Source organism: Pseudomonas sp. SWRI154 (assembly GCF_014268645.1).
GTDB lineage: Bacteria > Pseudomonadota > Gammaproteobacteria > Pseudomonadales > Pseudomonadaceae > Aquipseudomonas > Aquipseudomonas marvdashtae.
Map to the genome: position 1 here is coordinate 56,323 of NZ_JABWQW010000017.1, position 55,492 is coordinate 111,814.

At 60.4% G+C, this 55,492-nt stretch carries 56 protein-coding genes, 2 tRNA genes and 1 pseudogene (2 of these 59 running past the window's edge); 32 read left to right on the plus strand and 27 right to left on the minus strand.

The features are described from left to right. Window positions 1-364, plus strand: partial view of a methyl-accepting chemotaxis protein gene (locus HU806_RS26875; RefSeq protein WP_527251156.1) — the 3' portion only. 380 nt of this gene lie to the left of the window's left edge; 364 of the gene's 744 nt are visible here — the last part of the coding sequence; its start codon lies off the left edge, out of view; its stop codon occupies window positions 362-364. Between the two features lie 16 nt (window positions 365-380). Here HU806_RS26875 and HU806_RS16380 read toward each other — a convergent pair whose 3' ends face one another. Genes HU806_RS16380 through HU806_RS16390 form a run of 3 tightly spaced genes read right to left on the minus strand, consistent with a single transcriptional unit; the run spans window position 381 to window position 1,494 of the window. After that, window positions 381-1,004, minus strand: coding sequence for an SOS response-associated peptidase (locus tag HU806_RS16380; RefSeq protein ID WP_186612367.1), 624 nt, complete (start codon window positions 1,002-1,004; stop codon window positions 381-383). Between the two features lie 36 nt (window positions 1,005-1,040). Next, window positions 1,041-1,301 (minus strand): putative signal transducing protein, encoded by a 261-nt coding sequence (locus HU806_RS16385; RefSeq protein ID WP_186612368.1) that lies wholly within the window; start codon window positions 1,299-1,301, stop codon window positions 1,041-1,043. Window positions 1,302-1,311: 10 nt separating this feature from the next. Further along, window positions 1,312-1,494 (minus strand): CPXCG motif-containing cysteine-rich protein, encoded by a 183-nt coding sequence (locus HU806_RS16390; RefSeq protein WP_186612369.1) that lies wholly within the window; start codon window positions 1,492-1,494, stop codon window positions 1,312-1,314. A gap of 138 nt (window positions 1,495-1,632) precedes the next feature. Here HU806_RS16390 and HU806_RS16395 point away from each other — a divergent pair, with 138 nt between their 5' ends. After that, a complete protein-coding gene (locus HU806_RS16395; RefSeq protein WP_186612370.1) occupies window positions 1,633-2,799 on the plus strand; it encodes a 1-acyl-sn-glycerol-3-phosphate acyltransferase in 1,167 nt (388 codons plus the stop codon). Window positions 2,800-2,954: 155 nt separating this feature from the next. Here the strand turns inward: HU806_RS16395 and HU806_RS16400 are convergent, their stop codons facing one another. After that, window positions 2,955-3,236 carry a hypothetical protein gene (locus HU806_RS16400; protein ID WP_186612371.1) on the minus strand — a complete coding sequence of 94 codons (282 nt, stop codon included), beginning with the start codon at window positions 3,234-3,236 and terminating at the stop codon, window positions 2,955-2,957. Between the two features lie 376 nt (window positions 3,237-3,612). On the opposite strand from HU806_RS16400, the gene HU806_RS16405 reads away from it, so the two are divergent. Continuing rightward, window positions 3,613-3,819 carry a hypothetical protein gene (locus HU806_RS16405; RefSeq protein WP_047229420.1) on the plus strand — a complete coding sequence of 69 codons (207 nt, stop codon included), beginning with the start codon at window positions 3,613-3,615 and terminating at the stop codon, window positions 3,817-3,819. Between the two features lie 56 nt (window positions 3,820-3,875). On the opposite strand, the gene HU806_RS16410 is transcribed toward HU806_RS16405, so the two are convergent. Further along, window positions 3,876-4,460 carry a YajG family lipoprotein gene (locus HU806_RS16410; RefSeq protein ID WP_186612372.1) on the minus strand — a complete coding sequence of 195 codons (585 nt, stop codon included), beginning with the start codon at window positions 4,458-4,460 and terminating at the stop codon, window positions 3,876-3,878. A gap of 206 nt (window positions 4,461-4,666) precedes the next feature. Between HU806_RS16410 and HU806_RS16415 the strand changes: the two genes are divergently transcribed. Together HU806_RS16415 and mqo are read left to right on the plus strand one after the other, a co-directional pair. Beyond that, window positions 4,667-4,900, plus strand: coding sequence for a hypothetical protein (locus HU806_RS16415; RefSeq protein ID WP_186612373.1), 234 nt, complete (start codon window positions 4,667-4,669; stop codon window positions 4,898-4,900). 733 nt (window positions 4,901-5,633) lie between these two features. Beyond that, a complete protein-coding gene (gene mqo, locus HU806_RS16420; protein ID WP_186612374.1) occupies window positions 5,634-7,139 on the plus strand; it encodes a malate dehydrogenase (quinone) in 1,506 nt (501 codons plus the stop codon). A 64-nt stretch (window positions 7,140-7,203) separates the two neighbouring features. Here the strand turns inward: mqo and HU806_RS16425 are convergent, their stop codons facing one another. From HU806_RS16425 to HU806_RS16435, 3 genes are all read right to left on the minus strand, one after another. Next, window positions 7,204-7,665, minus strand: coding sequence for a hypothetical protein (locus tag HU806_RS16425; protein WP_186612375.1), 462 nt, complete (start codon window positions 7,663-7,665; stop codon window positions 7,204-7,206). Window positions 7,666-7,854: 189 nt separating this feature from the next. Beyond that, entirely contained in the window at window positions 7,855-8,142 is a 288-nt protein-coding gene (locus tag HU806_RS16430) for a PA4642 family protein (protein ID WP_186612385.1), read from the minus strand. A gap of 61 nt (window positions 8,143-8,203) precedes the next feature. Next, window positions 8,204-8,689, minus strand: coding sequence for a hypothetical protein (locus tag HU806_RS16435; protein WP_186612387.1), 486 nt, complete (start codon window positions 8,687-8,689; stop codon window positions 8,204-8,206). Window positions 8,690-8,991: 302 nt separating this feature from the next. Here HU806_RS16435 and dauA point away from each other — a divergent pair, with 302 nt between their 5' ends. Then, on the plus strand, window positions 8,992-10,707 hold the full coding sequence (dauA, locus tag HU806_RS16440) for a C4-dicarboxylic acid transporter DauA (protein ID WP_186612395.1): 1,716 nt from the start codon (window positions 8,992-8,994) through the stop codon (window positions 10,705-10,707). Here the strand turns inward: dauA and HU806_RS16445 are convergent. Next, on the minus strand, window positions 10,704-11,177 hold the full coding sequence (locus HU806_RS16445; RefSeq protein WP_186612397.1) for a WbuC family cupin fold metalloprotein: 474 nt from the start codon (window positions 11,175-11,177) through the stop codon (window positions 10,704-10,706). The two genes, dauA and HU806_RS16445, sit on opposite strands and share 4 nt — an antisense overlap. Window positions 11,178-11,181: 4 nt before the next feature. Next, entirely contained in the window at window positions 11,182-11,739 is a 558-nt protein-coding gene (locus HU806_RS16450) for a hypoxanthine-guanine phosphoribosyltransferase (RefSeq protein ID WP_030138595.1), read from the minus strand. A 162-nt stretch (window positions 11,740-11,901) separates the two neighbouring features. On the opposite strand from HU806_RS16450, the gene upp reads away from it, so the two are divergent. Beyond that, window positions 11,902-12,540: a uracil phosphoribosyltransferase gene (gene upp, locus HU806_RS16455; protein ID WP_186612399.1), complete on the plus strand. Its 639-nt coding sequence runs from the start codon at window positions 11,902-11,904 to the stop codon at window positions 12,538-12,540. A 2-nt stretch (window positions 12,541-12,542) separates the two neighbouring features. Next, window positions 12,543-13,817 carry a uracil-xanthine permease family protein gene (locus HU806_RS16460; RefSeq protein WP_186612401.1) on the plus strand — a complete coding sequence of 425 codons (1,275 nt, stop codon included), beginning with the start codon at window positions 12,543-12,545 and terminating at the stop codon, window positions 13,815-13,817. Window positions 13,818-13,858: 41 nt separating this feature from the next. On the opposite strand, the gene hemH is transcribed toward HU806_RS16460, so the two are convergent. Beyond that, a complete protein-coding gene (gene hemH, locus HU806_RS16465) occupies window positions 13,859-14,884 on the minus strand; it encodes a ferrochelatase (protein ID WP_186612403.1) in 1,026 nt (341 codons plus the stop codon). A gap of 13 nt (window positions 14,885-14,897) precedes the next feature. Further along, window positions 14,898-15,797: a TIGR01777 family oxidoreductase gene (locus HU806_RS16470; protein WP_186612405.1), complete on the minus strand. Its 900-nt coding sequence runs from the start codon at window positions 15,795-15,797 to the stop codon at window positions 14,898-14,900. 196 nt (window positions 15,798-15,993) lie between these two features. Between HU806_RS16470 and HU806_RS16475 the strand changes: the two genes are divergently transcribed. The 6 genes from HU806_RS16475 (at window position 15,994) to HU806_RS16500 (ending at window position 21,729) form a co-directional block, all read left to right on the plus strand. Continuing rightward, the gene (locus tag HU806_RS16475) at window positions 15,994-16,980 is read left to right on the plus strand and encodes an NAD(P)/FAD-dependent oxidoreductase (protein ID WP_186612407.1); all 987 of its coding nucleotides are present in this window, start codon (window positions 15,994-15,996) and stop codon (window positions 16,978-16,980) included. Window positions 16,981-17,153: 173 nt separating this feature from the next. After that, entirely contained in the window at window positions 17,154-18,116 is a 963-nt protein-coding gene (locus tag HU806_RS16480; RefSeq protein ID WP_186612409.1) for a YbgA family protein, read from the plus strand. Next, window positions 18,116-19,054 carry a MerR family transcriptional regulator gene (locus HU806_RS16485; protein ID WP_186612411.1) on the plus strand — a complete coding sequence of 313 codons (939 nt, stop codon included), beginning with the start codon at window positions 18,116-18,118 and terminating at the stop codon, window positions 19,052-19,054. Before HU806_RS16480 ends, HU806_RS16485 begins: the two co-directional genes overlap by 1 nt. Window positions 19,055-19,062: 8 nt before the next feature. Next, window positions 19,063-20,538, plus strand: a complete 1,476-nt coding sequence (gene phrB, locus HU806_RS16490; RefSeq protein ID WP_186612413.1) for a deoxyribodipyrimidine photo-lyase — start codon at window positions 19,063-19,065, stop codon at window positions 20,536-20,538. 101 nt (window positions 20,539-20,639) lie between these two features. Beyond that, on the plus strand, window positions 20,640-21,395 hold the full coding sequence (locus HU806_RS16495; protein WP_186612415.1) for an SDR family NAD(P)-dependent oxidoreductase: 756 nt from the start codon (window positions 20,640-20,642) through the stop codon (window positions 21,393-21,395). Window positions 21,396-21,423: 28 nt separating this feature from the next. Further along, window positions 21,424-21,729, plus strand: coding sequence for a YkgJ family cysteine cluster protein (locus tag HU806_RS16500; RefSeq protein WP_186612417.1), 306 nt, complete (start codon window positions 21,424-21,426; stop codon window positions 21,727-21,729). 46 nt (window positions 21,730-21,775) lie between these two features. On the opposite strand, the gene HU806_RS16505 is transcribed toward HU806_RS16500, so the two are convergent. The 6 genes from HU806_RS16505 to hemA all read right to left on the minus strand — a co-directional run bounded on the left by HU806_RS16505 (window position 21,776) and on the right by hemA (window position 27,155). Further along, window positions 21,776-22,294, minus strand: coding sequence for an acyloxyacyl hydrolase (locus tag HU806_RS16505; protein WP_186612419.1), 519 nt, complete (start codon window positions 22,292-22,294; stop codon window positions 21,776-21,778). A 114-nt stretch (window positions 22,295-22,408) separates the two neighbouring features. Then, window positions 22,409-23,200, minus strand: coding sequence for a glutamate racemase (gene murI / locus HU806_RS16510; protein WP_186612420.1), 792 nt, complete (start codon window positions 23,198-23,200; stop codon window positions 22,409-22,411). Further along, window positions 23,193-23,948, minus strand: coding sequence for a molybdopterin-synthase adenylyltransferase MoeB (locus tag HU806_RS16515; RefSeq protein ID WP_186612421.1), 756 nt, complete (start codon window positions 23,946-23,948; stop codon window positions 23,193-23,195). The genes murI and HU806_RS16515 overlap by 8 nt, the downstream gene beginning before the upstream one ends. After that, window positions 23,942-24,772, minus strand: coding sequence for a peptide chain release factor N(5)-glutamine methyltransferase (prmC, locus tag HU806_RS16520; RefSeq protein ID WP_186612422.1), 831 nt, complete (start codon window positions 24,770-24,772; stop codon window positions 23,942-23,944). The genes HU806_RS16515 and prmC overlap by 7 nt, the downstream gene beginning before the upstream one ends. 14 nt (window positions 24,773-24,786) lie before the next feature. Beyond that, on the minus strand, window positions 24,787-25,869 hold the full coding sequence (gene prfA / locus HU806_RS16525; protein WP_186612423.1) for a peptide chain release factor 1: 1,083 nt from the start codon (window positions 25,867-25,869) through the stop codon (window positions 24,787-24,789). Next, window positions 25,866-27,155, minus strand: coding sequence for a glutamyl-tRNA reductase (gene hemA, locus HU806_RS16530; RefSeq protein WP_186612424.1), 1,290 nt, complete (start codon window positions 27,153-27,155; stop codon window positions 25,866-25,868). The genes prfA and hemA overlap by 4 nt, the downstream gene beginning before the upstream one ends. Window positions 27,156-27,336: 181 nt before the next feature. On the opposite strand from hemA, the gene lbcA reads away from it, so the two are divergent. The 8 genes from lbcA (at window position 27,337) to ychF (ending at window position 34,253) form a co-directional block, all read left to right on the plus strand. Then, window positions 27,337-29,061: a protease adaptor lipoprotein LbcA gene (gene lbcA, locus HU806_RS16535; RefSeq protein ID WP_186612425.1), complete on the plus strand. Its 1,725-nt coding sequence runs from the start codon at window positions 27,337-27,339 to the stop codon at window positions 29,059-29,061. Window positions 29,062-29,065: 4 nt separating this feature from the next. Beyond that, window positions 29,066-29,683: a lipoprotein insertase outer membrane protein LolB gene (lolB, locus tag HU806_RS16540; protein ID WP_186612426.1), complete on the plus strand. Its 618-nt coding sequence runs from the start codon at window positions 29,066-29,068 to the stop codon at window positions 29,681-29,683. A gap of 1 nt (window position 29,684) precedes the next feature. Then, entirely contained in the window at window positions 29,685-30,536 is an 852-nt protein-coding gene (ispE, locus tag HU806_RS16545) for a 4-(cytidine 5'-diphospho)-2-C-methyl-D-erythritol kinase (RefSeq protein ID WP_186612427.1), read from the plus strand. 37 nt (window positions 30,537-30,573) lie between these two features. Then, window positions 30,574-30,648: transfer RNA gene (locus HU806_RS16550), tRNA-Gln, on the plus strand. Between the two features lie 47 nt (window positions 30,649-30,695). Further along, on the plus strand, window positions 30,696-31,637 hold the full coding sequence (locus HU806_RS16555; protein WP_003171603.1) for a ribose-phosphate pyrophosphokinase: 942 nt from the start codon (window positions 30,696-30,698) through the stop codon (window positions 31,635-31,637). Between the two features lie 140 nt (window positions 31,638-31,777). Next, complete coding sequence (locus tag HU806_RS16560) at window positions 31,778-32,380, plus strand: 50S ribosomal protein L25/general stress protein Ctc (RefSeq protein ID WP_186612429.1); 603 nt, start codon at window positions 31,778-31,780, stop codon at window positions 32,378-32,380. A gap of 166 nt (window positions 32,381-32,546) precedes the next feature. Next, complete coding sequence (pth, locus tag HU806_RS16565; protein ID WP_003185374.1) at window positions 32,547-33,131, plus strand: aminoacyl-tRNA hydrolase; 585 nt, start codon at window positions 32,547-32,549, stop codon at window positions 33,129-33,131. Window positions 33,132-33,152: 21 nt separating this feature from the next. Continuing rightward, a complete protein-coding gene (gene ychF, locus HU806_RS16570; RefSeq protein WP_186612431.1) occupies window positions 33,153-34,253 on the plus strand; it encodes a redox-regulated ATPase YchF in 1,101 nt (366 codons plus the stop codon). A gap of 53 nt (window positions 34,254-34,306) precedes the next feature. Here ychF and HU806_RS16575 read toward each other — a convergent pair whose 3' ends face one another. After that, window positions 34,307-36,382 carry a delta-60 repeat-containing protein gene (locus tag HU806_RS16575; protein WP_186612433.1) on the minus strand — a complete coding sequence of 692 codons (2,076 nt, stop codon included), beginning with the start codon at window positions 36,380-36,382 and terminating at the stop codon, window positions 34,307-34,309. Between the two features lie 244 nt (window positions 36,383-36,626). Next, the gene (locus HU806_RS16580; RefSeq protein ID WP_186612435.1) at window positions 36,627-37,844 is read right to left on the minus strand and encodes an MFS transporter; all 1,218 of its coding nucleotides are present in this window, start codon (window positions 37,842-37,844) and stop codon (window positions 36,627-36,629) included. Between the two features lie 333 nt (window positions 37,845-38,177). Between HU806_RS16580 and HU806_RS16585 the strand changes: the two genes are divergently transcribed. The 3 genes from HU806_RS16585 to ggt all read left to right on the plus strand — a co-directional run bounded on the left by HU806_RS16585 (window position 38,178) and on the right by ggt (window position 42,453). After that, on the plus strand, window positions 38,178-40,235 hold the full coding sequence (locus tag HU806_RS16585) for a methyl-accepting chemotaxis protein (RefSeq protein ID WP_186612437.1): 2,058 nt from the start codon (window positions 38,178-38,180) through the stop codon (window positions 40,233-40,235). 103 nt (window positions 40,236-40,338) lie between these two features. Continuing rightward, a tRNA-Met gene (locus HU806_RS16590) sits at window positions 40,339-40,415 on the plus strand. 184 nt (window positions 40,416-40,599) lie between these two features. Next, a complete protein-coding gene (gene ggt / locus HU806_RS16595) occupies window positions 40,600-42,453 on the plus strand; it encodes a gamma-glutamyltransferase (protein WP_186612439.1) in 1,854 nt (617 codons plus the stop codon). Here ggt and HU806_RS16600 read toward each other — a convergent pair. The 4 genes and pseudogenes from HU806_RS16600 to HU806_RS26885 form a co-directional block, all read right to left on the minus strand. Continuing rightward, on the minus strand, window positions 42,435-42,668 hold the full coding sequence (locus HU806_RS16600) for a helix-turn-helix domain-containing protein (RefSeq protein ID WP_122564726.1): 234 nt from the start codon (window positions 42,666-42,668) through the stop codon (window positions 42,435-42,437). The two genes, ggt and HU806_RS16600, sit on opposite strands and share 19 nt — an antisense overlap. A gap of 7 nt (window positions 42,669-42,675) precedes the next feature. After that, on the minus strand, window positions 42,676-43,230 hold the full coding sequence (locus HU806_RS16605) for a DUF2975 domain-containing protein (protein ID WP_186612441.1): 555 nt from the start codon (window positions 43,228-43,230) through the stop codon (window positions 42,676-42,678). Between the two features lie 89 nt (window positions 43,231-43,319). After that, entirely contained in the window at window positions 43,320-43,751 is a 432-nt protein-coding gene (locus HU806_RS26880) for a methyl-accepting chemotaxis protein (RefSeq protein WP_408003326.1), read from the minus strand. 108 nt (window positions 43,752-43,859) lie between these two features. Next, a pseudogene (locus HU806_RS26885) lies at window positions 43,860-44,684 on the minus strand (PAS domain-containing protein); the annotation flags it as partial. A gap of 173 nt (window positions 44,685-44,857) precedes the next feature. Between HU806_RS26885 and HU806_RS16615 the strand changes: the two are divergent. From HU806_RS16615 to HU806_RS16625, 3 genes are all read left to right on the plus strand, one after another. Beyond that, the gene (locus HU806_RS16615; RefSeq protein WP_186612445.1) at window positions 44,858-46,276 is read left to right on the plus strand and encodes a TIGR00366 family protein; all 1,419 of its coding nucleotides are present in this window, start codon (window positions 44,858-44,860) and stop codon (window positions 46,274-46,276) included. Window positions 46,277-46,388: 112 nt separating this feature from the next. Then, window positions 46,389-47,549 (plus strand): hypothetical protein, encoded by a 1,161-nt coding sequence (locus HU806_RS16620; RefSeq protein WP_186612447.1) that lies wholly within the window; start codon window positions 46,389-46,391, stop codon window positions 47,547-47,549. 176 nt (window positions 47,550-47,725) lie between these two features. Continuing rightward, on the plus strand, window positions 47,726-48,253 hold the full coding sequence (locus tag HU806_RS16625) for an SET domain-containing protein (RefSeq protein ID WP_186612449.1): 528 nt from the start codon (window positions 47,726-47,728) through the stop codon (window positions 48,251-48,253). A gap of 10 nt (window positions 48,254-48,263) precedes the next feature. On the opposite strand, the gene can is transcribed toward HU806_RS16625, so the two are convergent. Beyond that, window positions 48,264-48,908 (minus strand): carbonate dehydratase, encoded by a 645-nt coding sequence (can, locus tag HU806_RS16630; RefSeq protein WP_039594546.1) that lies wholly within the window; start codon window positions 48,906-48,908, stop codon window positions 48,264-48,266. A gap of 133 nt (window positions 48,909-49,041) precedes the next feature. Here can and HU806_RS16635 point away from each other — a divergent pair, with 133 nt between their 5' ends. Further along, a complete protein-coding gene (locus HU806_RS16635) occupies window positions 49,042-49,458 on the plus strand; it encodes a serine kinase/phosphatase (RefSeq protein WP_186612451.1) in 417 nt (138 codons plus the stop codon). A gap of 63 nt (window positions 49,459-49,521) precedes the next feature. On the opposite strand, the gene rimI is transcribed toward HU806_RS16635, so the two are convergent. Both rimI and HU806_RS16645 read right to left on the minus strand, forming a co-directional pair. Then, window positions 49,522-49,974 carry a ribosomal protein S18-alanine N-acetyltransferase gene (gene rimI, locus HU806_RS16640; protein ID WP_186612453.1) on the minus strand — a complete coding sequence of 151 codons (453 nt, stop codon included), beginning with the start codon at window positions 49,972-49,974 and terminating at the stop codon, window positions 49,522-49,524. Then, window positions 49,967-50,707 carry an energy transducer TonB gene (locus tag HU806_RS16645; RefSeq protein WP_186612469.1) on the minus strand — a complete coding sequence of 247 codons (741 nt, stop codon included), beginning with the start codon at window positions 50,705-50,707 and terminating at the stop codon, window positions 49,967-49,969. The genes rimI and HU806_RS16645 overlap by 8 nt, the downstream gene beginning before the upstream one ends. A gap of 220 nt (window positions 50,708-50,927) precedes the next feature. On the opposite strand from HU806_RS16645, the gene mksB reads away from it, so the two are divergent. The 3 genes in view from mksB to mksF are tightly spaced (each overlapping or abutting the next) and all read left to right on the plus strand, a layout consistent with a single transcriptional unit that may run on beyond the window. After that, window positions 50,928-52,208 carry an Mks condensin complex protein MksB gene (gene mksB, locus HU806_RS16650; protein ID WP_186612455.1) on the plus strand — a complete coding sequence of 427 codons (1,281 nt, stop codon included), beginning with the start codon at window positions 50,928-50,930 and terminating at the stop codon, window positions 52,206-52,208. Then, entirely contained in the window at window positions 52,198-52,899 is a 702-nt protein-coding gene (gene mksE / locus HU806_RS16655; protein ID WP_014340217.1) for an Mks condensin complex protein MksE, read from the plus strand. The genes mksB and mksE overlap by 11 nt, the downstream gene beginning before the upstream one ends. Then, window positions 52,896-55,492 carry the 5' portion of an Mks condensin complex protein MksF gene (mksF, locus tag HU806_RS16660; protein WP_186612456.1) on the plus strand. 244 nt of this gene lie beyond the right edge of the window, so only the first 2,597 of its 2,841 coding nucleotides appear in the window; it begins with the start codon at window positions 52,896-52,898; the stop codon falls past the right edge of the window. Before mksE ends, mksF begins: the two co-directional genes overlap by 4 nt.

The following is a 55,492-nucleotide window of genomic DNA, read 5'->3' on the forward strand; positions in this document are numbered from 1 at the left end:
GCAGGCCACTGAAGAGATTCAGTCGATGATCCAGCAATTGCAGCAAGGCACACGGGACGTGGTGCGCGTGATGGAGGACAGCCAGCACCGTACCGACGAAAGCGTGCAGCACGCGGCGAAAGCAGCCCAGGCCTTGGAGACGATCACCCAGGCCGTGTCGGTGATCAACGACATGAACACCCAGATCGCCAGCGCCGCCGAGGAGCAAAGCGCCGTGGCCGATGACATCAACCGTAACGTGATCAACATCGGGCAGGTGGCGAACGAGGTCGCTGGCGGCGCCGACGAATCCAGCGCGGCCAGCGCCGGGCTGACCAAGCTGGCGGAGCAGCAGCGGCGGTTGATCAATCAGTTCAAGGTCTGATGCGCAGTCGCAGGATTCAAGCCGGGGTCAGGCACTCCGGCCCATTGAGTTTCGGGTCGTTGACGATGTTCGCCAGTACCCGTTCGCGCAGTTGCCCCGGCTCGCTCGCCAGCAATCCTTGCAAGACATGCAGCGGGGTCTCGGGGTCGAGCCATTGGCCCTGGCCCTCTTCATCGAGAATCAGTGGCCGGCGTTGACCGGCCGCCGATTGAGTGATGACAGCGGTGCTCAGCCACACTTGCTCCTGCACCGGATAGGCTTCCCAGATCGCCGCGAAAAACAGCGCCGAACCCTCGCCAGGGGTCAGCCAATACGGGCGCTTGCGGGTGCCGCCGCGCCATTCATAAAACCCGTTGGCCGGCAGCAGGCAACGCCGCAAACGCAAGGCTTCGCGGAACATGGGCTGCTCGGCGACGGTTTCGGCCCGGGCGTGAGCCGGCGTGCGGGACAGATCGGTCAGCCACGGCGGCGTCAGCCCCCAACGCGCCCGGGACAGTTCGCGCTGGCCGTCGGCGCCGGCGCGCAGCATCAGCACCGAATCATTAGGCGAGATGTTCCATTGCGCCTTCTGGTCGGCGGGGAAGCCGGGCAAGGCCGCAAAGGCGGGGTTCCAACGAAACAGGGCATAACGTCCACACATGGGGCAACACGGCTCTCGGATCAAACGGCGGCCAGCCTAACAGACCAGCGTACCGGGGTAACTGTCGGGTTCATCGCCAGGCACCGGCAGCGCGGCATTGTAGGCGGTGATCAATTCCCGGGCGTATTGCGCCTGCTCGTCCTCAACCGCCAGCCCGAGCAAGCCGTACATCGGCAACTCACCCGCACCACCCACCAGGTCGCGGCCGACCAGGTGCGCCGTGATGCCTTCGCTGGCGAGCATGCCCTGGAGCAATTCGCCTTCCATCAGGTTTTCCAGCTCGTAGATTCGCTGCATGGCCGCCCCATCACTCGTTTTCGCTGAAGACCTCGAGGTGCCATTCCTCGTCGTGGACCTGTAGCACGAAGGTGATCGGTCGGCAGCAGACCTGGCAGTCCTCGATGTAGGTCTGGTCGCCACCGGAAAGATCCAGTGAAGTCTCCACTTCTTCTCCACAATACGGACATTCATATTCAGCAGCTTCCAGCATCGCGGTCTCCCAAGTGACTTGTGCGTATAATCGCCGGTCTGTTTGCAGGGCTATTTTTGTCTGGCTTACTTTCAGACCGTGCCCTGTCGGGTTTTCGATCGAACCTTTACTTACCCTAGCCGTTTCCAACAAGAGAGCATGATGGGCGAATTCGATGCCATCCGACCTTACGACGACAGCGAAGTACCAGCGGTGCTGGCGCGGCTGCTCAGCGACAAGGCGTTTCTAGATATCCTCACCCACTTCCGCTTCCCGCGCCTGGCGGGCGCTTTTGGCTGGATGCTCAAACCTCTTATAGCGCAGAAATTGCGTCGAGAGTTCGCCGGTGTGACATCGGTCGCCACCTTGCAGGACAAAGTGGAGTTCTACGTCGATCACACCATCGAACGCGCCACCGATGGCGTGACGTACACCGGGGTGGAGCAATTCAAGTCCGGCAACGCCTACCTGTTCATCGCCAACCACCGCGACATCGTGATGGACCCGGCTTTCGTCAATTACGCCGTGTACCACGCCGGCCTGCCGACCCCGCGCATTGCCATCGGCGACAACCTGTTGCAGAAGCCGTTTGTCAGCGACCTGATGCGCCTGAACAAGAGCTTCATCGTGCACCGCTCCATCACCGGGCGCCGGGAAAAAATGGCGGCGTACCAGTTGCTGTCGGCGTACATCAACCACTCGATTCGCAACGATTGCGCGTCGATCTGGATCGCCCAGGCCGAGGGCCGCGCCAAGGATGGGGATGATCGCACCGAATCGGCGATCCTCAAGATGTTCCACATGAGCCGCAAGGACGAGCCGTTCGGCGAAGTCATCCGCTCGCTGAACCTCACTCCGGTGTCGATCAGCTACGAGTATGACCCGTGCGACCAGGCCAAGGCCCGCGAACTGTACATCCGCGCCACGACCGGCACGTACACCAAGGCGCCGGGCGAGGACGACGTCAGCATCGCCAAGGGCATCACCGGCTACAAGGGCCGGGTCCACGTGAATTTCGCCCCACCGATCAGCGAGTTGTTCGAGGACACCAAGCAGTTGGCCCTGGAGATGGACCGGCAGATTCTCGGCGGCTATCGCCTGTTCCCGGTGCACTACCTGGCCTACGCCCAATGGACCGATGCCGACCCGCAGTTGCAGGTGCCGACGGCGGCCGAGGTATTCGGCGCCGAGGAACTGGCCAAGGCTGAAGAAGAATGGCAGCGCCGATTGGACGCTTGCCCGGAGGAACACCGACCGTTCCTGGTGCTGCAATACGCGACGCCGGTGCGCAATCAGTATCGGGTCAAGGCGGGGTTGGCGCTTTAAATCCGCGCAAGGACGACACCGAACCTTGTGGCGAGGGAGCTTGCTCCCGCTCGATTGCGCAGCAATCGCAAAACGGTTTGTGCTCCGAGGGGGCCGCTACGCAGCCCAGCGGGAGCAAGCTCCCTCGCCACAAAAGCAGTGGTCATCGATTGTGCTCAGAGCTGAGTGCTGATCCACGACATCAGCAGTGCCAACCCCAGGCAGGCAAAACCGAACCGGTAGAAAAACCGGTTCATGCGCTGGGTGGCCAGGTCCAGCAGCGCTTCGAATCGTTCGTTGCTTTCGCTGCTACGCGCTTCGAGACAGGCCCGCGCCCGCTGTTCGCGGCGACGCGTCGCGTGCAGCACCCAGCCACCTGGGCAGGCAAACAGCAGCGCGAGCAGGTTGATCAGTTTGGCGGGGTGGGCAGCGAACAACGAGAACAGTTGCAACGACATCACAAACCTCAAGGGAAAACGGACGCCTGGCGCCCGGGGACCTACGAACAGGGCGCGGATTCTACCGAAAGCCCGCCGCCCTGCGCCGCTTTTTCCGACCAATAACGATCCCAATGCCCGCAATGCGGTTCACTTAAGAAAAATGATGGACCGTGGCGAGGGAGCTTGCTCCCGCTCGGCTGCGAAGCAGTCGTAAGCCGGCGGGTGCGGTGTGTCTGATGCTCCGCATTTGGCAGGTTTTGGGGCCGCTTCGCGGCCCAGCGGGAGCAAGCTCCCTCGCCACAAGACCAAGTGCAAACCTTCTAATTCTTCACGTCACGGTTTCGTCATATGGATAGGCCACCCTGTCGCCCTCCAAACCCACACGGAATCCGTCATGCTGCACGCCGAAAACCAGGACCGCCTCTATCTCATCAGCCCGAGCGATGAACAACAGAACCTTGTCGGCAGTTTGTCCTTCAACGTGCAAGACCGTCATTGGCTGGTGTATTGCGCCCTCGGCGGTCATCAACATGCTGACCTTCCCGAAACCGATCTGTTGACCGGGATCAGCGTGCTGGAACTCTATTCCCAGGCCGCATGAAAATCGCGCCGACAAAAAAGCCCGCTTATGCGGGCTTTTTCGTTCGGGACGCAGCCTTACTCAGCCAGCACTTGACCAATGGTCGGGTCCTTGAACAGACGGGTCAGGGCGTCGCTCAATACATCGCTGACCAACTTGGTGTTGGTGTCCTGGTTGGGCGCCATGCCGAAGCGTTGATCCAGCGAAGCACCGTAGCGACCGCTATAGCGGCGGCTGGCGTTCTGCACGTCGGAGCGGAAGGTCGCGCCAATCGTCGCTTCGGTGACGTACATGCCTTCCTTGGGCGACTGGTATTTCAGCTCGGCCAGGGTCACGGTCAGTTGCGGCGCGTTCATTGCGTTCGCAGTGGGCGTGAAGCCCAGCAAGCGCACGGCTGCCTCGGCCTGGGCCTGCAACTTCGGCAGGATCTGCGCGCCCTGCACCGTGATTACGCTGGTCTCAGGGTACAGGCCACCGCGCGTGCCAAGGGTTGGCGACGGACGACCGTCCACCACTCGCACCACCACCGGTTGGCCCCGACCCACCGGCGCCAGTTGGGCGTTGAGCTTGGGTTCCGGGTTAAGTTGTTGCGGGCTGTGGGCACAGCCGACAAGGGTCAGACTGGTCACGGCGATCAAACCGAACAACAGGCGTTGCAACATGCTTTTCTCTCCAGAATCGGGCACAGACAGGCCGGCAGTATAGCGGTGCGCCATCGCGGCGAACTAGCGTCGCAGCATGAATACTGCAAAGTCTGACATGGGCCATGCCGGACGGTTCCTGTCACCCCGTTGTCATGGTCCTTACACCGCTGTGTCATGGCCGGCTGTCAGGCTGTCCCCAAGCTCCTTCGACACGGTATCCGACCATGCGCTATCTGATCTCGCTGTTCACCCCACGCCCACATCACCGCTGCTTTGCTCTGCTGGACCGCACCGGTCGTTGCCAGGCATTCAAGCAATGCAGCTTGCAGCCCATGGGCGATGGCTGGGTGGAAATCGAAGAGATCCGTCTCAACTGGCTGCATCAGCCATTGCCCGCCAGCGCCTTGGTACAAGCCCCTCGCGCTCGTTCGCGCAGCCGGCAACTGTTGGCCGTCTGACCGCGAGGCTAATAAAAGTCATAAAACACGACCATTTCCACGCGTTTCTTCGCTACAATCTCCCCCCGATTATAAGGACGTCTCCTGATCGGGCCCCGCAACGCCGCTGATGCGCTTGTATTGGCACCCCGCACCGCCCACAGAGAGCCGCCCACACAGATCGAGTGAAGCTGGCGCGCTTGCTGTTCCCTGGCAAATCACCACTTTTCACGAATCTGCAGAGCTGTCATTACGCTCGGTCACTGAGCTGTCTGCCCGTTTTGCCTGTCATGTACTTCATGGGGGCAACCAAACCGGGCACGGTGCCAGGCTGGGACAGCCCTTTTTTGAGGTTCACGTCTTCAAAAGAGCGTGAAAAAACGGGTTTTCACAACTTCACAAGAGTGTGGCGAGCAAATGAAGAGTTTTGCGTCTGAACAAGCACCATTGGCGTCTGGAACAGCCCAACGACACAGGACCGGATATCGCTCAAGAACCGGCGCCTGAAGCCTGTCCGCTACGGATTTGGTTGCACGAACGGATGTCTCGGCCATAAGTCGAATTGCCTGCCCGGCGCTTAAATGAGTTCATGGGACTCTTGAGGCCAGGCTGCATGCATCCGCAGTGTTGCGAAGAATTGCGAAGATTCGGACATGGCGATCCTGGCCATGGATACCTGGGGCGCAACTGACCTGCCCCGCTTCCTGGCCGCTATGCCGACAATTTGGTGCTGCAGATTTTGGAGACGCGTTAAATGGCGCATAACGAAGCAGTCGATGTAGTTCTGGTAGGGGCCGGCATCATGAGTGCCACCCTGGCCGTGCTGCTCAAGGAGCTCGACCCCGCGATTTCGCTGGAAGTCGTCGAGCTGATGGACTCGGGTGCCGCGGAGAGTTCCAATCCCTGGAACAATGCCGGTACCGGCCACGCCGGGCTGTGTGAGCTCAATTACACGCCCCAGGCCGCCGATGGCAGTGTCGACATCAAGAAAGCCGTGCACATCAACACCCAGTTCGAAGTGTCGAAGCAGTTCTGGACGTACTTGACCAGGAAAGGCACGTTTGGCTCCTCGAAATCCTTCATTGCCCCGGTGCCGCACCTGAGCTTCGTGCAGGGCGAGAAAGGCGTGGAGTTCCTGAAGAAGCGCTTCGAACTGATGCGCCAGCATCACGCTTTCGCCGACATGGAATACACCGAAGACCGTGACCAGATGGCCGAATGGATGCCACTGATGATGCCCGGCCGCCCGGCTGACGAAGTCATCGCCGCCACCCGTGTCATGAACGGTACCGACGTCAACTTCGGCGCCCTGACCAATCAGTTGCTCCAGCACCTGGGCAGCGCACCGGACACCCAGATCAAGTACTGCAAGCGCGTTACCGGCCTCAAGCGCAACGGCAGCGGTTGGACCGTCAGCATCAAGGACGTCAACAGCGGCAACACCCGTGAAGTGGATGCCAAATTCGTGTTCCTCGGTGCCGGCGGCGCGGCATTGCCGCTGCTGCAAGCTTCAGGTATTGAGGAAAGCAAGGGCTTCGGCGGCTTCCCGGTCAGCGGCCAGTGGCTGCGTTGCGACAATCCGGAAGTGGTCAAGCACCACCAGGCCAAGGTCTACAGCCAGGCCGCGGTAGGCTCGCCGCCGATGTCGGTGCCGCACCTGGACACCCGCGTGGTCGATGGCAAGAAATCCCTGCTGTTCGGGCCCTACGCCGGTTTCACCACCAAGTTCCTCAAGCACGGCTCGATCATGGACCTGCCGCTGTCGGTACGCGCCGGCAACATCGGCCCGATGCTGGCCGTGGCCCGGGACAACATGGACCTGACCAAGTACTTGATCAGCGAAGTGATGCAGTCGATGGAACAACGCCTGGAATCCCTGCGTCGCTTCTACCCCGAGGCGAAAGCCGAAGACTGGCGCCTGGAAGTGGCCGGCCAACGGGTGCAGATCATCAAGAAAGACCCGAAGAAAGGTGGCGTCCTGCAATTCGGCACCGAACTGGTGGCGGCCAAGGACGGCACCCTCGCCGCCCTGCTCGGCGCCTCGCCGGGTGCTTCGGTGACCGTTTCGATCATGCTTGACCTGATCGAGCGCTGCTTCCCGGAAAAAGCCAAGGGAGAGTGGGCCGCCAAGCTCGCGGAGATCTTCCCGGCCCGGGAAAAAGTGCTGGAAACCGATGCGGCGCTGTATCGCAAGGTCAGCGCGCAAAACAACGTTGCGCTGGAACTGGTTGAAGACAGCAGGACTCAAAGTTACGCCTGACCCCAGCTGTTAATATAAAAAAGCCTCCCATACACATGGGAGGCTTTTTTATGGCTCGAGGATATTAGTTCATGCTGAACTTGATGCGTGTTCCACCGTGACGAACATAATCGTCATCATCTTCAACATAAAGCAGCTCAGCGACACAGGAATCCGTCGGTTCCGCTTTGGCCCAGCGACGATAAGGCATTGTTTCTTCAGCACCGCTCGATTCCCTTGCGACATGCCCAAAGCTGAAATGACAGGTGCGGCTGCCTTGCGTATAGCTAAAGGCCTCCCGCTCGGCGCGCGATTGAGGCAGGTAATACGTCAGCTCCTGGCTCTCACCCGGACTTATCGAAAAGCTGTGGCCTGCATTGAGCGGATTCTGAGTCCATGAAAAATCGCTGCCGGGAACAATGGCAGCGGCTGTTGCGTTGTAGATTTCGACGTTGACGATTTCGTCCCGCGCCCAGGAAGTTGAACTTGCAAAACACGCTACCCAGGACAGCAACGCCCCAGCGATACACTTTTTTTGATCTTCCATGATAATAAGATTTCCATTTAAATAACGACGTCAAAGCCAACTGGCTTAACGCAAAGTAATGGAAAAACGAATAAAACAAAACAGCCCGAATGGTGACATAACCTTTCAGGGTTATATGAAAGAAGCCAGGTGCAACCTGCCGTCGGAACATTCAACGCTCCGAAGAGCGTTGACTTGGTTTCAACGCACTTAACCACGCGCCTTCTTGATCAACTCAATATATTCCTCGGCATTACGCTGGTCCTGAATCAGCGCAACGAAATCGTTGCCGTGCTCATCCTTGCCGTCGAGATCATGGCCGGCCTCGACGAAAAACGTCAGGAAGCGCTCGAAATCGTTGACCCGCAGCCCACGATAGGCCTTGATCAGCTTGTGCAACGACGGCGAAGTGGCATCGACCGGTTCGAAATTGAGGAACTGCTTGATCTGCTCATCGCCAATTTCGTCGCCAATCACTTGTTTCTTGTCTTTACGCATTGCCGGCTCCAACTCGCACAATTCACGGGGCGGGAAGTTTACCCCCCGCAGGCCCCGGGGCTCAACGCGGGCGTTCGGCACCGGTGTGCAGGTCCGCCCAGATATGGCCGTTGGCATAGCTGAGAAACTGTACGTACACCGTGTCGTTGCGCAAAAGATCGATCACCACCCGGTACTGGGCCTGTGGATAAGACAGCGTCAGGGTCTTGCTCGCCTCGTCGTAGGCCGGCTTCTTCAGGCTTTTGCTTTCACCGTCGAAATTGAGGATCACCTGGCTGATGGTGGCCCCCTTGTTCAAAGGCTTGCCCTTGAGGCGCACCATCAACGGCGATGTGACCGGAATCGGCTGCTGGTTGGACGGCCGCTGGTTGCCCAGCACCACCGAGTACTCGGTGACTTGTAGCAACTGCTGTTGTTCAGGCTGTTCCTGGCGCGCCACCAGATCATCGGGAGGCAGGAACTGGCTGTGCATCGGCGCGGCAATGGCCATGGACGGCAGGCTGGATATCAACAGCAAAGTGGCGCAGCGGCGGATCGATACACGCATGGCAAGCTCCAGAGTCTTGGGCGGGCACTCTAGCATGCGCACGGACGGTAAAAATAAGCGACCCGGATCAATACATCCGGGCAGCGGGCGCGGCATACTCGATGTGCCATCAGTCCCGGCGCCGAACAGATGCCGTTGTGGCGAGGGAGCTTGCTCCCGCTGGGTTGCGCAGCAGCCCCAAAAAGCCTGACGCGATTCCCCAGACGGAACGCGTCAACCGGTTTTACGACGGCTGCGCCACCGAGCGGGAGCAAGCTCCCTCGCCACGGGGCCAGTGCCAGCCCCCCTTGCGAGGAGTATTCATGTCTTTCTCCGCCCCTCCGTTATTCTCCGCCTGGCGCCAAGCCTGGCGTGCCGGCTACACGCTGGAACGCCTGCGCGGCGATCTGGTGGCCGGGCTGACCGTCGGTATTATCGCCATTCCCTTGGCCATGGCCCTGGCGATAGCGGTTGGCGTACCGCCGCAACATGGCCTGTACACGGTGCTGGTGGCAGCGCCGCTGATCGCCCTCACCGGCGGCTCGCGCTTCAACGTGAGCGGGCCAACGGCGGCATTCGTCGTCATCCTGCTGCCTATCACTCAACAATACGGGCTGGGCGGCCTGCTGTTGTGCACCATGCTTGCCGGCCTGATCCTGATCGCCCTGGGCCTGATGCGCACGGGGCGATTGATCCAGTACATTCCTTATCCAGTGATCCTCGGTTTCACCGCAGGCATCGGCGTGGTCATCGCGACCCTGCAACTGAAGGATTTGCTGGGCCTGAGCACCGCAGGCCACGCCAGACACTACATCGAGCAATTGGGCGAATTGATCGTGGCGCTGCCCAGTGCCCGCCTTGGCGATGGGGTCATCGGCGCCGTGTGCCTGGCGGTGCTGATTGCCTGGCCGCGTTGGGTGCCACGGGTTCCTGGGCATCTGGTGGCGTTGCTGGTGGGCACACTGTTGGGTCTGGCGATGGAACGCGCGGGATGGCCGATCGCGACGTTGGGCGAACGCTTCAGTTATATCGTCGATGGCGTCACCTACCCCGGCATTCCGCCATTCTTACCGAGCTTCGACTGGCCCTGGAATCTGCCGGATGGCCAAGGCCGGCCGTTGATCCTGTCCTATGACCTGCTCCGCCAGTTGCTGGCGCCAGCCTTCGCCATCGCCATGCTCGGCGCCATCGAATCGCTGCTGTGCGCGGTGGTGGCGGACGGCATGACCGGGAGCAAACACGATCCCAACGCCGAGCTGATAGGCCAGGGCCTGGGCAATCTCGTCGCCCCGCTGTTCGGCGGCATTACCGCCACCGCCGCCATTGCCCGCAGCGCCACCAACGTGCGCAGTGGCGCGTCGTCACCGCTGGCCGCGATCATTCACAGCCTGGTGGTGCTGGTGGCGATTGTGCTGCTGGCGCCGCTGTTCAGTTATTTGCCCATGGCTGCCTTGGCGGCGCTGCTGGTGATGGTCGCGTGGAACATGAGCGAGGCCGGGCACGTGCTGCATACGCTGCGTATCGCTCCGCGCAGCGACGTGCTGGTTCTGCTGACCTGCCTGAGCCTGACTGTGCTGTTCGACATGGTGCTGGCCGTCGCTGTCGGACTGTTGTTGGCCGCCGGGCTGTTCATCAAGCGCATGAGCGAACTGACCGACAGCGCCGAGTTGCCACGCCATGCCCACCATGCCCTGCTGAACCTGCCCGAACACGTTCGTTGCTACGCCATCCGTGGGCCGCTGTTTTTTGGCGCGGCGGAAAAAGCCTTGGACGTATTGCGCCGGTTCGATCCCGGCGTTCGGGTGGTGATCGTGGACATGAGCGCCGTGCCGATGCTGGACATGACTGCCCTGGTCGCGCTGGAAAATATCCTGCGCGATTATCGCAAGCAGGGGATCGGCCTGATCCTGGTGGGAACAGCCCCACGGGTGCGCCTGAAGCTGCGCCGCGCGGGGGTTCATCGCGAACAGCGTCAATTGGTGTATGTACAGAACCTGGAACAGGCGCGGGTCAAGAGCGAGAAATGGCTCGCCGCCTAGTCGAACTGGGCGCGCATCCAGGCTTGGTACTGCGCCACGCCCGCTTCGCCTTCGCGCGGCGCCCAGTGGGCCAGTTCGCCGTCGCGGACGGGCCGGTAAGGGCCGGCCTTGCATTCAAACATCAGGCTGTCCGCTTCGAGCACCACCAGGCCGTGGTACACGCCTGCCGGCAGGTCGACACCGAGGCAATCGCCGCCGGCCTGGAGGATTCGCTTGTCGACCACCGTCCCGGCTTCGTCAAAAATCAACACACCGAGCCGGCCCCTGAGCACCAGCAGGCTTTCCGCCTTGTCGGCGCTCAAATGGCGATGCGGCGGGATGTAGGTAGACGGTTGCAAGCCAACCGCCATGCGATGGCACGGTTCATCCATCTCATGGAAATTATGGTGCTGTCGCCCGCGAGGACTGGCCGCGGCTTTCTCGGCCAGTTCATCGAACAAGGCTTGATCCAGAAAGGCCGGCCGAGTCATTCGATTACATCCCTTTGACGGCGAAAATACCGTTGGCGTTGCGCCAGTAGCCTTTGTAGTCCATGCCGTAGCCGAAGATGTAGCGATCGATGCATGGCAAGCCGACGAAATCGGCCTTCAGATCAGGACGGGCCTTGCGGTCGTGGTCCTTGTCGATCAGCACGGCGGTGTGTACCGCACGGGCACCGGCGTGTTTGCAGAAATCGATGATCGCGCCCAAGGTATGCCCTTCGTCGAGGATGTCATCGATGATCAGCACGTCGCGGTCGATGAACGAGACTTCCGGCTTGGCTTTCCAGAACAGATCGCCGCCGCTGGTTTCGTTGCGATAACGGGTGGCGTGCAGGTAGGACGCTTCCAGCGGGAAGTTCAGGTAGGTCAGCAGCTTGCCGGAGAAAATCAGCCCGCCGTTCATCACGCAGAACACGACCGGATTGCTTTCGGCCAACTGATCGTTGATTTGCGCACCGACACGGGCAATGGCCGCTTCGACTTCAGCTTCGGTGTACAGGCAGTCAGCCTCTCGCATGACTTGACGGATATGCTCGAGATCAGCGGACATAGCGCTCTCCAGGGGTGGCAGTTCGGAAAAGCCGGCAAAGGTACGCATCCCGCCCGGCCAGATCAAGCGTTTGTGGACTAACGTTCTGTATTGTCTATAGGACAACACCCTCGGATAGATTAATCTAGGCCGGTTTTTTTGCCCGCCGCCGGAGCCTTCCCCATGCCCATCCTCGAGATCCGCCACCCGCTGATCAGACATAAACTCGGCCTGATGCGCCGCGCAGACATCAGCACGAAGAACTTCCGCGAGCTCGCCCAGGAAGTCGGTGCCCTGCTCACCTACGAAGCCACCAAGGACCTGCCGCTGGAATCCTACGAGATCGCCGGTTGGGCCGGCACGGTACAAGTGGAAAAAATAGCCGGGAAGAAAATCACCGTGGTGCCGATCCTGCGCGCCGGCATCGGCATGCTCGAAGGCGTGCTCAGCCTGATCCCGGGCGCCAAGGTCAGCGCTGTCGGCGTGGCTCGCAATGAACAGACCCTGCAAGCGCACACCTACCTGGAAAAACTGGTGCCGGAAATCGATGAGCGCCTGGCGATGATCATCGACCCGATGCTTGCCACGGGCAGCTCGATGGTTGCCACCATCGACCTGTTGAAGAAAGCCGGCTGCCGGGACATCCGCGCCATGGTGCTGGTCGCCGCGCCCGAAGGCATCAAGGCCGTCGAAGATGCCCACCCCGACGTGACCATCTACACCGCGTCCATCGACGAGAAACTCAACGAGCACGGCTACATCATCCCAGGCCTGGGCGATGCCGGGGACAAGATCTTCGGCACCAAGCAGAAGGACGCTTGAGCATGCAGGACGAATTCAACGATCCGCTCTGGCGCCAAGTGCTGTCCGGCGCACAGATGCTCTTCGTCGCCTTTGGCGCGCTGGTGCTGATGCCGCTGATCACCGGCCTGGACCCGAACGTGGCGCTGTTCACGGCAGGCCTGGGGACGATCCTGTTCCAGATCGTCACCGGGCGCCAGGTGCCGGTGTTCCTGGCGTCGAGTTTTGCCTTTATCACGCCGATCATCCTCGCCAAGGGCCAATTTGGCCTGGCGGCGACCATGGGCGGCGTCATGGCGGCGGGTTTCGTCTATACGTTCCTGGGCCTGGCGGTGAAGATCAAGGGCACCGGGTTCATTGATCGGCTGCTGCCGCCGGTGGTGATCGGCCCGGTGATCATTTCCATCGGCCTGGCAATGGCGCCGATCGCCGCCAACATGGCGATGGGCAAGGCTGGCGACGGCTCCGAGCTGATTCATTATCAAACCGCGATGCTGATCTCGATGCCGGCGTTGCTCACCACCCTGATCGTGGCGGTGTTCGGCAAAGGTATTTTCCGCCTGGTGCCGATCATCTCCGGCGTACTGGTGGGCTTTGCCATGGCGTTTTATTTCGGCGTGGTGGACACCGCGAAAATCGCCGCCGCGCCCTGGTTCGCCGTGCCGGCCTTCACCGCGCCGGAGTTCAACTGGCAAGCCATCCTGTTCATCGTGCCGGTAGCCCTCGCGCCGGCCATCGAGCACATCGGCGGAGTAATTGCCGTGGGCAGCGTGACCGGTCGCGATTACCTGAAGAAGCCCGGCCTGCATCGCACGCTGTTTGGCGATGGCATCGCCACCACCGCCGCCGGCCTGTTCGGCGGCCCGCCCAACACCACCTATGCCGAAGTCACTGGCGCGGTGATGCTGACCAAGAACTACAACCCGAAGATCATGACCTGGGCGTCGATTTTCGCCATCAGCCTGGCGTTCATCGGCAAGTTCGGTGCGCTGCTGCAAAGCATCCCGGTGCCGGTGATGGGCGGCATCTTGTGCCTGCTGTTCGGCTCGATCGCGGCGGTGGGCATGAACACCCTGATCCGCCACAAGATCGACCTGGGCGAAGCCCGCAACCTGGTGATCGTTTCGGTGACGCTGGTGTTCGGCATTGGCGGCGTGCTGGTGGGCACCGGCACAGGCCCGGACGATTTCGGCCTGAAAGGCATCGCGTTGTGCGCCGTGGTGGCGATTGCGCTGAACCTGATCTTGCCGGGCAACGATGGTTGGAAGCAGAAGAAGGCGGATGAGCCGCTGCTGTAAATCTATCTGTACCTGAGATGGGGCCCCATCTCAGGTACAGGCTACAGCGCGATCGGCGCTCGCTCGCACAAGGTACTCAACGCCTGCGCCCACTGCGGATCGTCATTGAGACACGGCACCAGCACCAACTCCTCCCCTCCCGCTTCGCGGAACTGCTCGCGGCCGCGGTCGCCAATTTCTTCCAGGGTTTCGATGCAATCGGCGACGAAAGCCGGGCACATCACCAGGATTTTCTTCACGCCACTCTTGGCCAGCTCGTCCAGGCGCGCTTCGGTATAGGGTTCGATCCACTTGGCGCGACCCAGTCGCGACTGGAACGACACCGACCATTTGCCATCGACCAATCCCATGCGCTGGGCGAACAGCTCGGCGGTGCGAATGCACTGGGCGCGGTAACACGTCGCCATGACTTGCGGCGGCGCATTCTTGCAGCAATCGGCGTCCTTGAAGCAATGAAAACCCGTGGGGTCGAGTTTGGTCAGGTGCCGTTCCGGCAGGCCGTGGAAACTCAGCAACAAGTGATCGTAATCCTGCATCAGGTACGGCTTGGCGCTGGCAACCAGCGCATCGAGGTATTCCGGCTGATCATAAAAAGGCTGGAGAATCGAAAAATCGACATCGAGCTTCTTCTCACTCACGACCCGCTTGGCTTCTTCAATGACCGTCGTGACGGTGCTGTCGGCAAATTGTGGATACAGCGGCGCCAGCGTGATGCGCTTGTGACCCTGGCTCGCCAGGCGCGCCAGGGTTGATTCAATGGACGGCTCGCCGTAACGCATCGCCAGTTCTACCGGACCCTGCTTCCATTGGGCGGTCATGGCCTGTTGCAAGCGGCGACTGAGCACCACCAGCGGCGAGCCCTCTTCCCACCAGATCGACGCGTAAGCGTGGGCCGACTGCTCGGGGCGCTTGATCAGGATCAACGACACCAGCAGCCGCCGCACCGGCCATGGCAGGTCGATGACGTACGGGTCCATCAGGAATTGGTTGAGATAGCTGCGCACATCGGCCACCGAGGTGGAGGCAGGCGAACCCAGATTCACCAGAAGCAACGCGTGATCGGTCATGCAACGTCCTATTTCAAAGGCGACCCGACAAATCTTCCAGGGCCGCAGGCAAATCAGTGAACCGGAATGAAAAACCCGCCGCCTGCAATCGGGCCGGCGTGGCGCGCTGGCCGCCCAGCAACAGCAATGACAACTCACCCAGCGCAATTTTCAGCGCCAGCTCCGGCATCGGCACCACGGCCGGGCGACGCAATACGTGCCCCAGGGCCTTGGCAAAATCTCGGTTGCGCACCGGGTTCGGCGCACACGCATTATAAGGACCGCTGGCGTCACTGCGGTGCAGAAGAAAATCAATCAAGGCGATTTGATCGTCGATATGAACCCATGGCATCCACTGCCGTCCATTGCCGATACGCCCGCCCAGCGCCAGCTTGAACGGCAGCAACAGCCGCGACAAAAAGCCGCCCTCGGCGGACAGGACCAGACCCGTGCGAATCAGCACCACGCGTATGCCCATGGCCTCGGCTCGCTGTGCGGTTTCTTCCCAGGCGATGCACAACTGACTGGCGAAATCCTCGCTGACCGGCCCCGACTCCTCCGTCAATTCTCGCTCGCCACCGTCGCCGTACCAGCCCACGGCGGAACCGGAGATCAACACCTGTGGCTTTTGCTCGCAACGCTCCAGCCAAGCGAGCAGCACCTCAGTCAGCGTGACGCGGCTGCTCCACAGCAACATCTTGCGCTTGTGCGTCCAAGGCCGATCGCCGATGGGCGCGCCTGCCAGGTTGACCACCGCATCGACCGGCTCGCCAATCTCGTCGAGCTTGGCGATGCCTTGCACCTGCGCTCCGCAGATTCCTGCCACTTGTTCGGGTCGACGACTCCATACTGTCAAGCGGTGTCCCTGCTCCAGCCAGTGCCGGCAGAGCTGACGTCCGATCAAACCAGTACCGCCGGTCAGCAATATGTGCATGAGGTGTTCCTCGCATCGCGTTTTACCCGGCCCATTAGTCTATTTTTATAAGTAGGCATTTTCATATCGGACAGGGTCTGTGCTTAAACAATAGGACAACCTGCCAAAACGCGAACGGTAAAACTTATACCAAAAACCAAAATTGTACAGGATTAAACGACGGCGTAGTCTGTACAGAAAGGTAAACGAGGCCCTCATGACTGTACCTATCGCAATCATCGGCACCGGCATCGCCGGTTTATCAGCCGCCCAGGCCCTGACGGAGGCTGGGCACGTCATCCAACTCTTCGATAAAAGCCACGGCAGCGGCGGACGCATGTCGAGTAAACGCAGCGACGCCGGCGCCTTGGATATGGGCGCGCAATACTTCACCGCCCGCGACCGGCGCTTCGTCACGGAAGTGCAGCGCTGGCAAGCCAACGGCTGGGCGGCTGAATGGAATCCGCAGCTCTATCATTTCCAGGACGGGCAGATGAGCCCCTCTCCCGACGAGCAGACCCGCTGGGTTGGCACCCCGCGCATGAGTGCGATTACCCGCGCCCTGCTTGGCGACCTGCAGGTGCAGTTTTCCTGCCGCATCACGGAAGTGTTTCGCGGCCAGGAACATTGGCATTTACAGGATGCGGAAGGATTTACCCACGGCCCCTTCGGCCAAGTCGTGATTGCCACGCCTGCGCCCCAGGCCACGGCATTGCTCGCGGCCGTGCCGAAGTTGGCCGGCGTCGCCGCCGGGGTAAAGATGGACCCCACCTGGGCCGTGGCACTGGCCTTCGAAACACCGCTGGATACGCCTATGGAAGGCTGCTTCGTACAGGACAGTCCCCTCGACTGGCTGGCGCGCAACCGCAGCAAGCCGGGGCGCGACACCCAGCTCGATACCTGGGTGCTGCACGCCACCAGCGACTGGAGTCGCCAGCACATCGACATGCCCAAGGAAGCCGTCATCGAACACCTGCACGGCGCCTTCGCCGAACTGCTGCACAGCGCGATGCCCGCGCCGAGCTTCAGCGTGGCTCATCGGTGGCTGTACGCTCGCCCCGCCGGCAGCCATGAATGGGGAGCGCTGGCCGATGCCGACCTGGGCTTGTATGTATGCGGCGACTGGTGCTTGTCCGGCCGGGTCGAAGGGGCCTGGCTCAGTGGCCAGGAGGCCGCCCGTCGTTTGCACGCCAGCCTTCAGTAAATCGCGTCACCTGCCCTGTTCGCTGCTGTCGAGTCAGACAGCAGCCCCTCTGCGAACGTTTCCACTGCGCCTCACTGCGTAATTCCCGGTTGACATGCACGCATTCGGACCTATGATGAAAATATTGTACAGAAAGTAAAACATGTACAAGATTTACTCATCAGAGGTAGCCCATGCCCAGCGAAACGATCGCCAAACCCAGAATCGCCGTCAGCGCTTGCCTGATGGGCGCTGAAGTTCGCTTCAATGGCGGGCACAAGCAATCGCCGTTGTGCAGCCGCACGCTTATCAAATACTTCGATTTCGTCCCGGTGTGCCCCGAAGTTGCCATTGGCCTGGGCATTCCTCGCGAGCCGATCCGGCTGGTGGGCGATCCTGAACACCCCAACGCGTTGGGAACAGTGAATCGCGACCTCGACGTGACCCGGCCGTTGGCCGAGTACGGGCAGCAAATGGCCGGCGAGCTGGACGATGTCTGCGGTTATATCTTCATGCAGAAATCCCCTTCTTGCGGGCTGGAACGGGTCAAGGTCTATGGCCACAACGGCGCCCCCCAGGACGGTGGCGGGCGCGGTATTTATGCCCAGGCCTTTTGCGAGCGCCATCCTGACCTGCCGGTGGAGGAAGACGGCCGCCTCAACGATCCGGTCCTGAGGGAAAACTTCCTGACGCGGGTGTTCGCCTATGCCGCCTGGCAACCGCTCCGCCAACGCGGCCTCACCCGACGCGACCTGATCGAATTCCACTCGCGCTACAAATACTTGCTGATGGCGCACAATCCGGTTCAGTACAAGGCCCTTGGCAACCTGTTGGGCAACATGGGCAAGACCGACCCCAACGAGTTGGGCCCACGTTATTTCAGCGCGCTGATGGCGGCCCTGAAAAAATGCGCCACCCGTCGCACCCATGCCAATGTCCTCCAGCACCTGAGCGGCTACCTCAAGCGCGTTATCAATGCGCAGGACAAGCAGGAAGTCCAAGAGCTCATTGGTCAGTATCGCCTCGGCATCGTGCCATTGGTGGTACCGCTGACTTTGCTCAAGCATCACTTGCGCCGGCATCCCGATGCCTATCTCGCGCAGCAGGCCTACCTTCAACCCCACCCGGAAAACCTCAGTTTGCGAAACGCCATTTGATGAACAGCAAACCCGACTCCAGCGCCAGCGAAGACCTCGGCGCCGACTTTGCCAAGGCACTGGCGCAGGGCTGGCTTCCCATACGCGAAGTGGCCCGGCGAACCGGCGTCAACGCCGTCACGCTGCGGGCGTGGGAGCGCCGTTACGGCTTGGTCGTGCCGCACCGCACGCCCAAGGGCCACCGGTTGTTCAGCCCCGAGCACGTGCAACGCATCCAGAGCATCCTCACCTGGATCAATCGTGGCGTGGCGGTGAGTAAGATCAAGCCGTTGCTCGACTCACCGCAGCCGCCCGGCGAACCCTTGGAAGACGATTGGCAACGCCAGCGCCATGCGCTTGTGTTAGCGATAAGCCAACTGGCCGAGCGCCAGATCGATGACCTGGTCAACCAGGCCATGGCGCTGTACCCGCCGTGGACCGTATGCGAGCAGCTGCTGTTGCCGTTGCTGGCCGAATTGCAAATGCGTTGGCAAGGCCAGTTTGGCGCGCAAATGGAGCAGGTATTCTTTTATTCCTGGCTGCGCAGCAAATTCGGCAGCCGGATCCATCACAACAACCGCCAGCTGCATGGGGCGCCGTTGCTGCTGGTCAATCACTCGCAATCGCAGGAGCCTCATTTGTGGCTCATCGCCTGGCTCGCCAGCAGTGCCGATTGTCCGGTGGAAATATTCGATGGTCCCCTGCCTGTGGGCGAGTTGGCTTTGGCCGCCGAGCGTATGAACGCTCGCGCCGTGCTGTTGTATTCCAGCAACGCCATGAATCTTTCCCAACTGCCCAAGCTGCTGAGCGCCATCGACTGCCCAATCGTCATTGCCGGCCCGGCGGTATCGATCCATCACGCCAAGTTGTCCACAGGCGTCTCGATGATGAACGTCAGTTGGGCCGACGACCCGCTCTGCGCTCACCGCGAACTGAGCCGCAGAGCACTTTTCCAATGAGCAATCCCATGCAACTGATCTGGCTGCGCAGCGATTTGCGCCTGCACGACAATACCGCCCTGGCATCGGCTGCGGCCCGCGGCCCATGTGTCGCGGTGTATTTGCCCAGCCCCGGGCAATGGCGTGCCCACGATGATGCGCCGTGCAAAATCGACTTCTGGCTGCGCAACCTCGCATCGTTGAACACCGCCCTGGGCCTGTTGAACATACCGCTGCTGATCCGTCATGCGTCGCATTGGAACCAGGCGCCACAGGTACTGGCCACGCTGTGTCGCGAGCTGAACATCAGCGCCGTGCATGTCAACGAAGAGTATGGCCTGAACGAAACCCGACGCGATGTCGAAGTGGCTCGGGCGTTGAATGATCAAGGCGTTGAGTTTCATAGCCATCTCGACCAACTGCTGTTCAAGCCCGGCAGCGTTCTGACCAAGTCTGGCAGCTACTTCCAGGTGTTCAGCCAGTTTCGCAAGGTCTGTTACAGCCGCCTGCATCTCGCTGTGCCTGGTCTCGTCCCCGCACCAACGACGCAGGCGCCCGTCCCGATTGCCAGTGACCCGGTACCGACCCAGGTCGAAGGGTTCGCCCCGCCCAGCGAAGCGCTGCGCGCGCTTTGGCCCGCCGGTGAAGATGAAGCCCGCCGGCGCCTGGAGACTTTTGCCGAACAGCATCTGGACTATTACCAAAGTGCGCGGGACTTCCCGGCCAGACCAGGCACGAGCCAGCTTTCGGCTTATCTGGTGGCTGGAGTCATTTCCCCGCGCCAATGCCTGCACGCCGCGCTGCAAGCCAATCAGGGCGAGTTCGAGAGCGGTAGCGCCGGAACAGTGACATGGATCAATGAATTGCTCTGGCGCGAATTCTATAAACACATATTGGTGGGATATCCACGCGTCTCGCGGCACCGCGCCTTCCGCCCGGAGACCGAAGCGCTAGCCTGGCGCAACGCCCCCGATGAACTGGCGGCTTGGCAACAGGCGCGAACCGGCCTGCCAATCATTGATGCGGCCATGCGCCAACTACTCGAAACCGGTTGGATGCATAACCGTTTGCGAATGGTCGTTGCCATGTTCCTGACCAAGAACTTGCTGATCGACTGGCGCGAGGGCGAGCGTTTTTTCATGCAACACCTGATCGATGGCGACCTGGCCGCCAACAATGGCGGATGGCAGTGGAGCGCCTCCACCGGGACGGACTCGGCGCCTTGGTTTCGCATTTTCAACCCGTTGAGCCAATCGGAAAAATTCGATCGAGAAGGATTATTTATCAAACGCTGGTTACCGGAGTTGAACGATCTGGATACGCGGCGGGTCCACAATCCCAATGCCCAGCGAGAATTGTTTGGGGTAACGGATTACCCGGCGCCGATCGTCAACCTGCCTCAGTCGCGGGCGCGAGCATTGGAAGCCTTCAAGCGACTTGCGGCATGTCAAGGAGTGAAACCGAACGAATGGGCGGTTACCGAACATGAAATTGCTGAAGGTTGAATGCAAAACCATAATGGCCCGATATAGTCCTATTAATATCAGGGTCTCTGTCATGCAGGCGGCGCGTTAGAGCGGTGCAGCAATTGAAACGGGGGAAGAAAATGGGCCGAAGGTATTGGCTGACCGGTGCAGGCGACGGCTTGGGCGACTCGCTGGCCGAGGCGTTGCTTAAAGCCGGTGCACGGTTAGCCGTCAGCTCGCTCAAAACCTGCCAAGCCCTTTCCCAGCGTTACCCAGGACAGGTACTGGCGGTGCCCGGCAATCTGACCGACAGCCAGACTGTCCGGGAAACCTGTCAGCAGATTACCCGGCAGTGGGGCGCGTTGGACACCGTCATCATCAATGCCGGTACCGCTGAATATGTTCCTGAGCAGTTAGTTGACCACACGGTCATCGAACACATCGTGCGCAGCAACCTGTTGGCGACCAGCCTGTGTATCGACGCGGCCTTGCCGTTGCTGCGCGCCGGAACAACGCCCCATCTGGTGGGCATTACCAGCCCGCTCACTCATTTGCCTCCATCAAACATCGAGGCCGATGGCAAAGGGATGCGCTATCTGTTCGAGTCGGCTCGCGTGGACTTGGCGGGTGACGGTATCGATGTGACGTTGATACACCCCGCCTTCGACATCCCGTCGCCAAATCTCGATGATTGTTTCGTCGCCCCGGTTCATTGGTCAGTCGAAACAGCAGCGAACCACATATTGACGCGACTGAGCGACCACCCTCAGGAACTGGCGTTCCCCGCCGCCGCCATGACGGATCTGTGGCCACTGCCTAAATCGACCGAGGCAGGCCAGACAGACACGGCTTCAGACAGGGCGAGAAACGGGTACCCGATCAAGGGCCAACCTTGAGCCGTCCGGTTGCCTTACACTGCGCACCATGAAAACCATTCCCCTTGTTGAGCTTCCCGCGCCGGTCGTTACGTGTTCGACATGCGCGGCCTGCTGTTGCCAGCTTGAAGTGCTGCTGATCACCGATACTGGCGTTCCGGAGCGCTTTATCGATACCGACGACTGGGGCGGCGAAGTCATGTTGAGGCTTGACGACGGCTGGTGCGCGGCGCTAGATCGCGACAGTATGATGTGCACGATCTACGAAAAGCGCCCGCTGATCTGCCGGGAATTCGAAATGGGCGCGCCGGAATGCATCGAAGAGCGCTTGGGGATTTCGACGGCGTATCGCTAGGCGTTCATAGTGGGGAGCGACTGCTCGCTCCCCATTACTTCGAGCGTTACAGCGGCATCGTGTAGTGCAGCGCGTAGCTTTCCACACCGTCATTGGTCGACTTGATGCCGGCGTTGGAGTAGTGAGTGGCGCGGATGCCAACTTCATGTCCGCCATTGAAGCGCAGGCCGAAACCGATTCGGTCCTCGAACTGGAACGCCGTGCCGAGTTTGTTGGATTCCACTTCGGTGTTTTCAAACAACGCAACACCCACACCCGCCTCGATGTAGGGTTTGACGTTCTGGCCAGCGAACTCATACACGAGGACAGGCGAGAACGACAAACTGTGATTGCTGGAGGTCTCATCACCCTCCCAATAGGTGTAGGCCCCGCTCCAGTAACCAGTCAGGCGACCGACGTCGCTCTGCAACCAGCTTTTGTCCCAGTCAAATTGCATGCCCAGTCGATAAGTCATGGTCGAGTCGCCGGTCTGGCCGACCCCAAACTCCACACCCGCCGCCTGCGCGGTGTAAGTGTGCCCCAGCAATGCAGCCGCAAACGCGGCAAAGCAGAATAAGCGCTTCATTAGAAACATCCTTTTCCGACAGACTTAGTTAGTTTTTTCTTACAAAAGACACAGCTATAGAAATCCGCTCTAAATCAGAAGTTCAGCAGGATTTACACAATCTTCACGATTTTTTTACACACCGAAGCTTCGCACAATGTCAGACGAATTCCATAGCATCGGTAGGATTTTTCTTAAATGTATCGGATCAGCGCTGGTCCAGAACTGGGTTTCGCTGGCAGGCCCTTCTGCCGATAGCGCTCGTTCAGCCAGTAGCCGCTGAAGTTGACGAGCCACTGCGGCGCCGGTGTCGATCAGAATGACAGACTCCGGAACCATCTGTTTAAGCAGCGGCTTGAGAAAGGGATAGTGCGTACAGCCCAGGATCAATGTGTCGCAGCCGGCCGCCAACAGCGGCGTGACGTAGCCTAGCAGCAGTTGGTGCAAGGCCGGACTGTGCAAGTCGCCCGCCTCGATCAGTTCCACCAGCCCCGGGCAGGGCTGCGTGATCACGCGCACGTCCGAGGCGAACCGGTCCAGTAGCGCGGCGAACTTGGCGCTCTGCAAGGTGCCTGTCGTCGCCAGCACACCGACGATGCCGCTTCGCGTGGCGGCGGCAGCCGGCTTGACCGCCGGCTCCATACCGACGATGGGCCAATCGGGATAATCGCGCCGCAGCTCAGCCACCCCGGCGACGGTTGCGGTGTTGCACGCCACTACAAGCGCCTTGGCCCCCTCACGCCGAAGAAAATCGGCAATGATCGCGCATCGCTGCCGGATAAATTCCGGGCTTTTTTCCCCGTAGGGAATATGTCCGCAGTCGGCAACGTACAGCAGGGACTCATTGGGTAGCAGCCGACGGATTTCTCCCAGCACTGACAGTCCGCCGACGCCCGAATCGAACACACCGACCGGCGCTTCACTCATGTCGGCTACCGCAGACGGTGCAACCCGGATCGCGCTTGACTCGCAATTCGCGGAAGCGCGTGCCCAGCGCATCGATCAGCAGCAAGCGCCCCACCAGCGGCTCGCCGAACCCCGCCAACAGTTTCAAGGCTTCGAGCGCCTGCAGACTGCCGACCAGCCCCACCAGCGGGCCAAGCACACCGGCTTCGCTGCAGGTCAGTTCGGCTTCGCTGCCGTGCCCATAGAGGCAGTGATAACAAGGACTTTCGGGACGACGCGGGTCGAATACCGACAGTTGCCCCTCCAGGCGGATCGCCGCCCCGCTCACCAGGGGTTTGCCTGCGGCGATACAGGCTGCGTTCACCGCTTCGCGGGTGGAAAAATTGTCGGAACAGTCCAGCACCACATCCACTGCCGACACTGCACTTTCCAGGGACTCTTCATTCATTGCCGCCGGATGCGGAACCAGTCGAACCTCAGGATTGATCGCAGTCAGGCGTCGCACCGCCGAATCGACCTTGGTCAGGCCGACGCTATCGGTGTCATGGATGATCTGTCGCTGGAGATTGGTCAGGTCGACCGTGTCGAAGTCCGCCAGGTGCAACTCGCCGACGCCTGCGGCGGCCAGGTACAAAGCCACCGGGGCGCCCAGGCCACCCAGGCCGATGATCAATACGCGGCCTTGCTTGAGACGCAGTTGTCCATCGATGTCGACGTGCTGCAACAGGATCTGTCGACTGTAGCGCAGCAGCTCTTGATCATTCAGCACGGCAGGCGTCCCAGGCTGATGCGCTCGTGATTGCCCAGGTCCTTGCGGCTATGGACTTCGACAAATCCCTGCTCCTGCAGCAGCCCACGCACCGCGTCGGCTTGATCGTAACCGTGCTCGAGCATCAACCAGCCATCCGCTTCGAGGTGTTGGGGGGCCTGGGCAATGATTGCGCGCAAGTCGTCAAGGCCGTCCGGCCCCGCCACCAGCGCACTGGCCGGCTCGAAACGCACGTCGCCTTCGGCCAGGTGCGGATCGCTGGCGGCAATGTACGGCGGATTGCTGATGATCAGTTCGAAACGTTCGCCGTCCAGTGCACTGAACCAGTGACTGCTCAGCACCGTGACATTACGCAGGCCCAGGCGCTGGCGATTGCGTTCGGCCAGGGCCACGGCTTCCAACACGCGATCGACCGCCGTGACCTTCCAGGTCGGCCGCTCGCTGGCCAGTGCCAGGGCAATCGCGCCGCTGCCAGTGCCCAGGTCCAGGACCCGGGCCGGTGTCGCGGGCAACAAGGCCAACGCGGTTTCCACCAGCAGTTCAGTGTCGGGACGCGGGATCAGCGTACGGGGCGCCACTTCCAGGTCGAGCTTCCAGAAGCCCTGTTGACCGAGGATGTAGGCCACCGGCTCGCCGGAACGACGGCGCCGCAAGTATTCGGAAAACAGCAGCGCCGCCTCGCTCGGCACGATCCGCTCGGGCCAGGTGTGCAGGAAGCTGCGGGACTTGCCCAGCGCGGCGGCCAGCAGCAACTCGGCGTCCAGGCGTGACGTGGGCGAGTCGGGTAATTCGGCTGCGCGTAGCAAACTGGCGATGATGGTCATTTATTCACCTGTGCTTACTCGCCAATCGCGGCCAGTTGGTCGGCCTGGTATTCAGCGAGCAGAGGCTCGATGACGGCGTCGACACCACCGGCAAGAATTTCGTCGAGGGAGTACAGGGTCAGGTTGACGCGGTGGTCAGTGACCCGGCCCTGGGCGAAGTTGTAGGTGCGGATCCGCTCGGAGCGGTCGCCCGAGCCCACCAGCAGCTTGCGCTCGCTGGCGATGGCGTTGGCGGCGGCGCTGGTCTGCTGGTCGTTGAGTTTGGCCGACAACCAGGCCATGGCTCGTGCGCGGTTCTTGTGCTGGGAACGTTCTTCCTGGCACTCGACCACGATGCCCGAGGGCAAGTGGGTGATGCGGATCGCCGAATCGGTCTTGTTGACGTGCTGGCCGCCCGCGCCGGAAGAACGGTAAGTATCGACGCGCAGGTCCGCCGGGTTGATCTCGATGGCTTCCTGTTCGTCCGGCTCGGGCAATACCGCCACGGTGCAGGCCGACGTATGGATGCGGCCCTGGGATTCGGTGGCCGGAACACGTTGCACGCGGTGGGCGCCCGACTCGAACTTCAGCTTGCCATAGACGTTGTCGCCTTCGACCCGCGCGATGACTTCCTTATAGCCGCCATGTTCGCCTTCGTTTTCCGAGAGGATTTCCACCCGCCAGCCACGGCGTTCGGCGTACCGCGAATACATGCGAAACAGGTCGCCGGAAAAGATCGCCGCCTCGTCGCCGCCGGTACCGGCGCGGATCTCGAGAAACACGTTACGCCCGTCGTTCGGGTCCTTGGGCAGCAGCATGCGTTGCAGGTCGCTTTCCAGCTCGACCAACCGGTCCTTGGCTTCGCGCACTTCCTCGACCGCCATTTCGCGCATGTCCGGATCGCTGTCCTTGAGCAGTGCCTGGGCGCCCTCAAGGTCGCCTTGCACCTTCAGCAACTGTTTATAGGTCGCGACAATCGGCTCGACCTCCGCGTACTCCTTGGAGTAGGTGCGGAACTTGTTCTGGTCGGAAATGACTTCGCCATCGCCCAACAAGGCGGTCAGTTCCTCGAAACGGTCCTGGAGAATGTCCAGTTTATTGAGCAGTGACGCTTTCATTGCGTTTTTTTATCCGAAAAGCTATCCGGTGAAGCTTCACCGAGAGCGAAAAGTTCCTGGGCCATGGCCAGCGCATCGAGGCGGCCTTCGGCGGTCAGCTTCTTGAGCTGGACGCTGGGCGCGTGGAGCAATTTGTTGGTCAGGCCGCGCGCCAGCTGCACCAGCACCTCTTCGGCGCTGCCGCCATTGGCGAGCAGGCGCTGGGCTTTCTGCAATTCTTCGTCGCGCAGGCGTTCGCCTTGCTGACGATACGCCTTGAGCACGTCCACCGCCGCCAGTTCGCGCAGGCGCACCATGAAATCGTCGGCGCCGACGGTGATCATTTCCTCAGCCGCCTGCGCCGCGCCTTGCCGACTCTTCAGGTTTTCGGCGACGACTTCATGCAAATCGTCGACGCTGTAGAGATAAACGTCATCCAGTTCGCCTACTTCGGGCTCGATGTCACGGGGAACCGCAATATCGACCATGAAGATCGGCTTGTGTTTGCGCAGCTTCAAGGCGCTTTCCACCGCGCCCTTGCCCAGGATCGGCAATTGGCTGGCGGTGGAACTGATGACGATATCGCTGTGCACCAACTCAGCCGGAATATCCGACAGCAGCACGGCGTGTGCACCGAACTGCTCGGCCAAGGTGCTGGCGCGCTCCAAGGTACGGTTGGCGACGACGATGCGCTTCACGCCCAGCTCATGCAGATGGCGGGCGACCAGGGTGATGGTCTCGCCGGCACCAATCAGCAGCGCCTGGCTGCGTTGCAAATCACTGAAAATCTGTTTCGCCAGGCTGACGGCGGCAAACGCCACGGACACCGGGTTCTCGCCGATGGCGGTGTCGGTGCGCACCTGCTTGGCGGCATTGAATGTGGCCTGGAACAAGCGCCCCAGCAGCGGGCCAACGGTGCCGGCCTCGCGGGCCACGGCGTAGGCCGACTTCATCTGGCCAAGAATCTGCGGCTCGCCCAGCACCAGCGAATCGAGCCCGGAGGCGACACGCATCATGTGACGAACGGCCGCATCGTCTTCGTGCACATAAGCACTGGCACGCAGCTCTTCGAGGCTCAAATCATGGTATTCGGCCAGCCAGCGCAGCACTGAATCGGCCGAAACGTGATCCTGCTCTATATAAAGCTCGCTGCGATTGCAGGTGGAAAGGATCGCAGCTTCGCGACTGTCGGTGAGTCGGCAGAGTTGCTGCAGGGCCTCCACCAGCTGCTCAGGCGTAAAGGCCACGCGCTCGCGGACGTCTACTGAAGCAGTCTTGTGGTTGATACCAAGTGCAAGGAAGGCCATTCAAGGTCGCTGATGGTGACGTGAAGCCGGCAATTGTCCTACTTCGCCAGATTCAGAACAACCACCACCGGCTATTGTCACAATTACCTGTGTCTATAAAGCATCCGCCGAGACTCGGTTATGTTTGACCGATGGCTTGTGTCATGATGATCCGACCGCAGGTAAGTCGTCCTCTTCCTATATGAATAGATCTTTTGCGTTGCTCCTCGCTTTTGCCTTCCTCAGCGGCTGCCAGTCCATGGCCCCCGTATCGACGGAGGGTACGCCACCGGTCGAAGGCAGCCCCCCGGTCCCCGAAAAGCCAAAGGTCTACGGCTCGTTCAGCGAAGAAACCATCTTCAGCCTGTTGAGCGCCGAGCTGGCAGGCCAACGCAATCGATTCGATATTGCGCTGGACAACTACGTGACCCAGGCGATCAACACCCAGGATCCGGGCATCTCCGAGCGGGCCTTTCGCATTGCCGAATACCTGGGCGCCGACCAGCCGGCGTTGGATACCGCGCTGATCTGGGCCAAGAACGCCCCGGACGATCTCGAAGCGCAACGCGCCGCCGCCGTGCAGCTGGCGCGTGCCGGGCGTTATGACGACTCCATGATGTATATGGAAAAAGTCTTGCTGGGCAAGGGTGACACCCATTTCGACTTCCTTGCGTTGTCTGCAGCCGATACCGACCAGGAGACCCGCAACGGCCTCATGAAGAGTTTCGATCGCTTGCTGCAGCGCCATCCGAACAACGGCCAGCTGATTTTCGGCAAAGCGCTACTGTTGCAACAGGACGGCGACACCCAGGGCGCCCTCACCCTGTTGGAAGACAATCCGCCGGAAGCAGGCGAAGTGGCCCCTATCCTGCTGCGCGCGCGCCTTCTGCAAGGCCTGAACCGTGGCGACGAAGCCCTCCCGCTGCTGGAAAAGAGCATCAAGAAATACCCGGACGACAAACGCCTGCGCCTCACCTACGCGCGCATGCTGGTGGAAAACAACCGCATGGACGATGCCAAGGTCGAGTTTTCCAGCCTGGTGCAGCAGTACCCCGAAGATGACGACCTGCGTTATTCCCTGGCGCTGGTCTGTCTGGAAGCCAAGGCCTGGGAAGAAGCCAAGGGCTATCTGGAAGACCTGATCGCCCGGGAAAGCCATGTCGATTCGGCCCATTTGAACCTGGGTCGCATCGCCGAAGAACGCAACGATCCCGAGAGCGCACTGATCGAGTATGCGCTGGTCGGCCCAGGCAACGATTATTTGCCAGCGCAATTGCGCCAGGCCGACATCCTGATAGGCAATGGCAAGACGGCCGAAGCCCAGAGTCGCCTGGCCGTCCAGCGCGACACGCAGCCGGACTATGGCATCCAGCTTTACCTGATCGAGGCCGAGACCCTGGCGGCCAACAACCAGGGCGACAAAGCCTGGAGTGTGCTGCAGCAGGCCTTGAAGCAATACCCGGACGATCTGAACCTGCTGTACACCCGCGCCATGCTGGCGGAAAAACGCAATGACCTGGCCCAGATGGAAAAGGATCTGCGCCTGATCATCCAACGAGACCCCGACAACGCCATGGCCCTCAACGCGCTCGGCTACACGTTGTCGGATCGCACCACCCGCTACGACGAAGCCAAGGTATTGATCGAACAGGCCCACCAGCTCAATCCGGAAGACCCGGCCGTGCTCGACAGCCTGGGCTGGGTGAATTACCGGCTGGGTAATCTCGACGAAGCCGAGCGCCTGTTGCGCCAGGCCCTGGAGCGCTTCCCCGACCAGGAAGTCGCCGCTCACCTGGGTGAAGTCCTGTGGGCCAACGGCAAACAGCGCGAAGCCCGGCAGATCTGGAGCAGATTCCTCAAGGAACAGCCCGACAGCCAGATCTTGCGCAGCACCATCAAACGCCTGACCGGATCAGAGACTCTTTAAGATTATGTTCTTGCGCCATTTCATCGTCTTCAGCTTCATCGCCCTGCTCGCCGGTTGCGCGGGCTTCGGCGCTCGGGAATCCGTCCAGGGTCATGGCAACCCAGCCCTGTGGCGCGAACACAAAGAACAACTCAGCGGCCTCGACGGCTGGCAGATCGACGGCAAGATCGGCATCCGCGCACCGAAAGATTCCGGAAGCGGTACTTTGTTCTGGCTGCAGCGCCAGGATTACTACGACATTCGTCTCTCCGGCCCGCTGGGTCGTGGCGCGGCGCGCTTGACCGGCCGGCCGGGCCAGGTTTCGCTGGAAGTCGCCAACCAGGGGCGCTATGAGGCGCCCAGCCCCGAAGCGCTGCTGGAAGAACAACTGGGCTGGAAACTGCCGGTTTCGCACCTGACCTGGTGGGTTCGTGGACTGCCGGCACCGGACAGTAAAAGTCGCCTGACCCTCGACGCCGACAGTCGCCTGTCCAATCTGGAACAGGACGACTGGCAGATCGAATACCTCAGCTATGCCCAGCAGAACGGCTATTGGTTGCCCGAGCGCATCAAGCTGCACGGCAACAACCTCGACGTCACGCTGGTCATCAAGCAATGGCAGCCGCGCAAGCTGGGGCAGTAACATGAGTGCAACACGCCTGACGCTGCCGTCCCCGGCGAAGCTCAACCTCATGCTGCACATTCTCGGCCGCCGCCCGGACGGCTATCACGAGTTGCAGACGATTTTTCAGTTCCTGGACTACGGCGACGAGATCACCTATGCCGTGCGCGATGACGGCGTGATCCACTTGCACACCGAATTCGATGGCGTTCCCCATGACAGCAATCTGATCGTCAAGGCCGCGAAAAAACTCCAGGAGCAGTCCGGTTGTTCACTGGGCATCGATATCTGGATCGAAAAAATCCTGCCCATGGGCGGCGGCATCGGTGGCGGCAGCTCGAACGCGGCCACCACGTTGCTGGGGCTCAACCACTTGTGGCAGCTTGGCTGGGACATGGATCGCCTGGCAGCCCTGGGCCTGACGCTGGGGGCCGACGTACCGGTTTTCGTGCGTGGCCACGCGGCTTTTGCCGAGGGCGTCGGGGAAAAACTCACCCCGGTGGAACCCGAAGAACCCTGGTATCTGGTACTGGTGCCGCAAGTATCTGTAAGTACAGCAGAAATTTTTTCAGATCCGCTGTTGACACGTAACTCGGAGCCCATTAAAGTGCGCCCCGTTCCCAAGGGAAACAGTCGAAATGACTGCTTACCGGTGGTAGCAAGGCGTTATCCAGATGTTCGTAACGCTTTGAATTTGTTAGGTAAATTTACCGAAGCAAAACTCACCGGAACTGGAAGTTGTGTGTTTGGGGGCTTCCCAAGCAAAGCTGAAGCTGATAAAGTCTCGGCCCTTCTGACAGAGACCCTTACAGGGTTTGTAGCAAAGGGAAGCAACGTTTCGATGTTGCATCGCAAGCTGCAAAGTCTGCTCTAAAAGGAATCGAGTGCTGGGCACTCGCAGCAACAGATACAGGGGCGTCGCCAAGCGGTAAGGCAGCAGGTTTTGATCCTGCCATGCGTTGGTTCGAATCCAGCCGCCCCTGCCATTTTCCTATACTCATCCAGGTATACCCTCAGCCTTCAGGTACTGCGCGTGTCCAAGATGATGGTCTTTACGGGGAACGCTAACCCCGATCTGGCTCGGCGTGTAGTACGTCAGCTGCATATCCCTCTCGGTGACATTTCTGTCGGTAAGTTCTCCGACGGCGAAATCACTGCCGAGATCAATGAAAACGTTCGCGGTAAAGACGTCTTCATTATTCAGCCGACTTGCGCTCCGACCAACGATAACCTGATGGAACTCGTCGTGATGGCTGATGCCTTCCGCCGCTCCTCGGCTACTCGTATTACTGCTGTTATTCCTTACTTTGGTTATGCCCGTCAGGATCGCCGTCCGCGTTCCGCACGTGTGGCTATCAGCGCGAAAGTCGTGGCTGATATGCTGACCGTAGTCGGCATCGATCGTGTCCTCACGGTTGATCTGCATGCTGACCAGATCCAGGGCTTCTTCGATATTCCCGTGGATAACATCTACGGCTCCCCGGTACTGGTGGATGACATTGAAGATCAGCGCTTCGAAAACCTGATGATCGTGTCCCCGGATATCGGCGGCGTCGTGCGTGCACGGGCTGTTGCCAAATCCCTGGGCGTGGATCTGGGTATCATCGACAAACGCCGTGAGAAGGCCAATCACTCCGAAGTGATGCACATCATCGGCGACGTCGAAGGGCGCACCTGTATTCTGGTCGATGACATGGTCGATACCGCCGGCACCCTGTGCCACGCGGCCAAGGCCCTGAAAGAGCATGGCGCTGCCAAGGTCTTTGCCTACTGCACACACCCTGTGCTGTCGGGTCGAGCGATCGAAAATATTGAAAATTCCGTGCTGGACGAGCTGGTGGTGACCAACACCATCCCGCTGTCCGCTGCAGCACAAGCCTGTGCGCGTATCCGTCAACTGGATATCGCACCGGTAGTTGCCGAGGCGGTTCGCCGCATCAGCAATGAAGAATCGATCAGTGCGATGTTCCGTTAAGGGCCCTGCCCTTTCCAGGATATCTCGTTGACGAAAAGCGCCCCGCCCCAACACTCATGTTGGGGCGGGGCTTTTTTGCCCATACCGCTTTGGCGTCGGTCGCAGACGTCATTCGGAAATGGCTATTTTGGAGATACAACATGAACGATTTTACTCTGAATGCTGAAGTGCGTTCCGACCTGGGGAAAGGTGCGAGCCGCCGCCTGCGTCGTCTCGCAAGCCTGGTTCCAGCTGTAGTCTACGGTGGCGACAAAGCCCCTGAATCCATCAGCATGCTGGCCAAAGAAGTTGCCAAACTGCTCGAAAACGAAGCGGCCTACAGCCACATCATCGAGCTGAACGTTGGTGGCACCAAGCAAAACGTCGTGATCAAGGCCCTGCAGCGTCACCCGGCCAAAGGCCACGTGATGCACGCTGACTTCGTCCGCGTTGTTGCCGGTCAGAAGCTGACTGCTGTTGTTCCAGTGCACTTCATCAACGAAGCTGCTCCGGTCAAGAAAGGCGGCGAGATCTCGCACGTGACTTCCGAGCTGGAAGTTTCCTGCCTGCCGAAAGACCTGCCTGAATTCATCGAAGTCGACCTGGCTGACGCCGAAATCGGCACGATCATTCACCTGTCCGACCTCAAGGCTCCTAAAGGCGTTGAGTTTGTTGCCCTGGCGCACGGCGATGACAAGGCTGTTGCCAACGTCCACGCTCCACGTGTTGCTCCAGAAGCTACTGAAGAAGGCGCTGCAGAGTAATTTCACTCTGTTGCCGGAGTGACCGGAAACATCGCGGACTGGAACGTAGCGAGACAGCGGGCAAGAACGCGAAGTTTACTTAACGGTAGATCCGCAATTTTAGTTCGTTGTCGTCGCGCCGTCTGATCGCGACATGTTATCCACCACTCCAGGAAGGGCCCCTATCGTGACTGCCATCAAACTGATCGTTGGCTTGGGAAATCCAGGCGCTGAATACGAACAGACCCGGCATAACGCAGGGGCCCTTTTTGTTGAGCGCATCGCGCACGCACAAGGCGTCAGCCTGGCCGCCGATCGCAAGTATTTCGGCCTGACCGGGCGCTTTTCGCATCAGGGTCAGGATGTTCGTCTATTGATCCCCACCACCTACATGAACCGCAGCGGCCAGGCCGTGGCGGCATTGGCCGGTTTCTTTCGCATCAAGCCTGAAGAAATCCTGGTGGCCCACGACGAACTCGACCTGCCTCCAGGCGTTGCCAAGCTCAAGCAGGGCGGCGGCCATGGCGGTCATAACGGGCTGCGCGACATCATCGCGCAGCTGGGTAACCAGAATACCTTTCACCGCCTGCGGCTCGGCATAGGCCACCCGGGCGTTGCCAGTATGGTTTCAAATTTTGTCCTGGGTCGTGCGCCTCGCGCCGAACAGGAAAAACTCGATGCCAGCATCGACTTTGCCCTCGGCGTGCTGCCGGATATCCTCGCCGGTGAATGGAACCGCGCGATGAAAAACCTGCACAGCCAGAAGGCCTGACTCTTACCGAGGGGAAATACCATGGGATTCAATTGCGGCATCGTCGGCCTGCCTAACGTCGGCAAGTCCACCCTTTTCAACGCCCTGACCAAATCCGGGATCGCGGCCGAGAACTTCCCCTTCTGCACCATCGAGCCGAACACCGGTATCGTCCCAATGCCTGACCCACGCCTGGCGGCATTGGCGGCGATCGTCAACCCCAAGCGCATCCTGCCGACGACCATGGAATTCGTCGACATCGCAGGCCTCGTGGCTGGCGCCTCGAAAGGTGAAGGCCTGGGTAACAAATTCCTGGCCAACATCCGTGAAACCGATGCCATCGCCCACGTGGTGCGCTGCTTCGAAGACGAGAACGTGATTCACGTCTCCAACAGCGTCGACCCGAAACGCGACATCGAGATCATCGATCTGGAACTGATCTTCGCCGACCTCGACAGCTGTGAAAAACAACTGCAGAAAGTCGCCCGCAACGCCAAGGGTGGCGACAAGGATGCGGTCGTTCAGAAGGCCCTGCTGGAGCAATTGATCGCCCACTTCACCGAAGGCAAGCCTGCGCGCAGCCTGATGAAAAAGATGAGCTCCGACGAAAAGCTGGTGATCAAGGGCTTCCACCTGCTGACCACCAAACCGGTCATGTACATCGCCAACGTCGCTGAAGACGGTTTCGAGAACAACCCGCACCTGGACGTGGTCAAGGCCATTGCCGAAGAAGAAGGCGCCATGGTTGTTCCCGTCTGTAACAAGATCGAAGCGGAAATCGCCGAGCTGGACGACGGTGAAGAGAAAGACATGTTCCTCGAGGCCCTGGGCCTGGAAGAGCCTGGCCTGAACCGCGTGATCCGCGCCGGCTACGAAATGCTGCACCTGCAGACCTACTTCACCGCGGGTGTCGAAGAAGTCCGTGCCTGGACCGTACGCGTCGGCGCCACCGCCCCGCAGGCCGCTGGCGTGATCCACACCGACTTCGAAAAAGGCTTCATCCGCGCCGAAGTCGTCGCCTACTCGGATTTCATCCAGTACAAGGGCGAAGCCGGTGCCAAGGAAGCCGGTAAATGGCGTCTGGAAGGCAAGGAATACATCGTCAAGGATGGCGACGTGATGCACTTCCGCTTCAACGTTTGAAATAAAAAAACACCGCGTGGCAGCAACTGTCACGCGGTGTTTTTTTATGGGCGTCAACTCAACAAATGCCATTGATCGACGTCTGGCACCACCCCGATCAGGCCTAATTCGGCGTCGGGAGCCGCAGCGGGAGCAAAGACCATGTTGTCTTCGCCAAGGCTTTCCCGCCAGTCCCCAGCCAGCGCAATCTGGAACGCATGGCCTTGCGCGTCCGCTTCCGCATCCTTCAGGTAAGTGCGGTCCAATGCCTCGTTGTAAACCAATTTCAGCGTCGTGTCCGTCCCCTCTCCGAAGCCGGTATAGCCCAGTGCCGATACATCGATCTTGTCGTCAACCGTAAAGCCTTCGATAAGGTCGGCAAAGCTCTGGCTGTCGGTACGGTAGCTGTCTTCGGTGGAGAGATAGCGGAATACGTCGGCGTTTTCCCGATTGTCCGTCCACAACGAAATGTCGGCCCTGTCTCCGCCGTTGAGACGATCTGCGCCCGCACCACCGATGATGACATCCGCTCCGGCGCCGCCGTTGATACGGTCATTGCCGGCCAGGCCATAGATAACTTCTGACAGGGCGGAAACGTTGATCGTATCGTTGGCAGACGTACCTTCAACGGTGGGTGCGCTGAACACCAGATTGGAGCTGTTCAACTGCCCTGCCAGATTGCCGTCCAAGGCCAGTTCGAAGCGTTGCCCAGCGGCATCCGCGTCGTAGCTCTTGAGGTAAGTACGAGAGCCATCCGCGCTGACCCGGATCGCCAAGGTACCGTCATGGCCGTCGCCAATCCCGGTGAAGCCCAGGCCGATCAAGTCAATGCGGTCCTGAGAGACATCGAAGTCCTGGATTCGGTCGCTGCCATTCAGCGCGGCCGTGCGGAAGCTGTCGTCCAGTTCGGTAAAGCGGAAAATGTCCGCGCCAGCGCCACCTTGCAGAACGTCGCGCCCGCCGTCGCCTTGGAGCACATCATCACCCGCCAGGCCGTGGATGATTTCAGCGGCATCGGTGCCTCGCAAAATTTCCTCACCAGCGTATCCATCCACATGGAGTTTGCCGTCCTGGCTGCCGAAGCCGGTGTCCAGGGTGCCGTCGGCGTTCAGGCGGATGATGCTGAAATCTCCGTTATTCGTGCCGGCCGCCACGATCCTGCCATCTGTCTGTACCGTCAAAGCCACGGGCGTATCGGCGTCGAAGGTCACCGTGCCAGCGGTGCCGAAGCTGGTGTCGGAAGAGCCATCGACGTTGAACCGAGCTACAATCGCCACGCTATCGCCTGCGCCATGGCCCATGACGAGAACCTTGCCGTCAGCCTGCACAGCGACCACCGAGTCTTCGCCAAAACCCATGGCAGCGCTTAACTGCAAGACACCGTTGTCACCGAAACGGGTGTCCAATTGACCGCCAGGGTTGAAACGCTGCAGCGCGAACGTCGGATCGCCTACACCGGCGGCATTGTAGGCAGCGCCGACCACGACACTTCCATCGGCCTGGACCGCAGTCGAGATCCCGCCGTTAAAGAATGGATCTTCAGGAATGTCGACGATCAAGACGCCATGGTTGCCAAAGCCGTCGACCAAGGTGCCGTCATTGCCAATCTTGGTCACGCTAGCGTGGTCAAAGCCACGGGCACTGACTTGGAAGGCGCCATCCGTATTGGCCGTCAAGTCGATGTCCTTGAAATCATGGTTGATGGCGATCGTCATAACGCCGTTCTGGCCAAAGCCGGTATCGCGTGTCCCATCGCTGTTGAAGCGCTCCACCTGTACGCCACTGTTCAGCGCGACGGCGACGAGCACCTTGCCGTCGGGCTGCACGGCCGTCAGCTCGTAATGCGAAGCCGGGGCGGTCTGCGCAGGTACGATATCGACACCGCCTTCATGGAAGCTCGTGTCCAGGCTGCCATCGGCATTCAGGCGAATAACGGAATGATTCTGTTCGTAGCCGTAGCTTTCCTCGCCTGGCGCCCCGGGGTAACCCCATGCCAGGTATTCGGTATAGCCGCCCACCAGAATCTTGCCGTCCGGCTGGATGATGATGCTCTGCGCATCATCGAGCTGGCCGGTGAGGTCGACCTGGACAGCGCCGGGGCCGGTTCTTACAGTGTGGGAACTCAGGTTCGGGTTATTGACGGTTGTCATGGTTTAGTCCCTTAAAAGAAATGCCGGTTTCGTCACCCAGTTAGAGCGACAACGCTTTGCACGCTGCCTCGGTCATTGGCATGACCGGTGGCTTCTTGTTGAGCCATCTGACTGGATTTGGCTCTTTGCGTCGGAAACACCAAAGAGCGGCAAGTTCATTCATGGCTCAGGGACAACGATAAACGGTACATCGACCCCACCCGGGGTCGAGCGCGAATGCCTTATGGATTGACCTGAGCGCGGTTCAAGACTTTTTGGTCCTCGGCAGGAAAATCGCCAATACGCCGAACAACGGCAGGAACGAGCACAACCAGTACACATATTCGATGCCATGGATGTCTGCCAGATGCCCTAGCAGCGCGGCACCAATCCCACCGAAACCGAACATCAGCCCGAAGAATACGCCGGCGATCATCCCGACGTTGCCCGGCACCAACTCCTGGGCGTAAACCACGATGGCAGAGAAGGCCGAGGCCAGGATGAAGCCAATCACCACACTGAGGATGCTGGTCCACAACAGGTCAACGTGAGGCAGGATCAGGGTGAATGGCGCCACGCCAAGGATTGAGGACCAGATCACCGCCTTGCGACCGATCTTGTCGCCGATCGGACCGCCGAAGAACGTCCCCGCTGCTACCGCGCCGAGAAACAGGAATAAGTGCAACTGCGAAGAAGCCACTGACAGGTCGAACTTCTCGATCAGGTAGAAGGTGAAGTAGCTGGTAAAGCTGGCCATGTAGAAATACTTGGAAAACACCAACAGCCCAAGCACCACCAGCGCACTGGTCACGCGCCCCTTGGATAACCCGTGAGTCGCTGCCTGGCCTTGCTTGAGCTTGAACAGGTTAAGGTGATTGGCGTACCAGCGGCTGATGCGGTACAGCACAAACAATGCAAACACCGCGAACAGCCCAAACCAGGCCACATTGCCCTGGCCGTAAGGGATGATGATCGCCGCCGCCAACAGTGGACCGAAGGCGGAGCCGGCGTTCCCGCCCACCTGGAAAGTCGATTGCGCCAAGCCATAGCGACCGCCAGAGGCCAGTCGGGCCACGCGGGACGCTTCGGGGTGGAAGGTTGACGAGCCGATCCCGATCAACGCCGCCGCCACCAGGATCAAGGCAAAACTACCGACCATGGACATCATCACGATGCCGATCAATGTGCACACCGTTCCCGCCGGCAAAAGCCAAGGCTTGGGATGCCGATCGGTGTGATAACCCACCCAAGGCTGAAGCAGGGACGCGGTGAGCTGGAAGGTCAGTGTGATCAGGCCGACCTGGGTGAATGTCAGGCCGTAGCTCTCTTTCAGCATCGGGTAGATCGAAGGCAATACGGCCTGGATCAGGTCATTGATCAGGTGCGCCAATGCCACCGCACCAATGATGCGCATGACCAACGGGCTGCTTTGAGGGGTGGCGGCTACCGACGTCGTGTCGGCCTGGGTGTTGCTGATAGCCATGGGAAGCTTCCATACGGCAGATGAGTGCACTCGGGCAGGTTCATCAATGTGCCATTTTTCAGTGCGACAAGGCTATCCCCTTAGCTTGCTATCGACCTATAAAAAATAGTCGCCGAACAAGGTGATAGCGCAACGCCATGGTCTGAATCTTGCCTTGCTAATGCTCTACGACGCGGCCCCTTACAAAGGGGACCGAGAATGGGAAGTTTCGCTACAGAGCAGGCCTACAGAGCCGGCCTGGACAAGCTTTCGAGGCCTTTTAAAAGGGCACCTGCTTCAGCACTGTGTAAAAACGCACAAAAACAGTGCAGAGGTGCTCAGGGGAGTATGGGCATGCAGGCTTTTCTATCACCGGGAATTCGGTTGCTGGGGCATTTTGGTTTCGCCCGCAAATTCCAATTGTTGTTCCTGTTGTTCATCCTGCCACTCATGGGCAGCCTGTGGCTCATCGGCCAGGACTATCGCGACAAGCTCAACCTGATTTCCGGCGAGCGCGCCGGGGTCCGTCAGTTGCTTGCCCTTGATAACCTGGACAACCTGCTCGCCGCTCAACGCAATCGCGCGGCTCGCTGGCGGGCCACGGAAACCAATCGACAACCGACGCCCGCGACGCTTGCCGCCATGGCGGCGTTCGATGCCGTGCAGCCAGCGCTCAATCAGGCCGCCGACGGCCTGGGCGCGACCCTTCAGGCCGAAGGCGCCGAAGCCGACACCCTCGCCCGCTACCAAACCTTGCAAACCAGTCTCAAGGGCCTGGACTCCAAGAGCCTGGGCACCGTGGGGTGGTGGCCGGATGGCTATGATCGCTTCGCCTCGGCACTCGGCGCGCTGCAAGCCCTGCGCGAGCAGATCGTCATGGACAATCGCCTGACCCTTGCCTCCTGGCTGGAAACCTACCTGCTGACCCAAATCTCGACCCAGCAGACACCTGAGCTGATCGAACGGGTCGGGCGCCTGGCCAGCGTCGGCCAGGCCTCGGTGGTCTCGGGCCAATTCACCTTGCAGAGTCGCCTGCAATTGCGCGACTTGCGCAGCCGCATGGGCGACGCTCGGGATCAGTTGGTCAAGACCGGCGCATTGCTGGAAACACGCTTGCCCAGCGAATTGCAAACCTGGGCCGGCCAGTTCCAAAGCAGCGTCAAGCGTCTGGACGCGGGCTTGAAGGTCCTCGATGACGGTGTTTTCGGCGGCTCCATCAATCTCAAGCCGGAAGACTTCGAGAAGCAAATGGACAGCCTTCTTCTGGATCTAGCCACCCTGCGCCAACAATCGTTGGTGGCGCTGGATTCTCGGCTTGACCATTATCACGGCTCGGCGATTCGTCAATTCACCCTGGTCGCCACCGTGCTGGGTTGCCTGCTGCTGGCGGCGCTTTATCTGTTCATCTGCCTGCAAGCATCCATCCGGCGTAGCGCCAGCGGTATCACGCTGCTGGCCGAAGCCTTGCGCGATGGCAACCTGAGCCTGCAAGTGCCGGTACAAGGCCGTGACGAGCTGGCGGCGATCAGCACCGCCCTCAATGTCGCCGTGGTGCAGTTGCGCAACAGCCTGTTGGGTGTGGACCACGAAACGCTGCAACTGAGCAACGCCGTACGCACCCTCAATACTCATTCCAGCGGTGCCCTGGGCGAAGTCGAGGCGCAACAGATACAGATCAGCCAGATCGCCGCCGCCGCGACGCAGTTGGCCGCGACCTCCCAAGGCGTCGCCAGGAGTTGCGAGCAGGCCTCTGACAGCGCGCAGCAGACCCGTCGCATCGCCGCCGACAGCAGCCGTGACAGCCAACGCACCACGGCGAGTATCCAGCAGCTCAATCAACGACTCAACGAAACCGCCGCCGCGCTGGGCCGGGTCAGCGAACAGGGCCAGCAGATCCAACTGGTTGTAGACACCATTCGTGGCGTGGCCGAGCAGACCAATCTGCTGGCGCTCAATGCCGCCATCGAGGCTGCTCGCGCCGGGGAACAGGGGCGCGGATTCGCCGTAGTGGCTGATGAAGTGCGCAGCCTGTCGCAACGCACCCAGTCCTCGACACAGCAAATTGCCGGCACTGTCGACAGCCTGCGCGCCACGGTCAACGAAGCCGTCAGCCTGATGGAAGCCGCCTGCGGCCAGGCCCAGACCGATGCCCAAGCCGTCACTGGCCTTGGCGAACGTCTGGGCGAAATTGCCAGCGCCGTGCAAAGTGTTACCGATACCCTGGCGCAAATCGCCACGGCGGTGGACGAACAGGCCAGCACCGCCGACGAGGTCAGCGGCAATATCCAGCAAGTCGACCAAGCGGCCATGCGCCTGCTCGAAGGCGCCCGCGCCGTGAACCTGGCGGCCGACACCTTGAGCCAAGGCAGCCAGGCCTTGAGCGCGAACACAGGGAGATTTCAACTCGGTTGACGGGTATTTGCAGCGGGGACGGATAAGCGGTTGAAAGTGCAGAGAAATATTTTAGATTTGCGCTTGACACATCTCCGTTACCAGCGAATAATGCGCGCCACTTGGCTACATAGCTCAGTTGGTTAGAGCATAGCATTCATAATGCTGGGGTCCGGGGTTCAAGTCCCTGTGTAGCCACCAAGTACTAAAAACGGCTTATCGAAAGATAGGCCGTTTTTTATGCCTTGAGAAAAGCGCCTGCCCTCTCAGATTTGTTTGCCCCCTCGCCACTTTAATCCAAGCATCAAACGGATACTGAGTTCCGGGTGATTTGCGCCACACGCCTCGCATCGCTACAGTCGATCCTTATACCCCGGGCCCACGGATGGAGCGACACGTGCTAACAGATCTGAAACCGAACCTTCATCGCCTGTCAGCCGTTTCGTTGCTGGCTGTCACTCTGACACTCATCGCCTGCAAGGCCCCTCCCTCCTCGACTGCCACACCGGCATTGCCCGCCCCGCCGGAGATCACCTCCGGCTACCGCACCGACCTGCAGACCCGTTACGCCGACAAGCATATGGCGGCTGCGGCAAACCCATTAGCGGCCGAGGCCGGTCGGGAGATGTTGCGACGCGGCGGCTCAGCCATCGACGCGGCAATTGCAATGCAAGCAGTGCTTACCCTCGTGGAGCCACAGTCTTCGGGGATCGGCGGCGGAGCGTTCATTGTGCTGTGGGACGGCAAGGCCGTGCGCACCTACGACGGTCGCGAAACGGCGCCGGCCGGCGCCACCGAAAGACTTTTCCTGCAAGCCGACGGCAAACCCATGCCGTTTACTGCCGCGCAAATCGGCGGTCGTTCCGTGGGTACACCGGGGGTATTGCGCGGACTGGAACTGGCCCATCGCAAACATGGCCGTCTCGAATGGGCGAGGCTCTTCGAGCCGGCCATCGCGCTGGCGGAGCAGGGCTTCGCGATCTCCCCCAGACTGCACGCCTTGATCGCATCCGACCCGTCCTTGCCGGGCTCGCCCGACATGGCGGCATACTTTCTCAATGCCGATGGCAACCCGAAGGCAGTTGGCACCGTCCTGAAAAACCCGGCATTGGCTGGCGTGCTCAAGCGCATCGCCAACGAAGGTCCCGATGTTTTGTACAAAGGGCCGGTTGCCGAGGAGATCGTCGCCAAGGTGCAGGGACACGCCAACCCCGGCAGCCTTTCGCTAAAAGACCTCCAGGACTACACCGCACGGGAGCGGCCCGCGTTGTGCACCGACTACAAGCGCTGGCAAATTTGCGGCATGCCACCACCCTCTTCGGGAGGGGTTGCCGTAGCACAGATACTCGGGACGTTGCAGGCCCTGGAACAGCGCGACAGCAACACGGCCCTCGCCACCTTGAAACCCCTCAAGACCACTAAGCCCGCCGGCATTGAACCCTCCCCCGAAGCGGTGCACCTGATCGCCGAAGCCGAGCGCCTGGCCTACGCCGACCGCGCCCAATACATCGCCGACCCAAATTTTGTAGCCGTGCCACTCAAAGGACTGGTCGATCGAGGTTACCTTGCCAGCCGAGCCAGCCTGATCGGCCCGCGTAGCATGGGTGTCGCCAAGCCCGGCACACCACCGGGCATCCAGGTAGCCTACGCCCCGGACCGTTCACCCTTGCGTATTTCCACCTCGCAAGTGGTAGCGGTGGATGACCAGGGTGGTGCGGTGTCCATGACCACGACGGTGGAATCGGCGTTCGGCTCGCACTTGATGGTCCAGGGTTTCATGCTCAACAACCAAATGACTGATTTCTCGTTCATCCCTGAAGAAAACGGGCAAAAAGTCGCCAACCGCGTCGAACCCGGTAAACGCCCACGCTCGTCCATGGCGCCGACACTGATTTTCGATTATCAGGGCAGACTGCTGGCTGCTGTCGGCTCCCCTGGCGGCTCGCAAATCATCGAATACGTCGCCAAGTCAGTCATTGGTCTGCTGGATTGGGACCTGGACCCGCAAACCGCCATCAACCTTCCCAACTTCGGCAGCCGCAACGGCCCCACCGAACTGGAAAGGGGACAGTTCAGCCCGGCGCTGGTCCAGGCGCTGAAAGACAAGGGCCACGCCGTGAACGAGATCGACATGAACAGCGGCACCCAAGCCATTGTCAGGGTACGTGACGCTCAGGGGAAAACCTCACTGGCCGGCGGTGCGGACCCAAGGCGCGAAGGTCAAGCACTGGGCGACTGATCGAACTCGTCCTGCGGTTGGTAGACCAGCAGATCCGCGGGCTGGCATTGCAGGTAGCTGCAAATGGCTTCGAGGGTTGCCAGGCGGATACCCTTGACCTTTCCTTGTTTTAACAAGGAAAGGTTGGCTTCAGTAATGCCGATTGCAGCTGCAAGGTCCTTGGATTTGACCTTGCGCATGGCCAGCATCACATCGAGTTGGATAACAATGGGCATGAGGATCTCAAACGAATGTTCTGTTTTCTGAATCGACTTCACTGGCCTGGGACAATATCCGGGCAATGATTGCAATACAGGCGGCAAGAAATAAAGCGACGAACGATGGCGCGGTAATACTGAAGGTCAGCAATCGCTGGCCGACCGGCGCATAGATCGTCACCAGCAGGCTGAGAAACGGCTCGCAGATGAAGTCCAGCAGCACCCACACCGCCACCGCGCGCCCCGCATTCCCCAAATACACCGCTGCTGCGTTGGAAAAGTATTGCCCTTGGGCATAGTGCTTGAAGAGCCTGCGCAAGTTGGTGAGCCCGACCGCCAGGGCCAGCAAGGGAATGCTCGAGAGCAGTATCGCCCCCAGGCACTGCCAGCCCGTCAACTGCACAAGCCCTTCGGGCAGGCTCGACAGCTGCCGCTCGGTCAGGGCAAATCCCAGGCCGTATCGCGAGGCCGCTTCAGGGTACAGCCAGGCCACGGCGTTGACGACCATCATCGCGACCATGAAAACCAGGGTTATGGCTGCCATCCGCTGACTGTACAGGGCTAGACGATTCGAATGCATGTGAGGCTCCAATAATGTAAGGGAGCCCAAAACATAGCGAATAAATTATCGCGGAACAATAATTAATACGTAAAAAACGATAATTATCTCTAAGTGGACAGCTGATTGGCGAACTGACTTACAGCATCGACCACCTTCTTCGCCCCGTCCTGGATCTCGACGATCACCGTACCCGCCTCGGCGGCCAAGGCCAGGCCGTGCTCGGCCTGGTGCTGGCCGTCGCTCATCAACGCCACGGCGTTGCGTGCCATGTCCTGGTTCTGGCGGACCACGCCGACAATTTCATCGGTCGCCTGGCTGGTGCGCGATGCCAGTTGTCGCACCTCATCGGCCACCACCGCAAAGCCCCGGCCTTGCTCGCCGGCCCGGGCCGCTTCGATGGCTGCGTTGAGCGCCAGCAGGTTGGTCTGTTCGGCGATGCCACTGATGGTCTTGACGATGGTGCCGATCACCAGGGATTGCTCGTTCAGCGCCTCGATACCTTCGCCGGCGGTCTGCATGTGCCGGGCCAGGTCGCGCATCACATCCACCGCCTGGGTCACGACGGTCGTCCCGCGCTGGGCACAATTGTCAGTTTGCAGCGAGGTGCTGTAAGCGATGTTTGCCGCTTCGGCGACGGCTTTCTCTTGATTGACCTGATCGGTGATGTTGGTGGCGAACTTGACCACTTTATAAAGCCGATCGTTGGCATCGACCACCGGGTTGTAGGAGGCTTCCAACCATACTTCGCGGCCGTTGGCGTCGATACGCTTGAAGCGGCCGGCCACGAACTCACCGCTGTTCAGACGTTTCCAGAACTGTTGGTAGGTCGCGCTGTTGTACTCCTCAGGTTCACAGAACGTGCGGTGGTGCTTGCCCTTGATTTGCGCAAGGCTGTAACCCATGGCGTTGAGGAAGCGATCATTGGCCGTCAGTACATGGCCGCCCAGATCGAACTCGATCACCGCCGTTGAGCGCACCAGCGCGCCGATAAGGTTTTCGTGTTCGCGGGAATTCTCGATGGTTCGCGTCAGATCGTTGGAGTACATCGAGAAATAACGGATTCGCCCCTCGGCGTTGCGTACCGGCTGGAGGATCGAGCGCAACCAGGCCTCCTTGCCGTCGCCTCGCGTCAGGCGCACTGCGCCCGAGAAGTGCTCGCCACGGGTCAGCGCGGTCTTGAAGCGAATCTGGAATTCATTGGACTTCAGGTAAGCCGGTACCAAGTCCTCGACAGACCGGCCAATCAAGTCTTGGCTCTTGTAGCGCATGTCGTCGAGGAAGTTCTGGTTGACTGACTGTATCCGCCCTTCGGCATCAAGGGTTAGGCCGAGCATTTCACGATCCAGGCTCTCTTTCACTTGCATGAGACTGGAGAGTTCTTGGCGAAGAGCGAGCAGCTCCTGCTTCAGGCGATTGTTGAACATGGAGATGCTCCGACAGACAGGAGAATTTTTTATGTATCCCTTTGCCATCGGCCCGGAAAAATCTTTCTAAAGAGTGCCACCTGTCGGTCTGAAAAATAATCAGCTCGCCCTCGAACGCCAACCAGCCTTCCACGGTCATTGGATTGTTCTACTGTTGGCACCTGACCGCAGATGCTTCGTCGCTCCAGATACCCATAACCATAAAAACCGAGGTAATTGCCGTGACCACTGACATTGAAGACAGCCGTTCCGCCCGCTTCGCGCTGCGCTGTTCGAGTTTTGCCGAGCGCTGGTTTCCCGACTCCTGGGTCTTCGCCGCGTTGGCGGTGCTTGTGGTCGCGGTGGCGACGCTGCTCATCGGCGCCAAACCTGCCGCGGCGGCCATGGCCTTCGGCGACGGCTTTTGGAGCCTGATCCCGTTCACCATGCAAATGGCCTTCGTGGTGATTGGCGGTTACGTGGTCGCCAGCTCGCCGCCGGCCGTCAAGCTGATTGACCGCCTGGCGCGCATCCCCAAAAACGGCCGCAGTGCCGTGGCGTGGGTGGCGCTGATCTCGATGGTCGCGTCATTGCTCAACTGGGGCCTGTCGCTGGTTTTCGGCGGCCTGCTGGTACGAGCCCTGGCCCGTCGCACCGATCTGAAAATGGACTATCGCGCCGCCGGCGCTGCCGCTTATCTGGGCCTGGGCGCGGTCTGGGCGCTGGGGTTGTCGTCATCGGCCGCGCAACTGCAGGCTAACCCGGCGAGCCTGCCGCCCTCGATCCTGTCGATCACCGGCGTCATTCCTTTCACCCAGACGATTTTTCTCTGGCAATCCGGAGTGATGCTGCTGGCGCTGATCGTGATTTCGTTGATCGTCGCCTACGCCACGGCTCCCGGCCCGAACAGCGCCCGTGATGCCGCCGCCTGCGGGATCGACCCGAGTTTCAGCATGCCGGCGCTGCAACCTCGCACGCGTCCGGGAGAATGGCTGGAGCACAGCCCATTGCTGACCATTGCGCTGGTGCTGCTGGCCGCCGGCTGGCTGTTCCACGAGTTTTCGACCAAGCCTGCGATCAGCGCCATCTCCGGGCTCAACACTTATAACTTCCTGTTCATCATGCTCGGTGCCCTGCTTCACTGGCGACCACGGAGCTTTCTCGATGCGGTGGCCCGCGCTGTGCCAACCACCACAGGCGTATTGATTCAGTTTCCGCTGTACGGCTCGATCGCCGCGCTGCTGACCACGGTCAAGGGCAGCGATGCCCAGACGCTCGCCCACCACATCTCGACCTTTTTCGTACAGATCGCGTCCCATGATACCTACGCCTTGCTGATGGGCGTCTATTCCGCCGTGCTGGGCTTTTTCATTCCTTCCGGCGGCGGAAAGTGGATCATCGAGGCGCCCTACGTCATGCAGGTGGCCAACGATCTCAACTACCACTTGGGCTGGGCCGTGCAGATCTACAACGCCGCCGAAGCGTTGCCGAACCTGATCAATCCGTTTTATATGCTGCCGCTGTTAGGCGTGCTGGGATTGAAGGCACGGGATCTGATCGGTTTTTCCTTCGTGCAACTGCTCGTGCACACACCGCTGGTGTTGGCGTTGCTGTGGGCCTTGGGCACAACGCTGACCTATCTGCCGCCGGTGATACCATAAAGCCATAAAAAAGGGCCGAAATTTCCTTCGGCCCACTTCTTCTTCGGCTCGGTCTGTTTCAGTATGGATACACCCTGTTTCGAGGGGTCCACACGCTGAAAAGGATCTGAGCATGTTCAAACTCGCAGCACTTCCACTTGCCGCCCTGGCCTTGAGCGCTAACGCCCAAGCCGCTGATATCGATGTAAACCTCGGCAGCACCGAGCGCGTCACCCGTCTCTTCGCTTATCCCAACAACTGCAACGTCATCTGCTTTCGCGACTGGACACTGGAACAGACCGTCGAGCATTACCTGACGCAAAGTGTGCAGCGCGACGGCTACGACGCGGCCAAGGTCAGCGTCAAACGCGACAACGACACTGTCTATGCCAGTATCAGCGGCGTGCCTAAGAGCTATGGTCAACCTTTGACGGCGCTCCTCAAGGCCGGCGACCTTGCTTATGACGGTGCCACGAAACTCAACAAGGATAAGAAATGGGCCTATAACTGGTATCTGTTCCTGCCGTTGGGCATGGCCCTGGAAAACCGCAAGAGCGTAGAGTTGCTGCACTTCCCACCGGACTACTCGCTGACCCAGGCCCAGGATTACCTGGAATCAGCCACCACCGATCGCTGGGCCACGCTGCTGACCGTCAACGGTATCGCTGCTGACCAGACCCCCGCGTACCAGACCATCATCGACATCGCGCCCATCGCGGCGCCGTCCAATGCCGGCAGCACGCTTGCAGGGCTCTACAGTTATTTCAACGACTACCAGACCACTATGGTCACGCAGGTCACCCAAACCGCAAACGGCGCCGCATTGCCAATGGTGGCCTTCGGCGCGCCCGTTCGGGACTGGATCAAGACGCAATATGGCCAAACGGTGAACGTCCTCGGCCTGGCGACCATTACACCGACCGCAGGGGTCAAGGTTCCCGTGTTGGGCTCCAACCATCCGAGCTATATCTGGTATGCCGCCGACCCTGAGAGCTATGACGGTGACCAAGCCAAGGCAGATGCCGCAGGCCTGAAAGTCATGGGCCAGGACCTGAGTGCTGCTTGCTGGCAAGCCGGCATGGGCAGTAAACCGAACACTGATCCTACTCAGCAGCTGAATCAATGCACGCAGACGTGGCAGGTCACGCAGAAAGAGCAGACCTGTGAATTGTTCTATACCTCGATTCGCAAACTGTCCCCGGATGACGCAGCGAAAAAGTGCGCAACGCCTCCGGTCAAGTCGCAACTCCAACAACTGAAGGTACCCATGCCGTTGCCTGCCGAAGCGGTGTAAAAAACTGACAAGCCCTCCCGTGTAAGCCTGCGCTCACACGGGAAAACACCTTTGACGCCTGTCAGAGTCGACAGTAGATGCGCCGCCGGGTTTGGAGGAAGCTATCAGGGTTTCCAACGACCGCTGGCAGGACGCCAGCTCTGAACGTCGAGTGTTTAGCACCGACAGGGACTGTCATGACCAAGTTGACTGCTGGTGGCGCCAGCCCACAGAACCGGGACTGCCTCTACCCGGAAACACAACTCAGCACCCGCCTGGGTTATCCCTCTGCGCGCGATTTTGACGTGCATCGGACGAAAGACGGACGCGGCAATGGGATCGTCACCCGCAAGCAGTTCACTCCCATGACGCGAATGTGCAGGGTTTCAGGGCTGCTGGTAGGCCGCCCACGCCTGCATACCCTGCAGCTCCTGCCGAATGTCCATATGTACGATCCCTACTTCGCCGGATTACTGCTGCATTCATGCAACCCGAATGTCTTCCTGGACATGAGCGAACTGTGGTTGTGGTCCCTGACCGAGATCCGCGAAGGCGAATGCCTGACGATGGACTACGCCAGTACCGAACAGAAGCTGTATCGGCAGTTCGCTTGCCGGTGCGGTTCGTCCAACTGTCACGGCTGGATCACCGGCTATGACGAACCGCCCAACGAGCAAGGAATGGAGTTCCTGCGGCACTGGCGTCGTCGCTGTCATCGCAACTGAAGCACTGGGCTCAGGGGGCGTCTACCGGGCGCAACCGATACTGCGGCGGCAATTGCTCGAAGCCACTGATCGTGGTGTCCAGGCTCTTCCAGCGTCCATCCTTGATGCCGTAGATGCAGCCATGAATTGACAGTTTCTGCCCACGGTGCCAGGCGTTCTGCACGATGCTGGTGTGACCGACGTTGGCCACCTGCTGGATCACGTTGAGTTCGCACAGGCGGTCTACGCGCTCTTCTTCGGTTGGCAACTTGGCCAATGCGTCGCGATGTTCGTAGTACAAGTCGCGAATCGAGCGCAGCCAGCCGTCGATCAGCCCCAACTGGCGGTCCTGCATCGAGGCACGCACGCCGCCGCAGCCATAATGGCCGGTAACCAGGATATGTTTGACCTTGAGCACATCCACCGCGTACTGAATGACCGAAAGGCAGTTCAAGTCAGTGTGCAACACCACGTTGGCGACGTTGCGGTGCACGAACAGATCGCCCGGTAACATGCCGACGATCTCGTTGGCCGGCACCCGCGCATCGGAACAGCCAATCCACAAATACTCAGGGGTCTGCTGACGAGCCAGCTTGGCGAAGAAGTCAGGATCCTCCTGCTTGATCGCATCGGCCCAGCGCGCGTTGTTATCAATCAGATCTTGTAATTCATTCATGCTGTCCAGCCTCGATAGAGAGTGCGCAACTGTGACAGACGACCGTCGGTCGAGGTCACGTTGGCGATGCATTGGAATTCCTGGCCCCGCTGCCGGTCGACTCTTAGTAAGGCCCACAGTATGAGGAATTGCCATGAATGATTCACGACGTCCCTTCGATGCGACGCAACCGGAGCCCATCGATGACAATGAAGATCGCATGGGCTCGATGCATGAGTTGGACTTCGACGATGAACCCGGCGCGAAAATCGGCGACGAATTGCCAGCGGACGAACGTGAGCAATTGATGCCGGAAGAACGCGTCCGTGAAGCGGGCATGACCGGTGCTTCGATGGATGACCGCCAGCCGACCGAAGATGATATGAGCCCCGAAACGCTGATCCGCGACGACGGCTCTCGGGACGCCAATGAAGCCGGCGACGACGAACAGGCCGATTGGGATCTGAGCATCGTCGACGAAAACGATATAGGCGGAGGCGATGGCTTGGACGAAGCGGAAATGGCCGATATCGATCCGTTGGATGGAAGCCGTAACCGGGGTCGGTCCTGATTGAGTATTGTCGCTATCGCGAGTTTGCTCGCGATAGCGACAATCCAGTCAACGAGAAAACAGTCAGTCGACCAAAGTGCAAGCCATGACCACCGCGTCCTCGCGGCCTCCCACCGCCGGATAGTAGTCGCGCCGCCGTCCGATTTCATTGAAGCCATAACGTTCATACAACCGGAACGCGGTGCGATTGCTGTCGCGCACTTCCAGGAAGCATTCACGAGCCTTAGCCTCGTAGGCAATCGACATCAGATGCTCCAACAGCCGCAAGCCCAGCCCGCGGCCCTGGTTTTCCGGCTTGACGGTGATGTTGAGCAGATGGGCTTCATCCAGGATGATCTGCACTACGCCATGGCCCACTTGCTGCTGGCCTTCGAACATCAGCCAGATCTGGTATTTACCCAATCCATCGAGAAATATCCCCCGGGTCCACGGGTGGCTGTAGGCTGCGTATTCGATCTTCAGCACAGCGTCGAGGTCCGCCTCGGTCATCGGGCGGAACGATACAGCATCACTCATTCGATTCTTTCCAGCGCGTCATCAGCCGGCGCATGGCTTGCCAGACATCAGCCTTGCGCTGTGGCGTTTCCATTAAGAGTTCCAGCCCGGGCAGCGCCCAGGCCGAGCCCAGGCCTTCGACCTGCAACTCACGATTGAACGCCTCGGCATCCGCCTCGCCAGCAAACTTCACCGCCGGCAGGCCAACCAACCAGAGGCATACGCAAGGCTCGTCTTCGAGACGCGCCGAAACGAAGCCCTGGACAAAGTCTCGAGCGGCCTCGGGCCCTTGGTCCATCGTGCCGCGTGACAACAGCGGCCAGCGCACCGGCTCGCCGATAATCTGCGGGCTGTCCGGCAGGCCGGCGGCGCGGAGCATGTCCTTGAGCAACAAGTAGGCTGGGTCGCGGCTCTGGAACGGATCGCCTGTGGGTAATTCCACCAACAACAGGCAACGCCCGGCGCGCAGCAGTTGCAGGGCAAAACGCGGCGGGGCGACGTAGGGTGCCTTGGGCGGCGCCTCGACAACCTCTTCCACCGGCTTGGCATTGGTGCGGGTCGAAGCCAGGCTCGGACGCGGGACTTCGACCTTCGGCCGCTCGACGGCGGGCGCCACCGGTTGCGCAGCGGTCTTGGCGACCGGCATCACTTGCACCGGCTCGATCTCCACCGGTTCAGGCGCTTCCAGCAGCTCGGGCCGCGACGGGGCGGCGAACGGCAATTCGGTACGCGGCAGCCAATTGACCACCTGCATGGCGGTCAGATAGGCGCGGCGGCGGGACTCGATAAGCAAGGGTCGGCCACTTGTGGATAACTAAAAGTGAGGGGATTCTACCGCCCTTCGGCGCGGATCGCTGCCCCGTTGGCTTCATTAGTTGATCAATACGCAACGACAGTCCGTCTCAGGGGTGAATCGCAACCGGCCCGATGCAGTACAATCGCGGCTTTTAATTGCCAACCCGACGGCCATTGCGATGATCGAACCCAAGCGCGTCTTGCGCGCCCTCGCTGAACACTGGGCATTGCTGGAACCTTTGTGCGAGCACTTCGACCAGGGCACCCTGAGCCTCAACGAATTGCGTTCACAACTGGCCGCCCAACAACTGGACAGCACGCCCCAGGACATCACCAGCCTGTTGGACGTGTGGATCCGCCTGGACATCCTTGTACCAGTGGCGAAAAGCCCGAACCGTTTCGAGCTCAATGCCCAGATCCATGACTTCCTCGCCTACCTGCGCCGCGAACACCGCCTCGGCCTGTGCCTTGAAATCGAAGCCTACCTGCGCCACCTCGAGCGCCTGGCCGGTTACATCCAGGACGCTTTCGAGGTGCGCGACGGCAATGACCTGGCCCGCCAGTTGCGGCTGCTGGACATGCGCGTGCGCGACGTGCTCAAGAAGCTCGCCAACGATGAACAGGCCTTGGTAGCCGTCGCCGAACGGGCCAAGACCAGCGACCGGCAGATCCCGCTGCGCCAGCGCTACGCTGAAGTCCTGGCGACCTGGGACGAATACGTCGAGCCGATGATCCAGTTGGTGAACGCCGACGGCGCATTCGAGCAGGGCGTGCGCAAGGTCGAGAACGTGCTGTTGCGCATGCTCACCGAACAGCAGCGCCTCGGCCACCTGGTGGACGACGACATGCTGCTGCGCACCCACGCGCGCATCCTGGAGATGCAGACCAGCGCCCAGTTGACCCTGCGCCATGCCCGCGAACTGCTACTACCATTGCGCGAAGAAGCCCGCCGCCACAACGCCGTGACCCGTGGCGCGGCGTTGGCCCTGGCAGCCATTCGCCGCAAAGGCATCGACGCCGTGCCGCAAGCTGCCATGCCGCTGTTCACCCGGCCGCAAAGCACCTTCCTGGGCAGCGCCAGCCAGGTCGAAGCCTACGTCTATGCCCTGGCCCGTTTCGAACCGAAACCGGCGCGTTTCCCTAAGTCCCACAAGACCCACAAGGGTGGTGAAGCACCGCGTGCGCCGCGTACCGTGCGCGAGATGGTCGAGCGCTGCGAAGACGCCCTGCCGATGCCGGACCTGATGACTTGGCTGCTGGAGCAGGAACCGGACGGCGCCACCGACGAATTGCTGTATTGGTTCTCGCGCCTGTCGCGGGAAAAACGCTTCAAGCGCGAGCGCCTGGAGCGCCGCGATTATCACACTCACGAGCATCAGGTCAGCCTGCGCTCCTTCGCCCTGCTCTCGTCCGGCGACACCGCCGCCGAGGATTCTGCGAGCATCCCCCATGCATCTTGATCTATCCGAACTGTCCCAGCTGGCGCCGATCTTCCGCGAGCTGTTCAAGGGCTATCACGTCAGCCGCCGCGACCCGGAGCTGTACGCGCAACTGTCGAATTTCCAAGACCAGTACCGCACGCTGTTCAAGGCCCTGGGCTTCGAACTGGTGTGCGACACACGTGGCTTCTACTACTTCGTGCCGGACCTGGCCGCCGCCGCGGTGAACAAGACCGCCCAGCGCCTGGCCCTGTTCACCTTCATCCTCGTAGAGCACCTGGCCGACCAGGGCCGGGACCCGATTGCCGTGCTCGACGGCGGCAGCCTGGGCCGCGATGAGTTGCCTTCGCTGCTGGAAAAATACCGCGACCTGTTCATCCAGGCCGAAGTACAGACCCAGGAAGAGTTGGAAGAAAAAATCATGCGCCGCATGACCCAACTGGGTTTTGCCAGCGAAGAGAACGGCGTGTACCGCTTCCTGCCGCCGATGCATCGCTTCCTCGATGTCTGTCTGTCGGTCCAGCAGGACCGCGACCTGGCCGCCAGCCTGCACAGCGTGTTGCCGCTGCCGGCGCCGGTACTGATCGACGAAGACAGCGACGAAAAACTGCTACAGACCGATGATCCGCTGGACCTCAGCGAATTCGAAGGTGAAAGCGAAGAAGACGCACTGGCCCGTGCCATTGCCGAAGAACAGGAGACCGACGCATGAGCAGGGAACGCTACGGCATCCGCCGCTTTGCCCTTTTGAATACCGCCGGTTACAGCCTCGGCTTGTTCCCGCTGGAAGAACCGCTGTCGGTGTACGGCGCGAACAACCTCGGTAAATCCGCCTCGATCAACGCCTTGCAGTTCCCGATCCTGGCGCGCATGTCGGACATGAGTTTCGGCAAATACAGCCTGGAGCAATCGCGGCGCTTCTACTTTGCCTCGGACACCAGCTACATCCTCGTGGAAGTCGCCCTGCCCCACGGCCCGCACGTCATCGGCGTGGTTGGTCGCGGCCCGGGCGGTGGTTTCGGCCACCAGTTCTTTGCCTACGCCGGCAAACTGGACCTGGCTCACTACCAGAAAGATGACACTTGCCTGCGTCAGAAAGAACTCTTCACCAACCTTGAGCGCGAAGGCCTGAAAGCCTACGAACTCAAGCCGGATGAACTGCGCCGTCTGCTGGTCGGTGGTCACACATCGATTCCCCTGGACCTGACGCTGATCCCGCTGCGCTCCACCAGCGAGCAAAGCCTGAAGACCTTCCGCGCGTTGTTCATCAACCTGTTGCACATGCGCGAAATCACTGCGGCCAAGCTCAAGCAGCTGTTCCTCGACGCGTTCGAACACAGCCTGCGCTCGGGCAGCGTGGATTACATCGCCGCGTGCGAAGAAGCCTTCCGCGACGTACGACGCATGGAGCAGGACTACAACTCCCTGGTGGCCGCCGGCCCGCTGGTGGAAGCCTTGGCCAATGGCGTGGCCCAGCGCGATATCCTGCGGGGCAAGTTGCATCGCCTCTCGCCGTTGCTCGACTCGCTGCTGGGCACTTGGTCGGATTACGCCAGTGCGCGCAAGGAAGAGCTGACCATCCAGGCCGAACATTACCGCAACGAGCAGGATTCGCTACAGAACGACCAACGCGGCGGCACTCAGGAGCTGATGCGCCTGGAACGGGAAATCAGCGGTATCCAGCGTTGGCTCGGCGAGCTGTCGGTGCTCAAGAACCGTTTCGCCTTGGTGGATGACGTCAAAATCCTGGAACAGCAATTGCTCGCCGCCAAGGATGCCCATGATGAATTGGCCGGTGCCCTGGCCCAGTCCCGGCAGTTCAGCGCCGAAGACTTGGAGGAGCGCCTGCGAGACCTGGAAAAACGCCTGAAGTCGGTCAAGCAGCAACTCGACCACGCCGACAACAACAGCTACGCCCGCCTGCGCGAGGAATTCTCCCAGCAGGACGTGGAACGCCTGATGCGCCTGTTCAATAGCGCCCTGTTCAGCCTGCCGCTGGGCGAGCACGGCATTGCGTTGGACGAGAATGGCGAGTGGGTCAAATCCATGGAGCTGATCCTCGACGGCTTCAAGGGTGAGCGCTTCGAAGTGCCGGGGCTGTCCATCGACCTGTCCCACATCGAGCCGCCGGCGCTGCAAGCCCTGGCCGACCGTGCCGCGCTGCGTGATCAGAAAGAGCGCTTGGAAAAAGAGCTCAAGCAGCTCAAGACCCAGCAAGCCGTGGCCGCCGACCGCGCCGCGAGCAAGACCCAGACCGAGGCGCTGTACCAGCAGGTCCTCGACGCGCAGAAAGCCTTGGAAGACTTCCGCCGCAGCCAGACCTTGAGCGCCGAGGAAGGCGAGAAGCTTGAGCAACTGGCGCAGATGGAAGCCGCCCAGGACGAACTCAAGCGCTCCAGCGATGCCTTCACTGAGCGCGTCCAGCAACTGTCCGCCAAGTTGCAACTCGTGGGCCGGCAGATCGCTGACATGGAAGCCAAGCAGCGCACCCTCGACGACGCCCTGCGCCGCCGCCAATTGCTGCCGGCGGACCTGCCGTTCGGTACACCGTTCATGGATCCGGTCGACGATTCAATGGATAACCTGCTGCCGCTGCTCAATGACTATCAGGACAGCTGGCAAGGCCTGCAGCGGGTCGATGGCCAGATCGAAGCGCTGTACGCCCAGGTGCGCCTCAAGGGCGTGGCCAAGTTCGACAGCGAAGATGACATGGAGCGACGCCTGCAACTGCTGATCAACGCCTATGCCCACCGCACCGACGAGGCCTTGACCCTGGGCAAGGCCCGCCGTGCAGCGGTCACCGACATCGCCCGGACCCTGCGCAATATCCGCAGCGACTACGACAGCCTCGAGCATCAACTGGCGCTGTTCAACCGCGAGATCAACAAGCGCCAGGTGTCCAACCTGCAGAGCTTCCGTATCGTCCTGGCACCGAACAAGGAAGCGCTCAAGCACATCGACCAGATCATCCACAGCGCCGGCCAGTACGAAGAAGGCGAGACGTTGTCGGTGTTCGACCTCAGCCAGAGCGCCGAGCAGGACAACAAGAACGAAGAAGCCAAGGAATACCTGGCGCGGCTGGTGGCGGCGAACCACAACCAGCTCGGTTTGAAGGACCTTTTCGAGCTGGCCTTCGAGATCACCAAGGTCAACGGCCAGCCGGTGATTCACACCGACATCGACGGTGCGGCGTCCAACGGCACCACCATGACCATCAAGGCGCTGACCAACATGTATTTGTTGCTGCACCTGATGGACCGCGAACAGGCCGGCCGCGTGCGCCTGCCGTACTACCTGGACGAAGC

What these genes read in the sequence shown, in the direction of transcription:
- ispE (WP_186612427.1), top strand. Translation starts at nt 29,685, where the DNA reads ATGAGTGCAACACGCCTGACGCTGCCGTCCCCGGCGAAGCTCAACCTC.
- mqo (WP_186612374.1), top strand. Translation starts at nt 5,634, where the DNA reads ATGGCGCATAACGAAGCAGTCGATGTAGTTCTGGTAGGGGCCGGCATC.
- mksE (WP_014340217.1), top strand. Translation starts at nt 52,198, where the DNA reads ATGCATCTTGATCTATCCGAACTGTCCCAGCTGGCGCCGATCTTCCGC.
- upp (WP_186612399.1), top strand. Translation starts at nt 11,902, where the DNA reads ATGCCCATCCTCGAGATCCGCCACCCGCTGATCAGACATAAACTCGGC.
- phrB (WP_186612413.1), top strand. Translation starts at nt 19,063, where the DNA reads ATGCAACTGATCTGGCTGCGCAGCGATTTGCGCCTGCACGACAATACC.
- HU806_RS16415 (WP_186612373.1), top strand. Translation starts at nt 4,667, where the DNA reads ATGCGCTATCTGATCTCGCTGTTCACCCCACGCCCACATCACCGCTGC.
- HU806_RS16645 (WP_186612469.1), bottom strand. Translation starts at nt 50,707, where the DNA reads ATGCAGGTGGTCAATTGGCTGCCGCGTACCGAATTGCCGTTCGCCGCC.
- HU806_RS16380 (WP_186612367.1), bottom strand. Translation starts at nt 1,004, where the DNA reads ATGTGTGGACGTTATGCCCTGTTTCGTTGGAACCCCGCCTTTGCGGCC.
- HU806_RS16495 (WP_186612415.1), top strand. Translation starts at nt 20,640, where the DNA reads ATGGGCCGAAGGTATTGGCTGACCGGTGCAGGCGACGGCTTGGGCGAC.
- HU806_RS16635 (WP_186612451.1), top strand. Translation starts at nt 49,042, where the DNA reads ATGAATGATTCACGACGTCCCTTCGATGCGACGCAACCGGAGCCCATC.
- HU806_RS16410 (WP_186612372.1), bottom strand. Translation starts at nt 4,460, where the DNA reads ATGTTGCAACGCCTGTTGTTCGGTTTGATCGCCGTGACCAGTCTGACC.
- hemA (WP_186612424.1), bottom strand. Translation starts at nt 27,155, where the DNA reads ATGGCCTTCCTTGCACTTGGTATCAACCACAAGACTGCTTCAGTAGAC.
- HU806_RS16605 (WP_186612441.1), bottom strand. Translation starts at nt 43,230, where the DNA reads ATGCATTCGAATCGTCTAGCCCTGTACAGTCAGCGGATGGCAGCCATA.
- HU806_RS16475 (WP_186612407.1), top strand. Translation starts at nt 15,994, where the DNA reads ATGACTGTACCTATCGCAATCATCGGCACCGGCATCGCCGGTTTATCA.
- ychF (WP_186612431.1), top strand. Translation starts at nt 33,153, where the DNA reads ATGGGATTCAATTGCGGCATCGTCGGCCTGCCTAACGTCGGCAAGTCC.
- HU806_RS16435 (WP_186612387.1), bottom strand. Translation starts at nt 8,689, where the DNA reads ATGCGTGTATCGATCCGCCGCTGCGCCACTTTGCTGTTGATATCCAGC.
- HU806_RS16395 (WP_186612370.1), top strand. Translation starts at nt 1,633, where the DNA reads ATGATGGGCGAATTCGATGCCATCCGACCTTACGACGACAGCGAAGTA.
- HU806_RS16405 (WP_047229420.1), top strand. Translation starts at nt 3,613, where the DNA reads ATGCTGCACGCCGAAAACCAGGACCGCCTCTATCTCATCAGCCCGAGC.
- HU806_RS16450 (WP_030138595.1), bottom strand. Translation starts at nt 11,739, where the DNA reads ATGTCCGCTGATCTCGAGCATATCCGTCAAGTCATGCGAGAGGCTGAC.
- HU806_RS16500 (WP_186612417.1), top strand. Translation starts at nt 21,424, where the DNA reads ATGAAAACCATTCCCCTTGTTGAGCTTCCCGCGCCGGTCGTTACGTGT.
- HU806_RS16505 (WP_186612419.1), bottom strand. Translation starts at nt 22,294, where the DNA reads ATGAAGCGCTTATTCTGCTTTGCCGCGTTTGCGGCTGCATTGCTGGGG.
- lolB (WP_186612426.1), top strand. Translation starts at nt 29,066, where the DNA reads ATGTTCTTGCGCCATTTCATCGTCTTCAGCTTCATCGCCCTGCTCGCC.
- murI (WP_186612420.1), bottom strand. Translation starts at nt 23,200, where the DNA reads ATGAGTGAAGCGCCGGTCGGTGTGTTCGATTCGGGCGTCGGCGGACTG.
- HU806_RS16580 (WP_186612435.1), bottom strand. Translation starts at nt 37,844, where the DNA reads ATGGCTATCAGCAACACCCAGGCCGACACGACGTCGGTAGCCGCCACC.
- HU806_RS16625 (WP_186612449.1), top strand. Translation starts at nt 47,726, where the DNA reads ATGACCAAGTTGACTGCTGGTGGCGCCAGCCCACAGAACCGGGACTGC.
- prmC (WP_186612422.1), bottom strand. Translation starts at nt 24,772, where the DNA reads ATGACCATCATCGCCAGTTTGCTACGCGCAGCCGAATTACCCGACTCG.
- HU806_RS16400 (WP_186612371.1), bottom strand. Translation starts at nt 3,236, where the DNA reads ATGTCGTTGCAACTGTTCTCGTTGTTCGCTGCCCACCCCGCCAAACTG.
- HU806_RS16585 (WP_186612437.1), top strand. Translation starts at nt 38,178, where the DNA reads ATGCAGGCTTTTCTATCACCGGGAATTCGGTTGCTGGGGCATTTTGGT.
- lbcA (WP_186612425.1), top strand. Translation starts at nt 27,337, where the DNA reads ATGAATAGATCTTTTGCGTTGCTCCTCGCTTTTGCCTTCCTCAGCGGC.
- HU806_RS16485 (WP_186612411.1), top strand. Translation starts at nt 18,116, where the DNA reads ATGAACAGCAAACCCGACTCCAGCGCCAGCGAAGACCTCGGCGCCGAC.
- dauA (WP_186612395.1), top strand. Translation starts at nt 8,992, where the DNA reads ATGTCTTTCTCCGCCCCTCCGTTATTCTCCGCCTGGCGCCAAGCCTGG.
- HU806_RS16600 (WP_122564726.1), bottom strand. Translation starts at nt 42,668, where the DNA reads ATGCCCATTGTTATCCAACTCGATGTGATGCTGGCCATGCGCAAGGTC.
- HU806_RS16470 (WP_186612405.1), bottom strand. Translation starts at nt 15,797, where the DNA reads ATGCACATATTGCTGACCGGCGGTACTGGTTTGATCGGACGTCAGCTC.
- HU806_RS16620 (WP_186612447.1), top strand. Translation starts at nt 46,389, where the DNA reads ATGTTCAAACTCGCAGCACTTCCACTTGCCGCCCTGGCCTTGAGCGCT.
- hemH (WP_186612403.1), bottom strand. Translation starts at nt 14,884, where the DNA reads ATGACCGATCACGCGTTGCTTCTGGTGAATCTGGGTTCGCCTGCCTCC.
- prfA (WP_186612423.1), bottom strand. Translation starts at nt 25,869, where the DNA reads ATGAAAGCGTCACTGCTCAATAAACTGGACATTCTCCAGGACCGTTTC.
- HU806_RS16575 (WP_186612433.1), bottom strand. Translation starts at nt 36,382, where the DNA reads ATGACAACCGTCAATAACCCGAACCTGAGTTCCCACACTGTAAGAACC.
- HU806_RS16390 (WP_186612369.1), bottom strand. Translation starts at nt 1,494, where the DNA reads ATGCTGGAAGCTGCTGAATATGAATGTCCGTATTGTGGAGAAGAAGTG.
- HU806_RS16430 (WP_186612385.1), bottom strand. Translation starts at nt 8,142, where the DNA reads ATGCGTAAAGACAAGAAACAAGTGATTGGCGACGAAATTGGCGATGAG.
- HU806_RS26880 (WP_408003326.1), bottom strand. Translation starts at nt 43,751, where the DNA reads ATGCGCGACCTGGCCCGGCACATGCAGACCGCCGGCGAAGGTATCGAG.
- HU806_RS16445 (WP_186612397.1), bottom strand. Translation starts at nt 11,177, where the DNA reads ATGACTCGGCCGGCCTTTCTGGATCAAGCCTTGTTCGATGAACTGGCC.
- HU806_RS16480 (WP_186612409.1), top strand. Translation starts at nt 17,154, where the DNA reads ATGCCCAGCGAAACGATCGCCAAACCCAGAATCGCCGTCAGCGCTTGC.
- ggt (WP_186612439.1), top strand. Translation starts at nt 40,600, where the DNA reads ATGGAGCGACACGTGCTAACAGATCTGAAACCGAACCTTCATCGCCTG.
- HU806_RS16385 (WP_186612368.1), bottom strand. Translation starts at nt 1,301, where the DNA reads ATGCAGCGAATCTACGAGCTGGAAAACCTGATGGAAGGCGAATTGCTC.
- HU806_RS16460 (WP_186612401.1), top strand. Translation starts at nt 12,543, where the DNA reads ATGCAGGACGAATTCAACGATCCGCTCTGGCGCCAAGTGCTGTCCGGC.
- can (WP_039594546.1), bottom strand. Translation starts at nt 48,908, where the DNA reads ATGAATGAATTACAAGATCTGATTGATAACAACGCGCGCTGGGCCGAT.
- rimI (WP_186612453.1), bottom strand. Translation starts at nt 49,974, where the DNA reads ATGAGTGATGCTGTATCGTTCCGCCCGATGACCGAGGCGGACCTCGAC.
- HU806_RS16425 (WP_186612375.1), bottom strand. Translation starts at nt 7,665, where the DNA reads ATGGAAGATCAAAAAAAGTGTATCGCTGGGGCGTTGCTGTCCTGGGTA.
- mksB (WP_186612455.1), top strand. Translation starts at nt 50,928, where the DNA reads ATGATCGAACCCAAGCGCGTCTTGCGCGCCCTCGCTGAACACTGGGCA.
- HU806_RS16560 (WP_186612429.1), top strand. Translation starts at nt 31,778, where the DNA reads ATGAACGATTTTACTCTGAATGCTGAAGTGCGTTCCGACCTGGGGAAA.